Source organism: Clostridium sp. M62/1 (assembly GCF_020736365.1).
GTDB lineage: Bacteria > Bacillota > Clostridia > Lachnospirales > Lachnospiraceae > Otoolea > Otoolea saccharolyticum_A.
In genome coordinates this window covers 53184-107500 of the sequence record NZ_CP085988.1, presented here as the reverse complement: position 1 = coordinate 107500, position 54317 = coordinate 53184, and the positions used below count along the sequence as shown (strand labels likewise).

Below are 54317 nucleotides of genomic sequence, written 5' to 3'. Positions count from 1 at the left end.
TTGAAGTTCCCGTAAAAGGGAATGGAGGACCGAACGCACATCCGTTGAAAAGGGTGGCGATGAGGTGTGGATAGGGGAGAAATTCCAATCGAACCCGGAGATAGCTGGTTCTCCTCGAAATAGCTTTAGGGCTAGCCTCGTATTAGTTTAGCGGAGGTAGAGCACTGAATTTCCTAGGGGGCGTCAAAGTCTACCGAAGAATATCAAACTCCGAATGCCGCATAAATGATGTACGGGAGTCAGACTGCACGAGATAAGTTGGGTAGTCAAAAGGGAAAGAGCCCAGACCTACAGCTAAGGTCCCAAAGTGTGTGTTAAGTGGAAAAGGATGTGGGATTTCGAAGACAACTAGGATGTTGGCTTAGAAGCAGCCACACATTCAAAGAGTGCGTAATAGCTCACTAGTCGAGAGGTCCTGCGCCGAAAATGTCCGGGGCTAAAACACAACACCGAAGCTTAGGAATCCTAAGGGATTGGTAGAGGAGCATTCTATACGGGAGGAAGCAGTACCGATAAGGAGCTGTGGACTGTATAGAAGAGAGAATGCCGGAATGAGTAGCGAGATGGAGGTGGGAATCCTCCAGGCCGAATATCTAAGGTTTCCAGAGTAAAGCTGATCTGCTCTGGGTAAGTCGGGGCCTAAGGCGAGGTCGAAAGACGTAGTCGATGGACAACAGGTTGAAATTCCTGTACCACATATCATCAGAACTGTGGGGACACAGAACCGGAGGAAAACCCGGGAATGAAAAGACCGGGGCAAGCAGAGGACTGGTCAGGCTGGCAAATCCGCCTGGCAACAGGAGACTGTGACGCGTACCGAACAGAAGTAGGGAAGTTTCCGTAGGGGCTGTCGAGAAAAGCCGCTATTGTGTGATATGTGCCCGTACCGTAAACCGACACAGGTGGATGAGGAGAGAATCCTAAGGCCGGCGGGAGAAGCATTGTTAAGGAACTCGGCAAAATGACCCTGTAACTTCGGGAGAAAGGGTGCCATCGAAAGGTGGCCGCAGAGAATAGGCTCAAGCAACTGTTTAGCAAAAACACAGGTCTATGCAAAACCGTAAGGTGAGGTATATGGGCTGACGCCTGCCCGGTGCTGGAAGGTTACGAGGAGAGGTTAGGGAAACCGAAGCTTTGAATCTAAGCCCCAGTAAACGGCGGCCGTAACTATAACGGTCCTAAGGTAGCGAAATTCCTTGTCGGGTAAGTTCCGACCCGCACGAAAGGCGTAATGATTTGAGCGCTGTCTCGACAATGCACCCGGTGAAATTGAAATACCAGTGAAGATGCTGGTTACCTGCGCCAGGACGGAAAGACCCCATGGAGCTTTACTCTAGCTTGATACTGGGATTCGGTACTGCATGTACAGGATAGGTGGGAGACGAAGAAGACGGGACGCCAGTTTCGTCGGAGTCGCTGTTGGGATACCACCCTTGTGGTACTGGGTTTCTAACCAGCTGCCGTGACCCGGCAGTGGGACAATGTCAGGTGGGGAGTTTGACTGGGGCGGTCGCCTCCGAAAGGGTATCGGAGGCGCTCAAAGGTTCCCTCAGAATGGTCGGAAACCATTCAAAGAGTGCAAAGGCAGAAGGGAGCTTGACTGCGAGACCGACGGGTCGAGCAGGTACGAAAGTAGGACTTAGTGATCCGGTGGTATGAAAGTGGGATTGCCATCGCTCAACGGATAAAAGCTACCCTGGGGATAACAGGCTTATCACTCCCAAGAGTTCACATCGACGGAGTGGTTTGGCACCTCGATGTCGGCTCATCGCATCCTGGGGCTGAAGTAGGTCCCAAGGGTTGGGCTGTTCGCCCATTAAAGCGGTACGCGAGCTGGGTTCAGAACGTCGTGAGACAGTTCGGTCCCTATCCGGCGCGGGCGTAGGATATTTGAGAGGAGCTGTCCTTAGTACGAGAGGACCGGGATGGACTGACCTCTGGTGTATCTGTTAGACTATCAAGTCTATGGCAGAGTAGCCAAGTCGGGACGGGATAAACGCTGAAGGCATCTAAGCGTGAAGCCCCCCTCAAGATGAGATATCCCATACGCAAGTAGTAAGACCCCTTGAAGACGACGAGGTAGATAGGGCAGAGGTGGAAGTGCAGTAATGCATGGAGCTGACTGTTACTAATCGGTCGAGGGCTTAACCAAGAGGTTGGGTAGGAAGGATGGAAAGGTAGGAAGAAGGAAGAGCGGAAGTTCAATGTGTGGTTTTGAGGGTATGTATGAATACCCCAGATACCGGAGAGAAAGAATCCGGGGGAAGTAATCCTCCTTAGCTCAGTCGGTAGAGCATGCGGCTGTTAACCGCAGTGTCGTTGGTTCGAGTCCAACAGGGGGAGTTTTTTAAACACCTCAACATAGAACTTAATTGACAATTGCTCGAATTTATGGTAAGATAGCAGAGCGAAGCAGTTAAACTGTGGAGCTTTAAAGTAAGGCCCCATGGTCAAGCGGTTAAGACATCGCCCTTTCACGGCGGTAACACGAGTTCGAATCTCGTTGGGGTCATTATGGCGACATAGCCAAGTGGTAAGGCGTGGGTCTGCAACACCCTGATCACCAGTTCAAATCTGGTTGTCGCCTCTCTGAGGAATCATCGGAAGATGGTTCCTTTTTTGTTGTGCAGGAAAAATTTTGTTCTATAGGGAAGAACTTGCTTTGTGAAAGCATAAAGATGGTGGCTCTGTCTGAAGGGGAAATGTTCTGATAAATCCTGCAGCTGAAAAGGAAAGAAAAAGCCGGCAGCTGCAGTGTTATCCGCATGCTGTCGGCTCTGTCAAAACAACGTTCTGCCTGAACAGGTCACTTTTTCCATGGCCAAAGACCTGCGCCATGTTTTTATTCCGGAATCGATTTTCCAAGCTCCCAGGCCTTCTGGATTTCCGGTTTTCCGATAATATCGCCCGCATCTCCATTGCCGCCTGCCAGTACATGACCGAGATTAGTCCAGCGCAGAAGCTTCATCAGGTGATCGAAGTAGGACAGAACGTCCTCAAAATCATGTCCTTCCGCGGCCATCAGCAGTGCGCAGGCCCTGTCATGGCCGCGCAGCAGGTTTCCGTCTCCCTCTTCCAGGGCAAACAGGCGGTCAACAGCTGTTCTGAGCTGGCCGCTCATATTCCAATAATAGAGGGGTGTGGCCAAAACGATCACATCACAGTTTTTTACAGCAGGATAGATTCGGTTCATGTCGTCTGCCTGGACACAGGGACATTCCCGGCTGCTGTGTCCTCCAAAACACCCTTTGCACCCGTGGATCTCCATGCTGTCCAGAAAAAATTCTGTCACCGCATGTCCTGCGCTTTCTGCACCTTCGGTAAATGCCCTGACAAGGGCAGATGTGTTTCCGTTCCTTCTCGGACTTCCGTTTAAAATGACAATATTTTTACTCATCCTGACACCTCGCTTGTGATGATGGTTTATTTTATCATTAAATCTGCACCGCTGTGCCATGCCTGCCCCACCTTTTCGCCGATCGCATAATAGCCGTTCTGCATCTGATCAAAGGCGAAAGCGTGAATTTTGCTGGCGTCAATGTTTCCAGCCCCGTCCAACACTTTCTCATCTGCAATTACATTGACGATTTTTCCGAGAACCCGCAGGCCATATGGCTGGGACTGCATTTCAATGACCTGGCATTCCAGCGTGATGGGGTATTCGGTAATGACCGGCGCATCGACTCTCTCACTTCTGACCGCATGAAGCCCGCTGCGCTCGAATTTGTCTGCCATCTTGTTGGCTGTGGCGATTCCCAAAAAATCAGACTCTCTGAGCGTATCGGTTCCCGGCACAGCCAGAGTAAACGCTTTCCTTGATTCAATATTGGCGACAGTTTTGTGCTCGGCTTCCAGATTCAGTGCAACCATATCTTCTGCGCAGATGCCGCCCCAGGCCATCATCATCACATCGACCGTATCATCTTCATTGTAAGTGCCGATCATATAGGTTGGCATAGGAAATAAATAGGGTTTTGCATGAAAGTTCTTTGTCATAATCATCGCTCCTTCTGTGTCTGTAAAATTGACTTTACCTGTTCCTGATATTATAATCATAACGAGAATGAGATAAAAAACAAGTACGCACATTTAAGTGAGATACTTACAGCAAATTTATATACTTACCTGAAGGAGAGTGTAAAATGAGAGAGAGGTGCATTGCAGATGAATGCCTCAGTACCACGGGGTTCAGCTATACTCTGTCACTGATTAACGGAAAATATAAGATGACGATTCTTTATACCCTTATGGAGTTTGGGGTGGTACGTTTCAATGAGATCAAAAAATATATCGGAGGAATTTCCTATAAGACACTCAGTGCCACTCTGAAAGAACTGGAAAGAGATCAGCTCGTCCACCGGGAGGAATACCCTCAAATTCCCCCGAAAGTGGAGTACAGCCTGACAGAAAGAGGGAGGTCACTGATACCGATTCTGGACGGAATGTGTGAGTGGGGGGATAAAAACCGACTCTAATCTTTCCGCAAGGACAGCTGGGAGCAGAACCTCCTTTTTATGAGATAAAAAAGAGTTCTGCGTTGTAATTCCAACATACAAAGTTCACCTGATAGGATATAATCAGCTTGCAGCATCAATGGAAGCAGGAGGAAAAAGAGAACGATGATCCGGAGAATTATAAGTATTGACGAGGAGAAATGCAACGGCTGCGGTCTGTGCGCCAGAGCCTGCCATGAGGGAGCTATTGGAATGATAGACGGGAAGGCCAGGCTTCTGAGGGATGATTACTGCGACGGACTGGGGGACTGTCTGCCGGCGTGCCCGACCGGGGCGATCACCTTTACCGAGAGGGAGGCAGCGGCCTACGACGAGGAGGCTGTGAGGGAAAACAGAAGGAGAATACAGGCAGGAGAGAAGAGAAAGGAAGATGATATACGGCCGGAGGCAGGAACGCACTCTTCTTGGCTTCGGCAGTGGCCGGTACAGATTAAGCTGGCCCCTGTGAATGCACCATATTTTGACAGCGCGGATCTTCTCATTGCTGCGGACTGCACGGCATACGCCTATGGAAATTTTCACCAACAGTTTATGAAGGAGAAGGTAACGCTGATTGGATGTCCGAAGCTGGATGCCTGCGACTACACAGAAAAGCTGAGCGCTGTCCTTTCACAGAACCGTATCAGGAGCGTGACTGTGGTGAGGATGGAGGTTCCATGCTGCGGAGGAATGGAAAGGGCGGCAGCCCAGGCGTTAAGAGAAAGCAGGAAAGCTGTGCCGTTTCGGGTTGTGACGATTTCCGTGGACGGAAGAATCCTGGAGGAATCTCTGTAAGAAAAATTCTGGAGGGAGAGCTGTCTGAAAAAGACCGGGGAGAGATAGGACTCCGTCTGGCAGAAATGGATGAAAAAAGACCCCGGTTGAAATATACAGGAAATTGCCGGGATGAGGATGCAGAAGAAAATTATACGCCCTGGAGAACCGGCAGAGAAAAAGGCTGCTGCAGGAAAGTTGTCATACAGGATATTGGGACAGAACAGTGAGAATCTGTCTTGCATTTTGTATTCCAGTTTTTCTGCAGCAGTTTTTTATTTATCAGACTTTCTTATCTTTGCAGAAGACTCTGACTCCAGAGGTAGTCCAGCAGCTTTTGCTGTCTCACGTCCGGCTCCTGCCTGCGCTGGGAGAGATAGATATTGCGCACAGCAGCCGGATCGTCCAGCTGATAGAATACGACTCCCTCAGCCGGCGGCGCATATTCGGAGATGGTTGAGCGCAGAAAAGAGACTCCCTGCCCCTCACAGATTAAGTAGTAAACCGTCATCATCTGTGTCAGATACATGGAAACCTTTGGAGCAAAGCCGGCATGACGGCACAGTTCGATACTTCTCTGATAGATGTCATTTCCCTGGGAAAGCAGCAGAAAGGGCTGCTCCCTGAAGGCACTGAGGGGAACCGGGGGCTTCTCAATTGCCTGCGATTTCCTGTTTTGAAATTCGTTGAAGCTGTAGCAGTAATCCTGAAGCTCCCGGTTGATGGGAAAGGCGGAGGGAACAGCCAGCACGATCTCCTCCACAGCCCAGGCTGTTGACTGAATCTTTGGGCCTTTCAGTGCCTCTGCTTCCAGAATAAAATCAATCTTTTGCTCCAGCAGCTTTCCAAGCAGTGTCTGGCTGTCCCCCTCCGTGAAGGTCAGGGTAATCTGCGGATTCATGGCACGAAATTCCTGCAGAAGATTTGGCAGGACATAGGTGCAGAAGAACATGGAGCTTCCGATATTTAATCCCTCGTCCGTCTTCATGCTCAGCTCCTGGAAATGGCGGCGCATTTCATCCTCGATGGCCATCACTTTTCTGGCCTGTTCCACATAGTATTCCCCTGCCGGCGTCAGGGAGATGGGGGTAGTGCTGCGGTCAAAAAGAGGTATTTTTATCTCCTGCTCTACCTTTTTTACTACTGAGCTGAGCCATGGCTGAGATACATAGAGCTTCTGAGCTGCCCTGGAAAAGCTCTTTTCCTCGCTGATGGCACAGATGTATTCCTTATAATCAAGCATATCAAATCCTCCTTGCAGACGGCTGTCTGCAGCCATATGCATGTCTATAACAAATCAGAGATAAACCGTTTAAGTTTTACGTATTTTACTTTCCCGCCTCCTCTTTATACAATAAGGACAAGAAAAACACAGATGGTTCAGACAGAAAGGAGCGGAAGAATGAAACAGTATCATCATATCGGATACATGTAGTACTGTCAACCGGCAAAACGGCTGCAGGCAGAGAACAGAATCAATCAGCTCCCAAACGGGAGAACCAGATCGGGCCGAAGAAAACGGTGCGGGATAAAAGGAGGAACAAATATGGAACTGAGGACAGCAGAGAGAATGGATAAGCTGGTTCCATCTGGGATCAGGAAGGTAAATGAAAAGGCCCTGGCCATGGAACGCAACGGAGAGAGGGTGCTTCACTTTGAGTTGGGACGTCCTGACTTTGATACGCCGGAATATATCAAAAGGGCGTGTATAGAGGCTCTGGAGGACGGCGATGTATTTTATACATCCAATTTTGGAACGATGGAGCTTCGCCGGGCTATCGCTGAAAAACTGGTGAAGGAGAACAATGTAAATTACTGTGCAGATGAAATCCTGGTTACAGTGGGATTGTCGGAGGCGGTCTTCGACACACTCTGCTCAATCTTAAATGAAGGCGATGAGATTCTGGTTCCCGACCCGGTGTGGATGAATTATCTGAATGTACCGAAGCTTCTGGGGGCGGTTCCCGTTACATATTCTCTGACGGAGGAACATAATTATCAGATCGACCTGGATGAGCTTCGCAGCAAGGTGACAAAAAAGACAAAGGCTCTTGTGATTGTGACACCGAATAATCCTACAGGAGGAGTTTTAAACAGAAAGACACTGGAGGGACTTGCAGAGCTTGCAGTGGAAAAAGATCTTCTGGTGATTGCCGACGAGATCTACGAGAGACTGATCTATGACGGGGAGAAGCATATAAGCATTGCCTCTCTGCCTGGGATGAAGGAGCGCACCTTCACGATGAACGGATTTTCCAAGGCATACTCCATGACGGGGTGGAGAATCGGTTACGTAGCAGCCCCTAAGGAGTACATTGCAGTTCTCAATAAAATTCATCAGCACAATACGACCTGTGCGCCGTCCTTTGTGCAGAAGGCGGCCATAGCAGCCTTCAGGGAGGAGACAGATGAGGTTGAGAATATGGTCCGGGAATATGAGGAGCGCCGCAACTGTGCAGTGAAGGCTATCAATTCTATTCCGGGTCTGAGCTGTCTGACGCCAAAGGGAGCCTTCTATATCTTTATTAACATAAAGGCGCTGGGACATTCCAGTGCATGGATGGCAGAATACCTTTTGAATGAGGCAAAGGTTGCCCTGGTTCCGGGTGATGTGTTCGGCCCTGGCGGAGAGGGATATTTAAGACTTTCTTTTGCCGCCAGTATGGATGCAGTGAGGGAGGGCTGTCTCAGAATCGCAGAGGCTGTGAAAAAGCTCCAGGAGGGAGAAGCATAGAACAGGCTGAGGTACAAGGAGATAATCAGAAATCTGAGTACGGAAGACAGGGAATAAAAGGAGGAAATTATATGCGTCTTGCTACAGTTAAAATAAATGGAGGAGAAAAAGCAGGTATTGTTACAGCAGAAGGAATTGTCCCGATCTCTGCAGTAAATGCAGCGAAAGGGACTGCCTGGAAGGAAGAGATGTATGAGCTGATCTGTGCGGGCCAGATTCCCGGCATGACTGCCTGGTATAATGAGGGAGGAAAAGAGGAGCTCGAAAAGATGCGGGGGATGATTCCAAAAGAGAAGGCAGTTTATGCACCTCTTTACCGCAATCCGAGAAGAATCTTTGGAATCGGGCTCAATTATACGGAGCATGCAGGGGATATCGGCTCAGCGGCACCCACGGGATTTCCGGGCAGCTTCTTTAAGCAGGCTGACACGCTGATTGGGCCGGGAGATGAGATAAAGCTTCCGGCCCTCAGGGAGGCGCAGAAAACCACGGCGGAGGCCGAGCTCGGCATTATAATGGGATGGGACTGCCGCGATGTGGCAGAGGAGAACTGGGAGCAGGCGATTGTGGGATACACAACTGTTCTCGACATGACCGAGGAGTCGATCCTCAAGGGAAATGACTATGTGCAGGGAAACCCGCGCTATCTTACGATTGTTAAAAATTTTCCGACCTTTTTCTCCTTCGGGCCTGAGCTGGTTACCCCGGATGAGGTGCCTGATGTTCTGAAGCTGGAGGTTCAGAGTGTTCACAACGGAGAACTGTATGCAAAAAATACGGTCAGCAATATGACTCACCGACCGGCCCGCCTTGTTTCCCTGCACAGCAGCATTCAGGGATGGCTTGCCGGCGACGTGCTTTCCACAGGAACGCCGAGGGCCTTCCAGATTCAGGATGGTGACACGGCAGAATGCCGGATTTTCGGACCAGACGGCTTTGAAATGAAACCACTTGTAAATCCTGTGGTGGATTTAAAGCTGCATCCGGAGAAGCGGTAAAATCACAGAGCGAGGAAAGAAGAGCAGAACAGAAAGATGATTCTGGTAAGAAAAATAGTTTCAGAACAGGAGGATTGAAAAATGGATATGGGATTAAAGAATAAGGTAGTTTTATGTATGGCTTCCGCCGCAGGGCTGGGAAAGGGAATTGCCATGGAAATGGCCAGAGAGGGAGCGAAGGTCATGATCAGCACCTCAGAGGCGTTTCAGGATCAGCTGTCTGCCGCTCAGGATGAGATTGAGAGGGAAACAGGAAACCGTCCGGAGGCGTTTCTCTGCGATGTGAATTCTGCAGAGGACATTCAGAAGCTGGTGGATCACACCGTGGAAACGCTGGGAGATATCTGGGCGCTGGTTAATATGTGCCCTGGACCCAAGCCGGGGCCATTTGATTCCTTTAAGGACGAGGACTGGGAAGGGGCATTTCAGCTCTGCCTTCTGTCCTATGTGCGCACGATTCGCGCCTGCCTGCCGTCCATGCGCCGTCTGGGAGGAGGACGGATCGTGAATTCCACCTCTTCCTCTGTGAAAGACTGTCTCGACAACCTGATCCTGTCCAATACCATGCGGATGGGAGTAGTGGGGATGAGCAAGACTCTTGCCTCTGAGCTGGGAAGGGATCAGATTCTGATCAATGTGATTGGGCCTGGCCGTATTGGAACGGCCCGCATTGCCAGTCTGAATGCCATGCGGGCAGAGAAGGCTGGAATTACAGTGGAAGAATATGAGAAACATGATCTGAAAGCCTTCCCGCTGGGACGCTACGGAAATACAGATGAGTATGGACGGCTGGCTGCGTTCCTCTGCTCTGAGGCCAACAGCTATATTTCCGGACAGACAATTCTGTTAGACGGAGGCATGACCAGAGCTTACTGATGGAGGCTTTCCTCTGTAAAAGGCGGCCGTTTCGGCCTTCTGCACAAAAACGCTCAGGCGTTTTTGTGCAGAAGTAAAAGACACCGGTGCAGTTCACTGACCTCCAGCTGCCCCGGCGCAGAGGCCACTCCGGCAGAGCCGAAGGTAAGGGCAGAGCCGAAGGTCTCTCCGCAAATCCGGCTGACAGCACCCAGACTTCCCATGGACATGGTGACAGCAGGGCAGTCAGAAGTCCGGGAAAACTGCTCAGTAGCTGCAAGGAGGGTGAGGACATCGGCCCTGCTCTGGGGCATGACGGCGATTTTGACAATATCTGCGCCGATCTCACGCATCCTTCCCAGTCGGCTTACCAGGGTATCCAGATCCGGCGTTTTCTCAAAATCGTGGCTGGACACAATGGTTTTTATGCCGTGACCCTGGATTTTTTTTACAAGGGCCTCTGCCATGCCGTGTCCGGTGAACAGCTCCACATCGATGAGATCAGCAAGCCCTGAGGCCGCAACGGCCAGGTTCAGCGCCTCGTAGGCGTCAGGACTGATGGAGAGATTGCCTCCTTCTGGAAAGGTGCGGAAGGTGAAAAGAAGGACGGTCTCACCCAGGATGCTGCGGAGATTTCTGAGAATCTCTGCGGCTTTTTTAATATCCGGTTTACCTTCAGAGTCCAGAATACCCTTCAGCCAGTCTGCCCTCCACTCCACCACATCTGCGGGGACGTCAGAAAGTGCCAGGGCTGCGGCTTCAATTTCCTCCGGGCTTGTCCCGACAATAGGGACACAGATTTTTGGGATCCCCTCTCCAAGAATCAGATTTTTTATTTTCAATGGTTTCATATATTCGATCCTTCTTTCATTTATACAGAGTTTTATATGTCTTCCTTCCCATCTGTTTACACAGGAACAGCCTGCAGAAGCCGTTCGGCTGCACCGTCCCAGGAGAGGCGGGCGAGACTTTCCCTAAGCTCGTGTGACGCGGCCAGAGGCGGGCAGGAGAGGGCGGAAGCCTTCTCAATAGCTCTGGCCAGGGCCGATTCAAAGGCGGGAAGCGCCGCCTTTACAGGCTCGTCCTCATTCTCCATGGGCGGAGGGGCCACAAAGGAGGTCCCGTGTCCGGGAAGGTTTTCATCCATCCATGGCCGGATCCCGGGCAGATCAGTGCACACCGTTTTCATACCGCAGGCAAGGGATTCCGCCAGAACCAGAGGAAGGCCCTCGTAGAAGGAGGGGAGCACGAAAATATCGGAGCCGTTCATCAGCTGCGCAAGCTCCGTCTGGGACAGCCTTCCGGCAAACCGGACAGGACAGGGGCATCCAAGCTCTGGGGATGCCAGGTCCAGGATTTCTTTGTATTCCTCCTCGTTTCCATGGCCTCCGGCCAGAGTGAGGGAGAGCCTTTCAGAAAGAGAGGAAGGCAGCAGCCGGAGCGCGCGAAGAAGGCTCATCACACCTTTTTTTTCAGAAATCTTTCCGGCAAATAAAAGGCGCACAGGACGGGAAGAATCTCCGCATACCGCAGGCGCTGCCCTGGACACATCGGGGAGCCTGTGAAAGATCTGGCTGTTGAAGCCGGTTCCCAGGACCTTTACCAGGCGGGGACTGCAGGAAAAGGTGCGGATTATCTCCGCTCCCTGCTCCCGGTGAAGACAGAAGATGACATCAAGGTTTCTGATCTGCTCTATGATCTCTTGGCGCAGAAGCGGATTTTTCTTTATCTGGCGCAGGTCAGAGCCGTGGCAGATTCCGGCAATGACTCCCCTGAAAGGCCGTACAGGGGCAGCGTTTCCGGAAAAGGTCTGACACAGCCGTCCAGGCTCTGCATATGAGCTGCAGGCCGCGGTTTTTTGGGAGGGCAGAAGCTCCCGCACCAGCGCCGTCAGCAGATACAGATGATGGCAGATGATCAGATCAGGCTGGAAGGACCTCACAGAATCTATTATGGAAGCGGAAAAGGAGCGGCAGAACTGCCCGGTCATCTCCGGCGTCATATCCCGGTAGCGGGTGCTCTCATAAGGCATCTCATCAGACATCCCGGCGACAGGGAAGGGGAGAGAGGCGCTCTGATAATAAACCGGGAAGAATGATACCCTGTCCGGAAAGTGGACAGTGTCCTCTTTACAGATTCCGGCGATCACTGCCTGGCTGTGGCCCAGTCGGTCAAAGGCGTTTACAAGCTCAGTCAGATATACACCGCTGCCCGTGCTGTGGGGCTTCTGGGCGGTGATGCTTAATATTTTCATAGACGTATTCTCCTTAGTAAGGGAAGGACGACGGAAAAAACAAAAGTGTCCTGCCCGTTTCTTCCTTCTATCATACAGGAAAAATCAAAGGGATGCCACTGTCTTTTGAGACGGGGAAAAGAATTTCCAGGTACTCATCAGATGAATTTTCATACGGAGAATGCTTTAATGTCCTGTTCTGTCAGCGAAGAAGCTCTGAGCCTTCATCCAATAAAAGCCGGAAGCAGAATAAAATATAAAAATACAGAAAAAGTTGCAAAGATTAAAGATGTTTTTTAACTTATATTGACAACTCTCTTGTTATGGTATAGAATAATCCACAGAAAAATTGAAATCTCAATACAGCGTTAAAAGGGAGTAGTTGCCTTCATGCGATCAACAGTACCCGGCGGGAAAGCCGGTGGTTGCATGATTTCTGTTTATCAATACAAGCTGCAGGAAAACAAGACTTTTAGCATATTTTGGATATGCGGAATGTCTTGTTTTTTATTTGCAATAAAGGCAGATAATAACAGAGAGTGCGGAATAAAGCAGGCAGAGACGGCCGAAAAAGGCAGACCGCTCATTGGGGAATGAGAGCTGCAGGAGCCTTTTCAGGAAAACGCTGGGGAGAGGTTTGCATCAAAAAAGGAAGGAGAGAGGCGCACAGAACATGACGGCCCGTTTTAAAAGACCGGCAGAATCTGCGGGGACTTTTCAGGCGGAAGCGGTGAAACATCCGGAAAATTGCCATTGCCAAAGGGCAGTGGACCAGGAAAGAGAGGAATGACAGACATGAAGGAAAACAGAAAGGAATATCTTCTGTCACACGAGGAGGTCATGAAGGGACTTTCTGTGACAGAGGATGGATTGACGAAGGAAGAGGCGGCAGGAAGGCTGTCGGAGTACGGACCCAACAAGCTGGCCGAGGGAAAAAAGGAGAGCCTTCTGCACAAATTTTTCTCTGAGCTGACGGATCCGATGATTCTTGTACTGATCGCGGCGGCGGTTATATCAGGAATTCTCGCTGTCAGAGAGGGCGAGGGATTTGCAGATACGATTATCATCATGTTTGTTGTGGTGATCAATGCAGTGCTGGGTGTTTATCAGGAGTCCAAGGCCGAGGCGGCCATTGAGGCGCTGCAGCAGATTGCTGCAGCCACGTCGAAGGTGATCAGAGGAGGCCACCAGCTTACGGTAAAGTCGGAGGAGCTGGTTCCCGGCGATGTGATCATCCTGGAGGCGGGAGACTCTGTGCCTGCGGATGCCAGAATCATCGAGTGTGCTTCCATGAAGGTGGAGGAGGCGGCTCTCACAGGAGAGTCTGTGGCTGTTGAGAAGACAGAGCACACGGTGGAGGCTTCCGGAGACGGCGATGTGCCCCTCGGCGACAGAAAGAATATGGTGTACATGGGCTCTGTTGTAGTTTACGGGCGCGGCAGGGCAGTTGTCTGTGCCACGGGTATGAATACTGAGATGGGCAAGATCGCTGATGCCATCGCAAACGCGAAGGAGGAGGAAACTCCGCTTCAGATTAAGTTAAACCAGCTTTCCAAAATCCTGACCTTTATGGTCATCGGAATCTGTGTGCTGGTGTTCGGTGTCAACATTGCAAGGAACATGATGGCTGGAGCCGGAGTAAACGGGGAACTTGTGATTGACACATTTATGGTTGCCGTATCACTGGCTGTTGCGGCGATCCCGGAAGGACTGGCAGCTGTTGTCACGATTCTTCTCTCCATCGGCGTGACCAAGATGTCAAAGAATCATGCCATTATCAGAAAGCTGACAGCTGTGGAAACACTCGGCTGTACACAGATTATCTGCTCTGACAAGACAGGTACGCTGACACAGAACAAAATGACGGTTGTGGAGCATTCCTCCGCCGATGAGACCTTTCTGATCAAAGGAATGGCCCTCTGCTGCGATGCGGAGCTGGAGGAGAATGAGGCGGTGGGAGAACCCACCGAGTGTGCCCTTGTCAATGATGCTCTGAAAGCAGGAATGCCAAAGGGAGAGCTTAAGAAAACGTATGAGCGCGTGGGCGAGGCCCCCTTTGATTCCATGAGGAAGATGATGTCTACCATTCACAGAAATCCGGAGGGAGGCTTCATCCAGTTTACAAAGGGAGCGCCTGACGAGGTGTTAAAGCTCTGTTCAAGGGCATATATAAACGGGGCTGTTGTCCCGATGACAGAGGAAGTAAAGAACCATATTCTCGCCGAGAATAAGAAAATGGCTGATCAGGCCCTGCGTGTGCTCTGCGCTGCCTACAAGGAGTATGACAGCGTGCCGGAGGATACGAGCCCTGCGGCCATTGAGAATAATCTGATTTATCTGGGACTTTCCGGTATGATCGATCCGATCCGCCCGGAGGTGAAGGCGGCTATTGTGGAATGCAGGAGCGCTGGAATCCGCCCGGTTATGATTACAGGCGACCACAAGGATACGGCTGTGGCCATTGCAAAGCAGCTTGGAATACTGGAAGAGGGGCAGCAGGCGATCACCGGAGCGGAATTAAACGCTATCTCCGATGAAGAGCTTGCGAAAACCATTCAGAATTACTCTGTATATGCCCGCGTTCAGCCGGAACACAAAGTGCGCATTGTGACGGCGTGGAAGAAGCTCGGAAAGATTACAGCCATGACAGGCGACGGAGTCAACGACGCCCCGTCTATCAAGTCAGCCGATATTGGAGTGGGCATGGGAATCACGGGAACGGATGTTACCAAGAACGTGGCCGATATGGTCCTGACGGATGACAACTTTGCCACGATCGTCTCTGCAGTGGCTGAGGGCCGAAGAATCTATGACAATATCAGGAAGGCCATCCAGTTTCTGCTCTCCGCAAACCTGGCAGAGGTTATCTCCGTGTTCGCAGCGACGCTTATGGGCTTTACCATTTTAAAGCCGGTTCACCTGCTCTGGATTAACCTGATTACAGACTGCTTCCCTGCGATTTCTCTGGGAATGGAGGAAGCTGAGAAAGATACGATGCAGAGACCTCCGAGGGATTCCAAGGACGGAATTTTTGCAAACGGCATGGGCTTTGACATCGTGTTCCAGGGAATCATGATCACAGTGCTGACCATGGCAGCCTACTTTATCGGCCACTATATGGAGGCTGGAGTGTGGGAGATCACCGATTCGCCGGACGGAATGACCATGGCGTTTTTAACGCTTTCCATGGTGGAGATTTTCCACTCCTTCAACATGAGATCCAGAAGGCATTCTATTTTCACACTGCCAAGGCAGAATAAATATCTGGTTTGGTCGTTTATCGCCTCCCTGATCTGTACCACAGCCGTAATCTATATTCCGGCTCTGAGGGATGCGTTTGAGTTCGAGCATATCTCCCTGGCCGAGTACGGCGCTGCACTTCTTATTTCTGTGATGGTAATACCGATTATGGAAATTGAGAAGGCCATTGAGAGGGCGATTGAGAAGAAGAAAGGAGTTTCCCTGAATTAAAGAAAAGGTGAGGGAAAGGCGAAACGGTAATGCAAAGGCCCGGCATGGACGGCGCAAAGAACGAATAGGAAATAGGAAAAAAAGCAGTAAAAAGAGACGGTAGAAAAAACATCGCAAATGGCCTGAGAGGAACGGAAAGTACCTTTCAGGCCATTTGCGTGCGCATCTTTCGGAAGTGCCTCATATTGCGCGAATCAGGAATTTCCGCGCTGTCTCACGCTTTCTGGCGACGGGGGGAAAGGGCGGTGTTCTTAACCTTCGCGGCTTTTTCTTGTTTCACAGAAGCTTAAACTGGAGACGGCAGTGTTTTCTCGTTTCTGAGGTATACAATCTTTCCCCCCAGGATGGTGGCATCTACCTGTACCTCAGGAAGCTCCTCCGGATCGACGGCGCAGGGATCGCGGTCTAAAATAACAAGATCTGCCAGCTTGCCTTCCGTCACAGAGCCTTTGATATGCTCCTCAAAGGCAGCATATGCGCTATTGATCGTGTAGAACCGGAGGGCTTCCATGACCGTTACTTTTTCATGGGGATTCCAGGGGGCCAGCTCAGGGTGTTCCAGAGATTTTCTCGTGACGATGGCGTAAATTCCGCAGAATACATTGGGCGTTTCCACGGGAACATCAGAGCTGGCGTTTAAGTTCACTCCCAGATCCGTCAGGGTACGCCATGCGTGGCAGTATTTAGCCCGGCTGCCCAGGCGGGACTCCATAATGGGGATATCCGTGGAGGTGGATGCAGGCTGAATATTGATGTTAAGGCCCAGCTTCGCAATTTTTTTATAAAGCTCCAGATTGCCCACCTGTCCGTGAACAAGGCGGTGGCGATGGTTTTTGCGGGGGAAGTCCCTCAGCACCCGCTCGTAGGCATTTAACACCTGTTCCAGGGCTCCGTCGCCGATAGTATGGATGCAGACCTGCATGCCTGCGCAGTGGGCTTTTCTGATATTGTCATACAGCTCCTGATCTGTATAATAATAGATTCCTGTTTCTCCCGGGGCGTCAGAATAGGGTTCCTTCATACCGGCTGTGCGGGCTCCCATCGTTCCGTCTGCCCACTGCTTCACGGGGCCGATACGGTAAAAATCATGACCCATTCCGGTGCGGAGGGAACAGTGATTCAGAAATTCATCGATATCCTTTCCGGTGGGAAGAGAGATTTTCTGATAAATGCGCAGAGGAAGCTTTTTTTCTGAGGCCAGCTCCTGATAGGCATGGTAGATATCCATAAAGTCGCCGGGATATCCCAGATCGTAGGTGTCCTCTGTATGTACGGTAGTTATGCCATAGCGCAGCATCTCCTCTCCGCCGCGGATAATCGCCTGTTTTAATTCCCTCCTGGCCGATTCCGGGTCTCTTTGTTTCTTAAACCATTCCAGAGCTGCCTCCCGGATCACGCCGTTTGGTTCTCCGTCCGCCCCTTTGTCAAACTGCCCTCCCGGAAGATACGTTTCCCTTGTGACATTTCCATCCCTCAAAGCCATGGTATTGGCAATTCCCACGTGTCCGCAGGTACGGATAATCAGAATCGGATGTTTGTCAGAAACTCTGTCCAGATCCTCTTTTGTCGGAAAGATGCCTCCCGGAAAGAGGTTCTGATTCCAGCCGCGGCCGAATACCCACTCTCCCTCCGGAATCTTCCTGTCTCTGATAAAATGTCTGATTCGCCCGCACATTTCTTCACAGGAAAGGCAGTTTTCCAGATTTGCATATCGCAGAGAATTGCCGTAGCCCACCAGGTGAGTATGAGAGTCGTTGAAGCCTGGAACGACAGTGCGCCCGCCCAGATCGATGACCTGGGTAAGCTTTCCTTCCCAGCTTTTTATTTCCTGGTTGGAGCCTACTTTTGCGATCCTGTCTCCTGTGATGGCTGCAGCTTCTGCGATGCGGCCGTCCATGGTATAGATCCGGGCATTTTTTAGAATCATTGTTGTCTGCGGCATATGGTTTCCTCCTGAAATAATTTAGTGACTAAAACTTCCCACACCATATTGGTGCGTTGATCCTTGAAAATTCAATATTTCAGCCAATAAAAAAAGCATAAATCTGTTCCGTTTGGTATAATGGAATTGACTAGAAACCATCTTTACAAAGGAGATTTATGCCATGTCCAGTATACCACAAAACTATTTCGTTGAGAACGACTTAATTGACTGTGTTCAGAGATTTTTTTCCAAACATCATGTTGGCAGGCTCCTTGCCAGATGTAATGGAATGAAGGAAAAAGGTGTTTCATCTGTTTCCCTGCTTCGTTATAAACTCAGCAACATTTTTGTCGGAAGAAGTATGTATATGCAGCAGCGGACTGGCTCTTTTAAGGAGGCGTTTTCCAAGAACACTTTCTACCGTTTCCTTAATTCTTCAAAAACAAACTGGCTTCGTTTTACTTCTCTTCTTGCAGCTGATATTGTCAATCATGACATTCGTGATCTGACAGATCCGGAAAGAAAAAATGTCTTTATCATTGATGACAGCCTTTTCAACCGTACCAGCTGTAAGAAAACGGAACTGGGATCAAAAGTTTTTGACCACACGGATATGCATTTCAAAAAGGGCTTCAGGATGCTTACTTTAAGCTGGAGTGATGGAAACACACTGATCCCTGTAAACAGCTGCCTGTTAGCGTCTGCAAAGAATACAAATATCATCGGCCCGGTAAAGGACTTTGACAACAGAACCCTTGCAGGAAAAAGACGTGCGCTAGCCCAAACAAAAGCACCAGAGGCAATGATGACTTTACTGAATACAGCCCTCAGTGCAGGGCTGAAAGCGGATTATGTCCTGTTTGATTCCTGGTTTTCCAATCCAGCACAGGTCACAGCCATCCATGCAAAAGGCATGGATGTGATTGCCATGATTAAGAAAAGTAGCCGGATCAAATATTCGTACGGTGGTGAACAGCTGAATATCAAAGAAATCTATTCCCGGAACAAAAAGCGCCGTGGCAGATCAAAGTATCTGCTTTCTGTTGATGTTATGGTAGGAAAGGCGAATCCAATTCCGGCGAAAATCGTATGCGTAAGGAACAAGGCAAACCGCAAGGACTGGCTTGCTTTTATCTGTACAGCTACAACACTTTCCGAGGAAGAGATTATCCGTATTTATGGAAAGCGCTGGCAGATCGAGGTCTTTTTCAAAACCTGCAAATCCATGCTGAATCTGGTTGGAGAATGCCACAGTTTATCTTATGATGCACTGACAGCCCATGTGGCGATCGTGTTTACCCGATATATGTTACTTGCAATGGAGCAGCGCCAAAATGAAGATCAGAGAACGCTTGGTGAACTGTTCTTCTTCCTTGTTGATGAAATGGCAGACATTACTTTCAACAGGTCACTTTGCATCCTGATGGAAGCCTTGATGGCAAGTCTTCAGGGAATCTTTAAACTAAGCGATGAGCAACTGAATGCTTTTACCGCTGATTTTGAAGCAAGATTGCCGGAATATCTGAGAAAAGCACTCCATTTGGAAGCTGCAGCGGCATAAATCGCTATTTTGTTAGCTGAAATATTGAATTTTCAAGGAACGAATCCCATTTTAGGTATGGGAAGTTTTAGTTAGTGAAATAAAATAGATGCTTTTTTAAATCAGCACATTTTATGCCATGAGAACCAGGCTTATTTCAGGGAGAAACACCCCTCTTTCTGCGAAAGCAGGATATATGGCGCAAAATTTTTTGCATTAAAAGAAAAATTTTCTTCACAAGACAATGCCTGAAAAAAATATTTGCGCTTTAATTGAGACCGTATTTTTCAATTTTGTAGGACAAGGTCTGGCGGGATATACGGAGCACTCTGGCTGCCTCTGTAATATTGTTCGTTTTTGCAAGAATGCGGCTGATGGCCTCTCTCTCATAGCAGGCCGTATTTTCTGTCAGAGACAGAGATTTATCGTAGGGGAATCTGTCCCTTCTCTTCTCATCTGCCTCTGCCCTCTCCTGGTTTACGGCAAGGTCGTTTTCATTTTCCTGAGAGCAGCCCTGATATGCGGAATCCTCCTGGAGAATATCGGGCAGATCACTCATATTAATCATGGAGCTCTGACAGAGATTGAAAGCATATTCAAGTGTATTTTTCAGTTCCCGCACATTCCCCTTCCAGTCATAATTCTGAAATGTCATTTTTACCAGAGCGCTCACTCCGCGGATGGATTTGTCCATTTTTCTGTTAAAGTGATTGATAAAATAATCAGTCAGTATCATGACGTCTGGTTTACGGTCTCTTAAAGGGGGAATATCGATCCGGACGACACAGATCCGGTAGAAGAGATCTGTTCTCATGAGGCCGGAACGGAGCACTTCAGCCGGATGTTTATTCATGGCACAGATGATCCTGGCATTAAAGCTGGTGCTTTTAGCGCTTCCGATTCTCCTCACCTGCTGCTCTTCGATGGCCTTCAGCAGCTTGGCCTGCATGGAAATATCCATAGAGTTGATCTCGTCCAGAAATAAAGTACCGCCGTCGGCCAGTTCGAAAAGCCCTTTTCTGTTTTCGGCTCCTGTAAAGCTGCCTTTTTCCACGCCAAAAAAGATAGCTTCCAGGAGCGATTCGGGGATAGCGGCACAGTTTTGTGAAATAAAGGGCTTTTTTGCCCTGTGGGAGCAGGTGTGCAGGGACTGCGCAAACAGCTCTTTTCCAGTTCCCGTCTCTCCGTAGAGCAGTACAGGAGAATCATTGTTCGCAATGAGAGCGCACCGTTCTTTCAGGGCAATCATAATGGGATCCTGCGAGATGATGTCATCCAGAGTATACAGATCTCCCTGCTGCCGTCTGGGAAGCCCTTTTCCCGCCCGGTATTTTTCATAGAAAATAGTGGAAGTCATGGCCCCGATCACTTCATTTCCGGCTAACAGAGGAACTGTGGATGAGACAATGTCCAACAGCTCCCCGCGGCATGTGTGTATGACCTGCCGCTCGTCAAACCGGGGCTTTCCGCTTTCGATTACACGCATAATGGAGCTGGTCTGGTTATCCAGCTCCGGATACACATCCGTCACATGCATGCCGATGACCTCATCCGAGAGGATTCCGTCGTGAAACCATTTCATAAATTCCACATATCCATATTTGTCACAGACGAGCACGCCATCCGTATCCTCATACAGCTGTCTGGCCTGAACCAGAGCATTTGTAATCATGTGAGTTTCTCCTTTCTCATTTTCCGTATATTTTGCTTTAGTGTAGCATAAAAAAAATAATGTCGCAAATATTTTTGCTTTTTTACAGAGGTGTGCAAAAATATTGGCGTAAATTTTCTGTATTTCAAACCATTTTTTCTTAAAAACGGTTAAATATTTTGAATTTTATGGCTATTTCTGTAAAAAAACGGCTCTTTTGCGCATGGCATGGGAGTTGCTTAAATAATATGCATAAAACGCAATATCCTATAATATCAAAAGGGGGATACGAAATGAAACTTTATCAAAACGGCGTTATTCTCACGATGAATGCTGCCGGGGAGCGGGCAGGCTCAATGGCGGTGGAGGGGGAACACATTGTCCGTGTGGGAGATGAGGAGGAACTGGCGGAGGAGTTTCCTCACGCGAAGAAGGTGGATCTAAGGGGAAGAACAGTTATGCCGGGCTTTATCGAAGGCCATGTCCACCTGCTTAACTATGCCTACAGTCTTACAAAAATTGACTGTGCCCCTCTGAAATCCATCGAAGAAATGATTGAGGCGGGAAGGAAATACATAAGGGAGCGCCAGGTTCCTGCCGGAAAATGGGTTCAGGGACGGGGCTGGAACCAGATCTTTTTTGCTGAAAAGCGAAATCCGACTACTGCTGATCTGGATGCGATCAGTACGGAGCATCCGATTGTATTCACCAGGGTCTGCGAGCACATGGTAGTGGCCAACTCCATGGCTCTTTCCATGGCAGGAATCACAAAAGAAACAGAGAATCCAGAGGGCGGAGAAATTGAGCATGATGAAAATGGAAATCTGACAGGACTTTTGAAGGAGACTGCCCGTTACCTGATTTACCGGATGATTCCCGACAAATCGGTAGAGGAAATCAAGGAAATGCTGGTAAATGCCATTTCCATCGCTTCCTCCCTGGGGCTTACCACCATGCATACCGATGACTTTGAGACATTCTCAGATAAAGACTGGAGAAAGGTTATGAGGGCATATCGGGAGCTGGAGCAGGAGGACAGGCTGAACATGAGAATCAGAGAGCAGTGTCTCCTTCCCCAGATAGACCGGCTGAAAGAATTTATTAAAGAGGAGATTCTGGAGCGCCATGACACTTCCATGGTACAGGCAGGCCCACTGAAGCTTCTGACAGATGGTTCTCTGGGCGGGCGAAGCGCATTTCTGCGGGCACCGTACTCGGATGCCCCGGACACCTGCGGAATTGCCGTATTTACGAAGGATGAGCTGAACGAGCTGGTGACAACGGCCCATGAGGCAAAAATGGGAGTAGTATGCCATGCCATTGGCGACGGCGCCATGGAGATGTGCATGGATGCCTTTCTGAAAGCCCAGGAAAAAAGGCCGGATCCCGATGCCAGATTCGGAATTATCCACCTGCAGATCACCCAGCCGGATATTTTGAAGCGGTTTAAAGAACAGAATGTGATTGCATATATGGAACCGGTGTGCTTAAACAGTGATCTTCACATTGCGGAAAGCCGTGTGGGAGCAGAACGTCTTCCGTCTACGTATAATTACAGAACTCTGTGCGATATGAATGTGATGTATACCATGAGCTCTGACTGTCCGGTAGATTCCTTAAATCCATTTGACAGCTTATTTGTAGGAGTCAACCGATGTGATTACAGCGGCTATCCAGAAGGAGGATGGATGCCGGAGCAGAAGCTCACAGTGGAGCAGATGCTCCGCGGCTTCACCATAAACGGAGCTTACGCTTCTTTTGAGGAGAACCTGAAGGGCTCGCTGGAAGAAGGAAAGCTGGCAGATTTCGTCATTCTCTCCCAGGATCCCACCAGGTGCGATCCCATGAAGCTTCGTGACATTGCTGTAGAGGAAACGGTTCTGGGAGGACGTACAGTCTACCGGAAAAAGTAAGCATATTTTAAGGAGGATGTTTATGAGTAAGAAAAACCCTGAGCCCAATGGAAACAGCAGCAATATCAATGAATCCGATGCAGAGTTCAGACCGTCCTTTGGCGCAGCGATTATCTGCGTCCTTTCACTGATTATATTCATGGCGGTATCTATTTTCTTCTTTGATCAGAAGATGCATGTGGCCATGATGGCTTCCCTGGGCGTTACCCTTCTTGTCTTAAAGATCGAGAAATGTCCGTGGAGCAAGATTGAGAGCGCGATTATGCGGGGCGGAGAACTGATGATTCCAACGGCTATGATCCTATACAGTATCGGTGCTCTGATGGGAGCCTGGATTGCCAGCGGGACAGTTCCCATGATTATCTACTGGGGACTTAAAATTATCTCTCCATCTGTGTTTCTGGCCACTGCATGTATCGCATGTATGCTGACTTCTCTGGCCACCGGGTCTTCCTGGTCTGCCATCGGAACTGCCGGCGTTGCCCTGATGGGCGTCGGCATGGGACTTGGCGTAAACCCGGCCATGACCGCCGGTGCTATCGTTTCCGGCTCTGCCTTCGGCGATAAGATGTCTCCTCTTTCTGATACGACGAATCTGGCTCCGGCAGTTGCGGAGGGGGATGTATTTGACCACATTAAAGCCATGTTTTTCACTACAACGCCAAGTATCCTGATTGCGCTGGCTGTTTTCCTGGTTCTGGGATTTAAGTTTTCGGGAAATGCAGAAAGTGAGACAATTGCAGGTATCCTGAGCGCCCTGAATGAAAACTTTAATTTAAATATTCTGACACTGATTCCTCCGGTTTTAGTTATCGCTCTGGCAGTTTTAAAGAAGCCGGCGTTTCCGATTCTTCTGATTTCAGGCGGTACGGCAGCTCTCATTGCGATGATAGTTCAGGGCTATTCTTTAGGGGAGTTATTCAGTATCATGGAAGAAGGATTCGTGTCCAATACGGGAAATCCTGACATTGACAGCCTTCTGTCGCGAGGCGGACTTCTGAATATGAATTACACCTGCTCCCTTGGCATCATTGCCATGGTTTACGGAGGGATTCTGGAACACCTTGGATTCCTTGAAGTATGCCTGGAGAGGATGAAATTCGTCAGCAAGTCAGTTGGCACCTTTGTATGTTCTACTGTTGTCAGCTGCATCATTTTCAATATTATTACAGCCAGCCAGTATATGTCGATTATCCTTGGCGGACGCCTCTTCATCGGTGAGTTTAAAAAGAAGGATATGCTTCCTCAGACCTTATCCCGCTGCCTTGAAGACGGAGGAACTGTAACCTCTCTGATTGTCCCGTGGAATGTGGATGGAGCCTTTGCAGGGGCGACCCTGGGCGTACCGGTTCTCTCCTTCCTTCCGTTTGCTGTGTTTAACTGGGTCGTTCCGATTGTGTCGATCACCTTCGGTTTCCTGGGCAAGTTCCAGTGGAAGACAGGGGAAATAAAATCTACAAAGACCTACCGGGATTCGCTGGAAGTGTAGCGGCAGACAGGGATTATACGGAAAAGACTGAAAAAGCAGAGAACCGGCGCGCTCTGGCGCTGGCTCTCTGCTTTTGATTTCACTCTTATTTCATCACTTCCTCAAACGAGGCATGTCTTTCCAGCTCTTCTGCCATTCTCGCCATGCGGGAGAGATCTCCGATGAGAATGATGCCGCACAGGCGGTTGTTCAGGAAATAGTATTTTCTGTACTGTTCCTTGCCCATATCCTTGAATTCCACCGTCTTGTAGAGCAGGTTCGGGTTCTTGCCGTTGTCGCCTGCCGCATAGAGGGAGGTATTCATACCGTTGAAGGTCAGAGCAGAGGACACCTCGCGGTATTCCAGACTGTCGCCTGCCGCATTGGCTCCGGCGATACGGCCCTGTTCTGAGGCCTCCGGCCAGATGGCAAAGTTTGCCCCCTTGTACTCTGCGCAGTCGCCGCAGGCGTAGATGTTTTTGAGGCCTGTCTCCATATGGCTGTTTACCACAACGGCTCTCTCCACCTGAAGCCCCATCTCCTTTGCCAGCGCCGTGTTTGCCCGGACTCCGGCAGAAATGATAACCAGCTGTGCCGGGAAGGATTCGCCGGACTGGAGAGTAACGCCGGATACGGCGCCGCTTTCGTCTGCGTCAATGCTCTCGATAGTGACTCCGGTGTGGATGGAGATGCCGTTTTTCTCCACGATTTCCTTCAGAATCGTTCCTGCGGTGGCATCCAGCTGGCGTCCCATGAGCATGGGGGCAGCCTCCAGAACTGTCACCCTGAGGCCTGCCTTTTTCAGCTCCCAGGCAGCCTCCAGGCCCAGAACACCGCCTCCGATGACAACTGCATTCCTGGTGTGTCCAAGGAGACCGGACAGCTTTTCCACATCAGCCATGCGCCGGATGGCGACTACCTGTTCCCTGTCGCTGCCCTTGATCGGCGGGATGAAGCATTCGCTGCCCAGGGCGTAGATCAGGCGGGTAAAATGAATATTGCTGCCGTCATCCAGTGTTACCTGGGAATTTTCCATATCGACAGATACGACGCGTTTTCCGAGCATCTGATAGACCTGGTTCTCCTCGTACCAGCTTTCCGGCTCCACGGCAATCTGATCCGCGCTCAGATCGGCCAGCATGGTCTTCGTCAGCATCGGCCGGTTGTAGGTGCGGTACGGCTCTTCAGAGATCAGGATGACCGTTCCCGTCTTATCCCTCTCCCTGATGGCCTTTGCCGCATTGAAGCCGGCGGTGCCGTTTCCGAGGATGACATAGTATTCCTTTGTATTATTGGAAAAGGAATTTTCCTCCGCTTCAACAGGCACGAAGTTTTCTTTTCCTACACCGCAGACCGGGCAGATCTCCAGGGAAGAGTCGAAAATCTCTCCGCAGACAAGGCATTTTACAAGGCTTCTGGCACCGGTCTTTTTCGGCTTGACAGCCTCGATGTTGAGCACGCGGCAGCCAAACTGATAGCCGTACTCGTAGGCCCCCACCAGATCGGCATGGCTTGGCTTAAAGCGCACACGGTAGCCCTCGTCCACCTTCATGCGAAGCTGTCTGAGTCTTTCCAGAATGTGAGGCACTCCCTCGCCGCTCCAGCCATAGCTGCCGAAGGCTCCGGCATACTTGCCGCCGTGGGTTCCTGCAAACATGGAGAGAGTCAGCTCCCAGATGGGGGCCAGTGCCTCACCCACAATAGTAGGCGTACCCAGGAGGATTCCGTCTGCAAACAGAAGCTCCGCCTCCACGGCAGCCTTGTCCGCTTCCACCATATCGTAGGAGCGCACCTCAATGTCGCCGCTGTCTTTAATGCCCTCGGCGATCTTTTCAGCCAGTTCCTTGGTGTAGCCGTAGGCGCTCACATAGGGGATGATGACGGTTTTTTTCGTGTTGGGGTTGGTCACTGTGGACCACTCCTCATATTTGGCCATAATATTTTTGATGGATTCCTTTGTGTCGAGCACAGGACCGTGACCGGTACAGATCATGGAAATATCCATATTTTTTATCCGGTTTAAAGCCTTCAGCATGAAAGGCTTAAACGGCCCGATAATACAGTCGTAGTAATACCTGGCTGCCTTCATATAATCCTCATGATTTGGAACAGTGCTTGCCAGGACGCCGCTGTGGGCATAGTGGGAGCCGAAGGAATCGCAGGTTACCAGGATCTGTTCCTCCTCGATAAAGGTGTACATGGTATCCGGCCAGTGAAGGTTGGGAACAATGAGGAACTGAAGCGTTTTATTCCCGATTTCCATTCTCTGGTGATCTTTCACAGGGATGCTTACAAAGTCGCGGTTTACAATCTCCTTCAGGAAACCGATGGCGCAGCCTGTAGCCAAAATTTTCATCTTGGGGCTTAAATCCAGGAGCTTTTCCACGCTTCCCGCGTGATCCGGCTCTGTGTGGCTGACAACCAGATAGTCAATGTTTCCCACATCAATGATTTCCTTCAGCTTTTCCAGGTACTCGTCAAAAAACTTTGCCTTGGCAGTCTCAAACAGAATAGTCTTGTCTCCGGCCTTTAAGACGTAGGAATTGTAGGTGGTGCCGAATTCTGTGTACATGATGATGTCAAACACCCGAAGGTTTTCATCAATCACGCCCGTCCAGTAGAAGCCTTCTCTCAGTTTTACCATGTGCATAGGGTTCCTCCTTTATCATTGAAAAATCAAAGGTTGTGAAAATTATAAAAAATGTAACTGTAGTAATAATATGAATAAAAATAAAAATAATTACTGATATTATTATAACATGAAAAAACAGAAAAAGAAAGGGAAGTTTCCATTAATTTCAGGAATAATTCTAATTTGGAGGCAGAGGAAGAATAAGAACGATAAGGGGTACAGCAGATATGCTGTGCAGGACAGGGAAAATTATGCAGGGAATGAAAAAAATTCATTGCTGCAGAGGTAAATTCCGCCCCCTGTTTACAATAACAGAGGATTCGATGGTTTTCTGCAGTTAAAATTGTGATAGAATATATAATAAATCTAATGGATCTCAGTACAGTGCTGCCGAATACAACATTCCTCAGACATCGAAGCGCGCTGATTTTTGAATATCCGGTTAGGGTAAAAAGAGGTCAATGTCGTTTTGAGTGAGCTGAAACGGCAAAAGGAACTGGAAGCGGTTTGGGATCGGGCAGAGAAAGAAGCAGATGAAATTATAAAAATATTTACCGGACATTGATGACACGGGCATGAAAGGCTGCTGTGTATATTGTACAGAGCAGCGTCTGTCTGTTTTTCTGAAAAATGTCCGAGTATGCAAAAAAGCGAGGACGAAAGATGACAAGGGAAACGATTGAACAGGTATTAAAATTCAGAGACGAGCGCAGCTGGAAGCAATTTCATAATCCGAAGGATCTGGCAGTCTCCATCAGTCTGGAGGCAGCAGAGCTGCTGGAAGTGTTTCAGTGGAGCGCAGAAGATGTATGGTGTGAGGATAAAAAAGAAAAAATCAGGGAAGAACTTGCGGATGTACTGAGCTACTGTATTTTAATGGCAGATACTTGCGGGCTGGATATGGATGAAATAATTCAGGAAAAAGTCAGGAAGAACGCAGAGAAGTATCCGGTAGAAAAAGCCTACGGACATAAAGAAAAGTATACGGAGCTGGGAGAATAATATGCAGCTGCCATATTCTGATGTTCTGGATATAGCCCATTTTTCCAGATTGTTTGACAATAAAAGTGAGTCCTATAAGTTATTCTGGTTTCAGGCCATTGCGCGGAAAATAAAAGAGGGGCGCAGCGTAATCACCTTCGAAGCACTGATTGATGAAATGATTGCAGATGCATGGTATATGGTTTCGGAGTATCACTTAAATCTGGGACCCAACGATACCCTGGAACGAGTGGTTCACCGCCTGAGCGAGATCAGTCATATGAAATCCAGTGAGAAAAAGGAAGCGATTGCAGGCGCCTTTTATGGAGTCCATGAAGGGAAAAGAGTGGAACAGATCCGGGAAAAATCTTGCAGCAAGAATCAATCAGGAACAAAGGCTGATATATTATTTTCTACAATTTCTCGGTCTGGACACCCAAATTCAAATCCAGAAAGAGTGGGCGGATTATATCGAACAGAATTACGAAATCATACAGGGGTGGATTGAATTAAACCTGATTCAATACCTTCAGAGAAGAAATCCCAGTGTCCCGGGAGTTGTGGACAAGCTGTTTCCGCCGAGAGAGCGGAAGCTGGAAAAGGTAAAAAAGTATTGGAAGATGATTGTAGCCATAAAACCGATTTGCGAAATCTATGGAGAAAAACCGCTGAATGAAAAAAATATATCGATTGATCATTTTGTGCCCTGGTCATATGTGGCCCACGATGAGCTGTGGAAAAGCGAATATTTATCCTATGAAATGATGTGGAAATATCCCAAAATACATGAAGCGTTTGAAAAATGTGCCAGGGAGCATCTGAATAATCAGGAGATCAGACATAAGCTTTATCAGCAAGGTCTGTCGGAAAGGGAGTTCTCAGGGCGCCTGGAGGAGGTTATTCTTCCTGTCTATCAGTCGGCAAAAAGTATGGGATTTCCTAATTGGAGCCTGAAGGGGTGAGATGATGTGTGAGTATTATGAGCTCCATGCAAAACTATACGCAGAAGAAACATTTTCTGCTGATATGTCGGAACAGTACAGGAGATTTCTTCCTCTGCTGAGAGAGCGGGCAAGGATTCTTGATGTGGGAAGCGGCAGCGGGCGTGATGCGTGTTATTTTCAAAAGAAGGGATATCAGGTAACTGCACTGGAACCCTCAAAAAATCTTTGCAGAGAAATCCGAAAAGTGTTCTCAGGAAAAATCGTGTGTTCTGATATTCAGAGCTATCAGCCGAATCAACGGTTTGATGGAATCTGGGCCTGTGCGTCATTCCTTCACCTGCAGGAAAAGGAAGTTTTCAGCTTTTTTGAAAAGATTGATTTATATTTAAATGACAGTGGGATTATATATCTTTCCGGGAAGAATGGAATTTCTGCAGGAGAAGCGGCGGATGGACGTTATTTTTTTGAATTTACTGAACAGCTGGCGGAAAAGATATTGACAGTCAATGACCGAATGAAGCTGGAACAGCTGTGGTATACGGAAGATATAAACGGGAGAAAGGGTTTCCGGTGGATGAATATGATATTTAGGCTTTCATCCAAAATATGATAAGAGACAAAGATGGGGCTGCATGGCAGGAGTAAATGCCGCCCCTGTTATGCAGGACTTATAACAGGGGCAAATGGGATGGGAGGTATTTATGCTGTCCAAAACCTGCAATAACTTTTTCAATTAAGAGTTCACAGATTTTTCACAAAAGAATTAGCACTCACCTCTTGACAGTGCTAACAATAAGTGTTATATTACAGCTAGAACAAAGGAGGAGCAAGTCCCAGAGAAACGGATGAACATTCTCCGGAGTTCTGAAACAGAAGATAGATAATAAAAGAAGATTACGATATTACAGTCTGGCTATAGACTGACTGCGACATCTGAAGAGACAGGAGGAATGTTTTATGTTAATGCCCAGTATTTTTGGAGAGAACTTATTTGACGACTGGATGGATTTCCCATTTGACAAAAATTTCTTTAACGGACGGGATCCTCTGTATGGAAAGAATGCAAAGAACATCATGAAGACCGATATCCGTGAAACAGATAACGGCTTTGAGCTGGACATCGATCTTCCGGGCTTCAAAAAGGACGACGTCAGTGCAGAGCTGAAAAACGGATACCTGACCATCAGCGCGGCCAAAGGGCTTGACAAGGATGAGAAGGATAAAGAGGGAAGATACATCCGAAGAGAGCGCTATACAGGAAACTGCACAAGGAGCTTTTACATCGGAGAACAGGTAAGACAGGAGGATATCAAGGCAAAATTCGAGGACGGCATTTTAAAGATTGCCTTCCCAAAGCAGGATCAGAAAAAGATGGAAGAAAACAGATACATTGCCATTGAGGGCTAAATATTCAAAAGGCCGGGCAGCATTTCAACAGGCTGCCCGGCCTTTTTTCTTCATAAATAAGGAAGGATATGGTATAATAGCGAGGAAAACGCATGCCATGCTTGCATGAGCATGCATTTGACGAGCAGCCCATCGAGACGTTAGTCGAGATGGTATAATAACCGCGGAGCGGTTATTATACCTGCGCATACCGGTTTCAGCATGTACTGCTGAAATCCGGGCGCTAAATTCCGCCGGAGGCTGCTGTATCCGAAGGATATGGTATAATGACCGCAGAGCGGTCATTATACCTGCGCCGAACCGCCAGCGGCTTCTGCATTTAAAATCTTTCAGTGAATGAAAACAGGCGGAGCCGGAGAAAGTAAAAAGAAAACCGGAAAAAGTGTAGGCATCCGGGCGGAGACCGCAGAAGCAGAAGTTCAGAACGGATATGACTGCATTCAGGCGGGGACTGTGAAGGCAGGTGCCGCAAATACAGATACAGTATTAAAGGAACACAGGATATAACAAAAAAACAACTGAATCAGGAAGGGAAACCATACATGAGCTTGGAATTTAAACCGATTACTGCAAAGGATATTGACAGACTGACGCCGTTCTACATGATGCGGCGCAACAGAACATGTGACAGCGTATTTCTGGAGAGCTTTCTCTGGAGGGAGTATTACAATGTAAGATATGCAATCTGGGAGGAGAGGGCTCTTTTATGGCTGATGGAATACAAGGGCCGTGTATTTTCTGCCATGCCCCTATGCAGGGAGGAGGATCTGGAAGAGGCCTTCGGTGAGCTGGAGAGATATTTCAATGAGGAGCTTCACTATCCTTTAGTCATTAACCTGGCTGACGAGGAGGCTGTCAGGTGCCTGAACCTGCCGCCGGAGCGGTATCTGGTAAAGGAAGAGGAGGGGGCCTATGATTATCTGTATTCTGCCGAATCTCTAAAGACCCTTGCAGGCAAAAAGCTCCACAAGAAAAAAAACCACCTGAACAGTTTTATAAAGAAGTATGAGGGACGCTATGAATACAGAACTCTTACCTGTGAGGAAATTCAGGATGTGTGGAAATTTCTGGACAGATGGAGAGAGGGAAAGGGGGAGGATGTGGAGGAGCACCTGGACTTTGAGGTGAGGGGAATCCACGAAATTCTCCGCAACTGCTGTTCTCTGAATATCAGGATGGGCGGAATCTATGTAGACGGTGAGCTGGAGGCCTTCTCCATTGGAAGCTACAATCCCACGGAACGGATGGCGGTGATCCATATCGAAAAGGCAAACTCCGACATGAGAGGGCTGTATCAGCTGATTAACCAGCAGTTTCTGATTCGGGAGTTTCCGGAGGCTGAGATTGTAAACCGGGAGGACGATCTGGGCATTGAGGGGCTGCGCAAGGCGAAGATGTCATACTGCCCGATTGATTTTGCGAGAAAATACCTGGTGGAGCAGGTATCCTTCGGAGAGTCCTCAGAAAAAGGAGAGGGCTTTGGCTGGGCAGAGCATATTGGAGCTCTGGCAGGGGACGAGGAGGAACGCCTGCAGGCAGCCGGACTGGGGGAAAACACCCTGACAGACGGAAAAATGGAGGAGAAGCGACGGAAGACAGGGGAGAAAACAGAGCAGCCGCAGAATTCCCATACGGAGGAGATCTGCTATGCAGATGAGACAGAGAAACAGGAGTGCCGCGGTCTCTGGCATGAGGCTTTCCCGGATGATTCCGTTCCATTTGCCGACTACTATTTTAAGGAGAAGGTGAGAGACAACAGAATCCTCATAAAGAGGGAGGAGGGAAAGCTGGCCTCTATGCTCCATCTGAATCCCTATACCTTTGTGTGCAGAGAGGGCAGGTGGAGAATTGACTATATTGTCGGCGTGGCGACGGCAAAGGACAGAAGACACAGAGGCCATATGGCTTCTCTGCTTCGCCGGATGATGGAGGATATGAATCAGGAGGGAGTTCCCTTTACCTTCCTGATGCCGGCATCCGAAGCGATCTATCGTCCTTTCCAGTTTGCCTTCATCTACCGCCAGCCCAAATTCAGACTGACCAGGGAGGCAAAGGAGCGCCTTTTCTTCAGCCCCCTGGCTGCAGACGGTGAGAGCGGGGAGACAAAGCTGGCAGCCTCCTATATGGAAGAATGGCTGGGCGCCCGATATGAGGCCTACTGTTCCCGGGATGAGGCCTATGTGAAGCGTCTTGTAAAAGAGCTTGCCAGCGAGGACGGCACCCTGGAGCTTATGTACGATGGGGAAAGACTCTGCGGACTTTTTTCAGAATGGGGTCTGGGGGAGAGAGAACAGCGCCTGCTCTATACGGAGGCTTCCTTTGCCGGGGAGGACAGGGCCGGGGAAAAGCCTGCCATCATGGCACGGATTACCAATGTGGAAGCCTTTTTCCAGATGCTCTCAGGAAAGGATGAGGCAGAGTACAGAAGGGAGCGGTCGGACAGGCAGAGAGAGGCCGATTCAAGGACAGAGCCGAGACGGCCGGACGGCGTACTGGGCGTGAGGGATCCCTTCCTTGCCGCCTGCGACGGGTATTACAACATCTTTATTGAAGAGGGACGTGCCAGAGCAGAGAAGAGGGCCAGCGGGAAAGGTTCCGAGAGGGAGGAGGAAATTCTGAATCTCTCCATTGACAGTCTGGCTCAGTGGCTGTTCGGGTACAGAGGCCTTGACGAAATTCTGGAATCAGAGGGTAGAGGAGGCCAGACGCCGGAGTGGGCAGGAAGAATCCGCCCCATTGACGGCGTCCTGATTGACGAGGTCGTTTAGACTTCTGGCCGGGGACTGGGAAAGGCTCTGATTTTTAGGCAGGAGGTATTTGAAAATGGAAGAAAGAGAGAAAAGAGAGCAGTTTAAGCGGTGGATTCAGGAAAGTGAAAATGTGGTGTTTTTTGGAGGGGCAGGTGTGTCCACGGAGAGCGGGATCCCCGATTTCAGGAGTGTGGACGGACTCTACAGCCAGGAGTACGCGTATCCGCCGGAAACGATTCTAAGCCACAGCTTTTACATAAGAAAGCCGGAGGAATTTTTCCGTTTTTACAGAAATAAGATGCTGTTTCCCGATGCAAAGCCCAACCGGGCGCACCTGGCCCTGGCAAAGCTGGAGCGGGAGGGCAAGGTAAAAGCCGTCATTACCCAGAATATTGACGGGCTTCACCAGGCGGCGGGAAGCAGGGAAGTGCTGGAGCTTCACGGCTCTGTCCACCGCAATTACTGTGAGCGCTGCAAAACGTTCTATTCCATGGAGCAGGTGATGGCCATGGAGGGAGTGCCGAGATGCAGCTGCGGCGGAACCATAAAGCCTGATGTAGTGCTCTACGAGGAGGGGCTGGACAGCCAGGTGCTCTCCCGCTCCATCCAGCATATCAGAAATGCAGATATGCTGATTGTCGGGGGAACCTCCCTGGTGGTCTATCCGGCAGCTGGGCTCATTGACTATTACCGGGGGAACAGACTGGTGCTTATCAATAAGTCCGCTACCGCCCGCGACAGCCAGGCAGATCTGGTGATCTGCGGCAGCATCGGGGAGGTGCTTGGAGAGGCTGCAGGGATTCCTGAGATAAAGAGAGTGTGAAGAAACAGGCCGGGCAGACGGTGCGGAGAAAGACAATAAAGACAATAAATCAGGGGAGCGGAGGCTTGGCGGACAATGGAACACAGTTATAAGCCTGACGGCGGCAGATATGGCAGAATGAAATACAGAAGATGCGGGAGGAGCGGGCTGCTGCTTCCGGAATTATCCTTCGGTCTATGGCAGAACTTCGGTACGGAAAAGACAAAGGAGGAGAGAAGAGAGCTGATTCTTACAGCCTTTGATCTGGGAATCACACACTTTGATCTGGCTAATAATTACGGTTTTCCCGCTGCGGGGGCTGCTGAGGAGAACTTTGGAGAGATTCTGAGGGAGGATTTGAAGGGATTCAGGGATGAGCTGATTATTTCTACAAAGGCAGGATATGAGATGTGGCCGGGGCCCTACGGCAACTGGGGATCCAGAAAATATCTGATGGCCAGCATTGATCAGAGCCTTTGCCGCATGGGGCTTGAGTATGTGGATATTTTTTATCACCACAGGCCGGACCCGGAGACGCCCCTGGAGGAGACCATGGAGGCCCTGAGCGATATCGTCCGCCAGGGCAAGGCCCTCTATGTGGGAATTTCCAATTACAGGGAGGAGGAGGCCAGGAAGGCGGCGGCCATTCTCCGGGAGCTTCACACGCCGTGTCTGGTGGACCAGATCCGTTACAATCTGCTGGAACGGTGGCCGGAGGACGGCCTGCTGGAAGCCTTGGAGGAGAATGGGGCCGGCTGCATCTGTTTCAGCCCTCTGGCCCAGGGAGCGCTGACCGGAAAATACCTGACCAAAATCCCGGAGGATTCCCGGGCGGCTAAAAAGGGCACAACGGTTGCAGAGAGATATATTAAGGAAGAAAACCGGGAAAAGATACAAAGGCTTCAGCGGTTCGCCGGGGAGAGAGGGCAGTCTCTGGCCCAGCTTGCCCTTATGTGGGTGCTCAGGAGAAGGGAAGTTACCTCTGTCCTCATCGGGGCAAGCCGCCCGGAGCAGATTGCGGAGAATGTAAAAATCCTTTTCCAGAAACCTCTGGATAGCGGTGAACAGGAAGAAATTGACAGGATTCTGGCATCCTGCTGAGCGGGAGGCAAGGAAAGCAGAGGACAGAAGAGAAAACAGCGGCGGGAGAGCCGAATCAGGAAAATATGGATTTATGGAGAGAAACATGGTATACGAGGTTGGAGATATTGTAAAACTGAAAAAGCCCCATCCCTGCGGAAGCCAGGAGTGGGAGATTCTCAGAGTGGGAGCTGATTTCAGACTCAGATGCATGGGCTGCGGCCACCAGGTCATGATGGCCAGACCCCTTGTTCAGAAAAACACGAGAGGGCTCAAAAACAAAGACGGGGAAAAGAAAGCATAAGCTGCAGAAAAAGGCGGGAAAAACTGGGAAAAGTCAAGAGTAAATGCGAAAAAAATTAAATAAATTTTATCAGGCCCCCAAAAGGGCGTCCATTTGCTCTTGAAATACTGCACTGGCTGGCAAAAATCCGAGGATCTTCCGCGGGTAGTTGTTCAGCCAGTTTGTTATTGTCTGGATCACTTCGGCGCCGATCTCGTCGAAGTTCGTCCCCTTTGGCAGCCAGCGGCGGATCATCTTGTTGAGGTTCTCGTTACTTCCGCGCTCGTATGAGCTGTACGGGTGGCAGTAGTAGCACTTCGTCCGGGATCCCTCCGCCAGTATGCTGCGCTCTATGCCGGGGCAGTCCGCAAACTCGCTGCCGTTGTCTACGGTGATTGTTTGGAACACGCGAGGGAAAAGCTCACCCCATTCTTTTTCCAGATCGTCGAGGGCCTGCACCACGCTGGCCGCGCTTTTGTCCGGGAGTTTGGCCGTGATCTCATTCCGGGTGAGTCTCTCGGTCAGGACGAGGATCGCAGCCTTTCCCGGTCTGGCACTCACTACGGTGTCCATTTCCCAGTGCCCGAAGGTGGAGCGCTCGCCGATTATATCCGGGCGCTTTTCTATGCTTTCGCCCTTCGGTGCGCGTTTCTGAGTCTGTACCTTGTGGTAGCTGCGCTTCTTGTCACCCTTGACCGGGAGGTCTTTGTTTGTGAGTCTGAGGAAGATCCCCTTCTCGATATAACTGTAAATGGTGTTTTTGCTCTTGATCTCTATGTTGAACCGGAGCCCTTGCGCCTTGATTTCTCCCAGCACGGCCTCCGGGCTGTACTTTTCGTCTGCGATCTTGGTTTCTATATATTCAGCGAGGCGGCGATCGTTTCCGATTTTCAGGTCGGCGCCTTTGGCCGCAAGGTTGGCCCGGTATTTCATTTCGCTGAGGTCTGAACTGTATCGGGTTTCCTCTGTCCAGTCACTATTCCGGTGCGTGTACTGTCCACGCTGCAGCTCGCGGTATATTGTGCTAATATGCACGCCGACAACTTCCGCGATTTCTTTCGGAGTCTTGCCGTCATTGTTCAGGGTTTCGATCCGGATCCTGTCGGATTTGCTCAGGTGTTTGAATCTTCTCATGGGTTTACCTCCAATATACAAAAAATGAGGGGCAGCCGAAGCCGCCCCCTTGAATGTGTGGTGCTTATTTCTCATACTCTGCTAAAAGCTCGGACGTTTCCGCGTCTGTCACTATATCTGAGAGTTTACAACTCAGTGCTTTACAGATCCGCAGCAGCGTGGAGAGCTGCGCCTTGCTTATATCCCGGTCGCCCTGTTCATATTTCTGATACATTCGGACGTTTACCCCGGCGGCTTCCGCGAGCTGCGACTGGGAGAGGCCAGCGGCCTGTCTGAGCTTTTGCAGTTTTTCGTTTTTATAATTTACCTTTACCGTGATTTCCATGTGTCGGCCTCCTTCTTGACTTTGTTGTAGCCGGTGGATATAATAAAGGCGGTGGGTGGGAATTTCCCACCGCCGAGCCTTTAGGACTGCTTAGGTTTTTGATTTGGCTTTATTGTTATCGTGATCCGTTCCACCGCTTCACTTCTTAAAGCCTTTTCGAGAACTTCGAGCAGTTCTTTTGTTTGCTTTTCTTTCTGTTCGTCCACCGTTGTGTCCTCCTTTCGCTTGTTCTGTTTTCCTCCTTTTTTCTTACTCAGGTTTTCCCTTACCTTGTAATATTATTATACACCTACGGGTGTATATAGTCAAGCTCATTTCCTGCATTTTCGCACTTTTTCGCATAAAAAAAGAGACGGTTTCCCGCCTCATTTTTCATATTCCAGCAGTGTGCAAACTGGCACGCCGAGCACTGTCGCAAAATAGTTTAGCTCGAAGTCCGGCACCACGCGGTCGCCGGTTTCGATCCGGCTCACTGCTTTCTGATTCAGATTCAGCCCAGCCAGTTGCAACTTGGCGGCGAGCTGTTCCTGAGATATTCCCGCCCTTTCGCGGAGGGCCCGGATCGCAGGGCCGGAGGCGTTGCACGTTCCATTCGTGTGCTTGTAGAGTTTCAACCTTTCACCCTCCTTTATCCCAAACATGACTGATAGCTTCTTGACTTTACCATGGCCGGGCGCCTATAATTATCCCAAACATGACTAAAAGCGAATAAACGCAAAAAAGAATTAGGAGGGCATGGCATGGTTGGAAAGAAGGGCCCGTTCGGCGGGTTTTGTAATTATGGAATTTTTGGGATCTGGGGAAAAGATCCGGGGACAGGAAAGAAAAAGTACAAAAAGGTGGACGCCATTTCAGAAGCGGCAGCAGTAGAGAAGGCGGCAGCTCTTGGCTGTGTGGATCCGCAGAGCGTTGAGGTGATCCCGTTCCTCCCGCCGTCTGAAAAGCAGCAGCGGTACGCCGCAGATCTTGGTGTTCGTCTGCCGGAAGGCTGCACGGTTGTGGACGCCACCGCGTTGATCAGCAGGGCAGAGATCGGAGACGATCAGGATCCCGCTCCCGGTCTTGTAGAGTATGCTCAGAGCTGCGGCGTTTGCTTTTCTACGCTGGCCGGAGAGGGTGGCTTGCTTGACTGTATGGTTTGCCAACTTCCGATCAGGGAGAAGGCGATCCTTTTCGCCCATGCAGTTGCTGCCAGTGTGGCCAGTTCCGGTCTGGCGGATCCTCGAAAAGCTCCGCAGTATTTGAAGTTTTGCCAGTTTGCCGATCAGGTGGCGGCGGATCCCGCTCTTGCGAAGTCGGTGGAGGGCCGCGATCGCTACGACTTCCAGAAGCCAAACACGAGATCGAAGGCATACAAGGCGGCGCTGGCCTGCTTATAAAAAATAGCCCGGTAGGAGATAACACTCCCGCCGGGCTTTCTTTATGTCCTGAACATGTCAGGGGCCTATTCTGTTTTAGATTCAGCGGCCGGAGCTTCGGCTGCGAGCTGCTGCACCGCAGTGGTGGCGATCGTTGCCGCTACGCTTGCCGCGGTTGTTGCTGCGTCGGCCGTTGCTGCCTTGATCTGGGACTCGCTGGCGGCCTTGGTTTCTCTGCATACCTGCTCGATCTTGGTTTCGAGCCATGCGTCGAAGTCGCCGTAAATCTCACGGAGGGCGGCCACGGTTGTGTCGCCGAGGATCTCCAGTGTCTTGTTTTTGGACTTCTCGAAGGCTTCGAGCTGCTTCTCTTTGGTGAATTTGCCCTCGGCTTTCAGTGAGTCCGCGAACGTCTGGGCCGTGTAGGCCACGGCCTGAGCTACGGCGTCCACTGCCATGTTCATGTATTTGGTGGCTGTCTCATTGTCCAGATCTTTCTCGATCTGGGCTGTCTGGCGTTTGAGCAGCGCCACGAGGTAGGCGCCACCGGCAGTAATGAGCAGGCAGAGGATCGGCGTCGCTGCGTTGAGGATCTGAGTCATAGCTTCGTTCATGGTGTTGGTTCTCCTTTCTGTTTTCTCCCGGATAGTACGGGCAGTTTTTACAGTCTGCTGCGTCGCACGGTGAGCCGTCCCACTCCACGAGGGAGCGGATCCAGATCGCATGGACGGCCACGGCCACGATCAGCAGCAGGACACTGGCAGCCGTGCTCATTTTGAGACGTTGGCCGCGTCCACCCAGCCGTAGACATTGGACTGGCTGTCAGTGTGTACGATATGGTACGGGTGCTTTGCGCCCTTCACAATTCTGGTGACTTTGGCCGGGCCAGCTTTCGGAGATCCGGCAGCAGTCGAAGCTGCAGTGCTTCCGTAGTGAGGGCCACCAGAGAACTGAACCACGTCGCCGACTTTGATCTCAGAGCTTGCAGATCCGGCAGCGTTTCCGCCGTCGGTCGTTACGATTGCGTCGAAGCCCTTCGCTTTCAGCTTTTTGACTTCGGCGTCGGCGTTTTCTTTCTTGGAGTAGGCGCCGGTCTGTACCTTGTAGAAGCCGCCGGACTGTTTGAGAATGGCGTCAAAACCGGCAGCCTTCACCTTTTTGAGCTGAGCGTCGGCGTTTGCTTTCTGCTTATAGGCGCCGGTCTGGACGTAGTATTTCACGCCGGAACCGCCGGACGGGGTATTATTTCCGCCGGAGTTGCCGGAGTCAGTAGAGCCGAGCAGTGCGTTGATTCTGTCGGCGAGCTCCCCATATCTGGAATAAAGCCAGTCGCCGGGGCACGATTTATTCGCGAACCAGCGGTGCGCGGTGAGGACGATCTCGTTCGCCTTCGGCTCGTATGCGAGAGCCTTCTCCTTGCTGCCGAGCCAGAGCACCTTCGTTTTTCCGTTTCTCTTGCAGATGTCAGCGCAGAGCTTGATCAATTTCTCGTAAACTGCGGATTTCATGGCGTATGGTTCGGCCTTATCGCTGGCGCACTCGATCGTGATCGCTCGCTGGTCGTTTGCGTTGCTGGAGCTGCACCAGCTCCGGTTGCACTCGTCCACGATCAGGCAGACGCGGCCGTCGTACCCGATCCCGTAGTTGCAGCTTGCGTCCCTGCCTTTAGGGAAGCAGGCGCCGATCGTTTCGGCAGATAACTGGCCGACTACGCAGTGCGGTGTCAGACGGTCGATCGAGTGGGTTCTCTTTCCGCTGTGGTTAGGGCTGTAAACTGTGCAGTCCACTAATGAACTATTGCTCATGGTTTTACCTCCTTGTGTGTCGTTGGTTGTCTTGGTTGCGTATTTGTCGAAGTAGGTCTGCCCGTAGCTGGCCCGCTTCGTCTGGACGCTGGCGCTCTGATCCTTTGGCTGTTCATATTTGAGCAGCACGGCGTCGGAAGCCTGTCTCACGCTGGTGGCTTTTTTCAGCACGGCCAGCACCGCGGTGTAGCTTTCGGCGAGTTCTTTCCAGAGGAAGCCGAGCTGAGTTTCCAGATCTCCGATCGAGGCACCGGCAGCCTTGACATAATTCAGGAGCGCCTCCTTGCGGCTCCAGAATGTCCACTGCGCGAGGCCGTAGCCTGCGGAGTCATGCACGAAGCCGGTATACTTTCCGGAGTCCACCGCGTCGGTGTAGTCGTCGTCTGTATAGCCGAGCTTTTTCTCGTAGGTGTTCTGGAGGTTGTGAGGGTTGAGCCCGCTCTCCGCGAACAGGTTTCCCATGAGTCCGGCGGCCCCGTATGAGTTCAGGCCCTTGCCGGTGAGGAAATTCCAGATCTTTTCCTCGTTGTTTTTTCCAATGAGTGACATGTTCCACCTCCTTAGAAGTCGTTGAAGTTGTCCGCCTCTGGCTGCACGCCGTTGGCGTTCATCAATTTGATTTTGTTTTCAGCCTTGGCCTTCGTGTAGTAAAAACCGGTCGCGCTCGCCATTTCAGCGAACACGGCCGGGATCAGGTAGGCGAGGGCTGAGGTGTCCATGGTGGAGTAAATAATCCAGCAGGAAAAGACGGTAATTAAGATCGTCACGATTGAAGCGCCGCAGAAAATAATTTTTGAAAATTCCACCTTTTTGCTGGTGGCTGCAGCCTCTCTCATTCGTTTGATCTGCTTCCGGAGCCGACGGTTTTCGGCTGTCAGCTCTCGGATCCGTTCCTCCGGATCTGTTTCGGTTTCTACCGGTTCCAGCGTTTCCTCAGTCATGGTGTCACCTCCTTAGCTTTCATAAATAGATTCGATCCCCTGCCTCGTCAGGAAGTCCTTCTGATCATGTTTGACCTTGGCGGCATAGTCGAGGGCCGCGTGCATATCACCGTTGCAGTTCGCGTCCGGGATCCGCTGCACGGCTCTGGCCGTGGCTTCTCCGAGGGCGATCGCGGCGTTTACTCCCTGCACTAAAAAAAGCTCCTGCTGTTCGTGGAGCTTTTCGCGCTTGTCCTGAGCTTCTCGTCGTTGTTTTTCTTCCTTCTCCAGTTTCTTGCTCTGTTTCTGGATTTTCTGCTCGATACACCAGAAGCAGAACCCAGTGATCGCCGAAGGAAGGCAGGCGATCAAAACTGATTCAATTCCCATTGTGTCACCTCCTGCGGCAGCTCTATGTCTGCCATTTCTTTGCGTTTGAAAATAATATTTTTCTCGATCCATTTCTGGAGCCCGTGAGTGGAGCAGTGGCCCATAAGTCCGAAGTAGCTCTGCATGGTCGCGTCTACCGCGTCGAAGTCGATCAGCCCGGCCTCGTACTCTTTCGCTATGTAGCGCATACGTGCCTTCATTTTCTTGACCGACTGAGCTGTCGGTTTGCGGTACCCCGGATAGATTCGGCAGCCCACGAAGGTGATCCCGTGCTTGACGAGTCCGATCGTGGTTTTGCTGTTCAATTCGAGGTGCAGGACTTCGTTCAGATACTTCTCGATCGCAACCCTCCACCGGTTCAGTGTGGCCGCGTCAGGATAGAGCAGCGCCATGTCGTCCATGTATCTGTCGTAAAAATGGGCTTTCAGCTCGTGCTTGATATACTGATCCAGCTCATTGAGGCAGACGTTCGCGAGTAGCTGGCTCGTGAGGTTTCCGATCGGCATACCTACCTCGAACAGTCTTTCAGACGGTGGGATCTCGTCGGCGGACTTTCCCGGAGGCAGTCCAAAGGGTGTATGGTCGCAATTTATAATTGTTTCCATAAGCCAGAGGTAGCCGTCCTCGTTCGGGAACTTCCGGCGGAGTATGTCGAGCAGTACCCGGTGATCCACCCGGTAAAAATACTTTGATACGTCCAGTTTCAGGTAGTACCATTTGCCCGGCTTCCGATCCACGAGTGTGCACCAGTATTGAAGCCGGTCGGCTGCTCTGGTGGTTCCTTTTCCCACCCTGCACCCGTAGCTGTGGTATATCATGCCATTGTCGAGGTGTTGGTTTGTCTGGAGGTAGATCGCCCACTGCACGACACGATCCCGGAAGCCCAGAGCCATGACGAGCCGTTTCTTCGGTTCATGGACGTAGAACTGCCGGTACCGGCCCACTTTGTAGGTGTGCCAGATCAGGTCGTTTTGTATACTGATCAGGTTTTCCTCCAGATTCGCCGCGAAGGCGGTCACGTCGTTGCGGTACCACTTCTCGCTTGCTGCCTCGTGGTATGCGTCCAGAAGATTCTCCCACGAGTATATTCTCTCCAGAAGGGAGGGCTGGTTTCTTGGATCCATGTCCTCGTTCCTCCTTGTGTTGTCATAATTATGGCCCGCGTTGTGACATTCCTCGGCGAGATCTTTCCTCTGCGGTCGCCACGCCGCAGGATCCGGATCCCCCTTCTGCCCGCATAGCAGACAACGGCCAGCCTGCGCGGTTTGCTCGGTGTCCCCGGCGGCCTCCACCGGCAGAGCAGCACGAGCGTGTATCTTTGGCCTTGTCGGCCGGGAAATGCATCCCTTTTGCCTTGGTGTTTCTGCTGGGCCTTGGCCCTCAGAAAATAAACAAATAAGGCAAGAGCGGCACGGAAGCCGATGTTCGTGTTCACATTGCTGCGGGAGTTGTTGCCGTTGAGGTAGAACACACCAGCGTTCGCACCGTTGTTCCAGTTGCCCCCGCGATACACGCAGCGCCTCCTTTATCTCGACACATTCCCCACGGGCTTTACTCGTTCGACTTTTTCCAGCCGCCGAGCATACGCCCGATTTCGTTCAGCTCCTTGCTCCATATTTCGTGGAGCCCCGGAGAGATCAGGCGATCCTCCGGAGAAACTGCCGTGTCTACGAGAGAGCGCAGCACGTCCAGCTTGGTGTCCATTTTGTTCTGGAGTTCTACCCGGCGCGAGCCTCTGGCCCGGTTGGCCTCAATGCAGAGCTCCAGCATATCCATGAACGCCGCCGTCATGTGCTTGCGATACTCGAATTTTTCGGGTTTTCTCATATTTGCGGTGCGTTCGCTCACCCGGATCATGCTCCGAACGATACGCTGCCGCAGTTGTAAGTTGTCCATGTTGTTACTCCTTAAAAGGGTAGAGGGTGGCTTGGTGGGCCACCCTCATGCCAGATTTTCAGATTGCCAGATTACCGGATTTCCGGGATATAAGCGGCACGGAAGCCGAGGTACGTGCCCACACAGCTGCGGGAGTCGATGCCGCTGAGGCAGAACACACCAGCGGACGCACCGTTGGGCCAGAGGCCCCCGCGAAACACGCAGCGCCTCCTTTATCTCGACACATTCCCCACGGGCTTTACTCGTTCGACTTTTTCCAGCCGCCGAGCATACGCCCGATTTCGTTCAGCTCCTTGCTCCATATTTCGTGGAGCCCCGGAGAGATCAGGCGATCCTCCGGAGAAACTGCCGTGTCTACGAGAGAGCGCAGCACGTCCAGCTTGGTGTCCATTTTGTTCTGGAGTTCTACCCGGCGCGAGCCTCTGGCCCGGTTGGCCTCAATGCAGAGCTCCAGCATATCCATGAACGCCGCCGTCATGTGCTTGCGATACTCGAATTTTTCGGGTTTTCTCATATTTGCGGTGCGTTCGCTCACCCGGATCATGCTCCGAACGATACGCTGCCGCAGTTGTAAGTTGTCCATGTTGTTACTCCTTAAAAGGGTAGAGGGTGGCTTGGTGGGCCACCCTCATGCCAGATTTTCAGATTGCCAGATTACCGGATTTCCGGGATATAAGCGGCACGGAAGCCGAGGCCCGTGCCCACACCGCCGCGGGAGTTGTGGCCGCCGAGGTAGAACACACCAGCGCTCGCACCGGAGTACCAGCGGCCCCCGCGAAACACGCAGCGCTCGGCTACGCCGTTATTCCACCACATGTAGTCGCCCTCGTATACGTCAGTAGTGACGTCAGAGTCCGGGAGAAGGGCGAGAGCGCGCAGCATAACCTTGGCAGCGTCTCCGATCGAGCTGTCGGCAGCAACCTGATAAAAGGCGCAGCTTCGGCTTTCATCTTTGGCGTTGGTGATCGAAGTAGAGTACGTCCACTTGTTGTTCACATAGTCCAGTTTTACGGTTTTACCGGAAACATGGGCGGAGCTGTCGGTCGTCTTGCTCTCAGGATCCACGAGGGCGCCGTCTGCGGCGTTGATAGCCTTCCAGCATGTGCTCGTTGCGTTCTGAGGGTTGTCCGGATCGGCTGCGTCGTTGTTTGCGAGGATCTGAAGCTCACCCCAAACAAGGCGGATTCCTCCCTGCCATTCCCACACGTTGCCGTTCAGATCCCAGATACCAGCCATGGTCTTGTCGTGGCTCCATGAGATCGGGCCGGTACCAGTTGCAACTCTCGCGATCTTGCCGCTTTCGTAGTAGCTCGGCGCGGCTTTGTAATTACTTTCGCGGCTGTCTTTGCCGTAGTTGTTGTTACCATACGGGAGGAAGCCGTTTTTCTTGCACCAGAGAGCGATCGCGGCCCATTCTGCGTTAGTGCTCAGGTGCCAGCCTGCGCCCTTGGCCTCGCAGCGTGCGCGTGCGGTGTCGAAGTTGATACTTGCGGTCGGATCTTCGCCCGGCAGGCTGTACGCTACGGAGTTGTAAACCTTGGCCTGATACTTGCCGTAGTAAAAGCCGGGGATTTCCACGCCGTTGACGATAAAGGCCGGGTGGGTGCTGTCATTTCCGCCGGTGAGTACGTCCGAGTTCTTAAACTTCGGGATATACACCAGAACGGAAGGGAGATCGGTGTCGTCTGTCTTGACGACGTTGTTCGGGCAGATCATTTTTACTGCCAGATTGGTGAGGTCAAAATTTGCCATTTTCTTGTGCTCCTTTCTGCTTATTCAATGCTCCAGAGGATCAGCTTCACCTCTGCCATGTCGAGCGGGTTCTTTGTGTGCTCTACGGTCTGGCGGTTGGTATCGCCGGACTCGTCGGCGCCTTCCTGCGGTTCGATCGGTGTCTCGGTATAGGTTGCGGCCGGGATCTCGATCTGGGCCACATAGCGGCCGCCGGGCTGGGTGCCGAGCATGAGATCACCGCCGCGATCCATGCACACGTCGAGGGTGCGGGCCTCGTCGCCCTGATACTTGGTAACCTTGACGCTGAGCGCGTCGTCGTCGAAGCTGAGACGGTAGCCGTCCTGCTCCCACTGGATCTTTTCGCCGGTGTTCTTCTCGATCACCTGCACGTCGTTGATTTTTGCCATGGTTTATTTACCTCCTTTGATTCTTAAAATAAGGGTGGCGCTCTCGGCGCTTCCGTCGTACTTGACCTTGAAGCCGTTGAGCTGCTTGTCGTAGATCTGGATCTCGCCGACATTTCCGGTGTGGGCCTGAATATCCGCGTCCACGGTGTAGTCTGTGTTGTCGCGAGTGATCGCAAGGCTCACGGTCTTAGTGGAGTTGTTGAACGGATAGCTCGCCGTGTTTTTCAGTTCTACGACGTGGCGCTCGATCTCTGTCTGAGACTGGAGCTCTCCGGCTGCGATCAGGAGCATGGCAGCGGCCACGCTGGCGTCTGTGATCCCGCTCTCCATGTTGTTGAAGTGGGCGGCGCTCTGATCGGTTCCGGCCTGAATGACCTCGCCGCTATCGACGTCTACCACTTTGTCGAGCCATTTTGTTGCGTTATACATGTGTCTGCTTCCTCCTTCCTTTATGCTGTGACTTCATATATCGGGATCGTGATCTTGATCATGGTTCCCTGTCCGGCCACTTTGTTGATAGTTCTCTGCTGGTATGCTGCCTGCTCCCCGTAGGTGTCGATCAGACGGGAGGCGTTGATCGTGCAGGCGATAGAGTCCAGCGTCGGGAACGTCGCCATAACTACCACGTTTTCGCCTTCGATCTTTTTCTGGTTGATCGTTCCGCGGTGCCATGTGCCGTTTGTCTGAGCCTCGACATAGGCGAGAGAGCGGAGCCACTGCTGCCGCCTTCGTCCCATGTAGGCTTCGCCGAAGTATGCCATTTTGTGCCCTCCTTTCGGTTTATTCCCCGCAGCGCTTAGTTCCGCATTTTACGAACGGATAGCAGAACAGGGCCGCCTTTTCGTTCGTGGCTGCTGCGCGTTTTATAACTGAGCCCAACGTCCCCGGCCGTGGAGTTATTCCACATTCAGGGTAGTTGTAACGGAACGCCTCGGTGTCAGGCTCGGCTGCAGCCGCTTGCTTTACGACGGCGCCGAGTGTTCCGGGCTGCGGATATGTTCCGCAGGTTGTAGTTCCGGCGTGAGTGTAGTCGTATAGGTACGGCTTCACTTCCGGATCTGTTTCAATGCTCGGCTTTATCACGAAGCCGATCGTGGCCGTTCGCGGGTTGGTACCGCATTTTACAAAATCATAACGGTGCAGCTCCGTGTTCAGCGCACACTCAATACCGGGATCCGGCCCCTGCTGCCAGTAATAGAAAACGCCCGCGATATGCGAGCGCACATTTTTGGCAGCCTGAACGGCGTCAACAAATTTATTAAAATTTTCGCCGTCGGTGTTCGCGTTTGTGGTTAGAGCCGCGAAGGTGTACGGGGAGTCGTCCATCTCGAACCACTCCATGACATAGCCCTCGCCGAAGTATGCGCCGATCAGACGCTCAACGGCCCACTTGGTACCGCGTTTTCTTTTGATCTGCTGCGCGAGCTTGATTGTGTTCCGCTTCTCTGTCAGGCTCATGCCTTCGGAGTCGTACCAGTCAATGTCCAGCTCCCACGCCATTTCGTTGCACTCCGCCTCTGTGAGCTCGTCTACCTTGTCCCATGTGCGGATTGTGGCCAGACGTTTGCCCGGCTCACCTATGAGCTTGTTCACGGCCTTGCTGAGTGCGATCGCTGCCTCGTCGTCCTGCATGAAGGCGGGCAGCAGTTTTATAAAATCCATGTTTGACACTTTCATGCCGCCCATGCTGTCCACCTCCTTTATCCTCTGACGATATGCTTCACGATCTTTTTACCGGAGAACTTGGCCACGGTCGTGCTGTTGAGCTCGGTGTATTCCGGTTTGATGATCTGCACACGGGTGGCTCCGATCAGATCGTCGGCCCAGTCAGGGCAGAGGATCCGCTTCCGGAGCTCGTCTGGGTTTATGTCCTGATTCAGTGTGGAGCCCTGCCAGTTGATATACTGATCAATAGCCCCGCCGGATCCTTCCACGTTCTGCACTACTTCTGACTCGTTGGCTTTAGTGGTGTAATAGGTGAGCTCTATGTCATACTCGTGAGTTTCCGGAGCTTCCACCGTTACCATGTCAGTGAGAGGGCGAACGTCGTCCGCAGAGCAGGCAGCCAGCACGTCGGCCAGCACTTCCTCGCTCGGAATCTGTCCTCCGGCGCAGATCGGCACGATCTTGACGCGGCCGTACATATTGCGGCCGATCTGGATCTTTACCGCCTCGGCTCCAGCGAGAGATCCGGAGAGTGAGAGAGTCAGAAGCTCGTCTGCATACTCGGCCGTATAGTCGGCCCCTGCTGTGGCTTCGGATCCGTCACTCAGGAAAACCACCAGAGTGTCCGGCAGGAGATTGGCGCCACCTTGGAAGGCGTGCCCGGCGTATGTTTTCAGTGTTCTGGTGATCGTTTCCTTTTCGGATTCCACCACTGCGTCCGTGACGAGAGAGTTCGCGGACAGCGCCCAGTATTTGTAGGCTTTGGCCGGGCCTGCGGTGCTGAGTTTGTTCTCAGCCTCTCGGATTCTCTCACGGTACGGTTCGTCCTCCTCACGGTCGCCTCCGCCTTCTGTTATGGTCAGGTTTGTTACTCCGTCGAGCAGTGGAACGTCGGAGACGTCCACGATCTCGGAGATCTCGCCCTCGTCTATGTTGTTGTAGTCCGTGCCGCCTTCCTCGGCGGTTGCTGCCACGTCCACATAGAGGCTACCTGCATAAAGCACGGCTGTGGTGTCTGTCAGGAAATAGTGAACGAAGTCACCTGTTACTCGAAGTCCGGCCGGTATAATGATATTAGAGCCCACCGCTTCGGTAACTGTGAACCGTAGGGTGGTAGTGGCATAGGTAGGATCGAGACGGATCACGTCTCTGTTTTCTCCCAGAGCGTCCAGAACAGTGCCCCTTGCATATCGGAGCATTTTCTGGCGGCAGGCGTCGTTTACTGTGTTGTAAACAGTGACGATCACCTTCGCCATGGTGTCGCCGAAGATTCGGCGCTCGTCACCGGGGTAGAGAGGCTCGCCGACGCCGTTCTCTAATTCTTCCAGTATGTCGGTGTAGATTGTTTCGTCGGTTGTCTCTATGAATTTGAGCTCGCTCATGCATCCTCGTCCTCCTTTCTTTGGATAATGTTCACGATCATGCCGAAGTCGCCAGAGAAGGCAGCCGCCGGATCTGAGGCGATACTGTCAGACTCCACGCGGGGCTCGAAGGTTTCCAGAACCCACTCCGCGTCAGCCACGGCCTCGTTGGTCGCGTTCGGTTTGTCGATCAGAGTCCCGTCAACGCCGCGCACGCGATCGTATGCGACTTCACCGCGGACGATCCTCAGCAGATTGGCGGCGCACACTTCCGGGCTCCCGTTTCCGCTTGCTATCATGGCGTCACCTCCTTATGCGAGAGTTACTTCGGACAGATACACCCAGCTATTGATCCCGTTAGGGTGGCCCAGTAGCACCTTGTTTTGGCTGCTCTTGATCTGGCTCACCCTATGCTTTCGTTGTTTTACCCAGTTTGGTATCTTCTGGCCGGTTGCGTACCTGCTGCCGGTCGGCTTCACATAGTCGCCGACTTTGATCGTTTTCTTTGCGGCCTTTTTGGCCGCTGTGTTGGTTGTTTTCTTGACGGACTTCGAGGCGGTGCTCGCTTTCACATTCAGCGCGGTGGTGCTTACCTTCACGCTGGTGGTGGCCGGATCGTATTCCTTGAATGTGAAGGAAAGAGTGGCCAGAAGTAGCCGCCCCTTGCCGTCCACCTTTGTGTTGCTTACCGCGACTTTTCGGAGCTGGAGCTTCGGCCCCAGCTTCTTGCCGCCGAGATAGAAATAATTCACTTTTGTGACGAGAGCCTTCCAGCTCTGGATCTCCGCCCATACGTCAACGCCTGCGCCTGAGTGTAGCACGGTGGTGAATGAGAGGGGGAAAAGCTCGGTGCCTCGTTCGTTAGTCGTCTTTTTGTCCTCGGTGCTGGTGTTTTCGTCGGCCACCTGCTCGTAGGAAAAGGCCAGCCCCTCCAGCGCGACGACTTGCTTTGATGATACGGCCCATTTTTTTGAGCCCCACTGTGCCATTGTTGGCATGGCTGTACCTCCTTAGTTTGGTTTTTTAGTGGATCCGCTGCCCGTTTCGACGCCTCCGTGGGTGTGCCCGCTCAGGCTTATGCCGCGAGCTGTGACGTCGCCCTTCGGTACGTTGATATTACCGGCCGAGAGGCTCGGCAGGTAGCACCCCCATTCACCGTCCGCCCGGCCCAGCAGCAGCCCGGTGGAGTCGTCAAACTCCACATAAACCACCGCCGTGCCTTTTGAGAGGTTTCCGGTGGATCCGCGGAGGTGCCACGGGATCGTGATCTTTGCGGTTGGCTTAGCCCCGGCGTCAGACGGTACAACGCGGGCCGTGTTTCCTGATATGCTGGCGATCGTGCCTTTATTGATGTTTCCCATTAGTAGCCCTCCAGAATGTGTCGGAAGTAGATCGTGGATTTATTTCCGACAAAATCATGCCGGACTTTATACACAAAAACGGTACCGTCCCACATGGTTGCCCTTGGTGTTGATAGTGTCAAAATGCTGGCGGCTGCATATCCGGTCATAAGTGACTTGGAAAAGTATCCGGATCGGGCGAACTTGTTCGCGTTCCGCAGCAGCCCCTTGGCGAAGCGTGCCGCCTCTGCATTGCTGGTTACCTGAATAGGCACCGCAGGGCGGAGCACTGAGCTGTTGGAGCTGTTGGCTATAAATTTTCCGGAGTAGCTTCCGCTTGCAATTTCGCAGGATCCGTACATTCCGCCCCGGTTGTCCTCATAGGAGAAAACGCCGTTTTCATCTACGGAGAGACTACCGGCTGGAGTCTGCCCCTCTATGTACTGCTCGTTATACGCCAGCAGCTTGCCGTCAAATATAAGCATTTGGCAGCCTTCCAGAGTGCAGAGCCGGTGGAATAGGGCGAAGTCTGTCTCGCTGTCCTGTTTGATATACGGGTAAACCTGATCCGTGCAGCCGTAGTTCTGGAATGTTAGCCCGTGATTTCCTGCGAACTCATTCGCCAGTTGTAGGAACCGGACGCCCTCCCAGCTTTTACTCTTTTTTGTCTTGCCGCTTTTCGGCATGGACATGGCTCGGATCGTAAAAAGCCCGTTTTCTGGTTTCATGGAGTGCACGAACATTTTCCCGGTATCACTCGCGCCTTCTTTGAATTGCACGGTGTCACCTTCGGCCGGTTGCCACTTGCTCCATGTTCCCTTGGTGTCATTGAAGCGGATCACGAGGGTGTCGGCTTGCTTTTCTGCGAACATTTCGTGCACGCAGTAGTTCACCGACACGTCCCCGTATATATCCACCCCGTTGTAGTAGAGGTTCACGCGCTGTCGTCCTCGTCCTCAGAGTCCCGACGCCACGGCGGCAGAGTTTCCGGCGTCTCTGCACCTTCGACGATCGGCAGCCGGAGGGCCACGTTCGCGTCGAAGATCAGCACGTCCGCATAGTCGGGGTTAAATTCTGCGATATAGTGCGCCAGCATTTCCTCCCCGTACATTTCGAGGGCCAGCGCGTCGAAGGTGTCCCCTTCGCGTGTCGTGTAGTCTTTGTAGCCTGTTACTCTACGCATATTGAGCCACCTCCCGCATTTTTATAAATTCTTCCAGCCAGTCGAAGAACTCGGCCTCGTGGGCTTTGAGCTTCGCCATGAAGTCGTCCGCGTCGTCGCCGGTTCCTTCTGTCTGGATCTGTGGGCTCCATGTGAAGCCGGAGAAGTCGTAGTAAACTACCACGCCGCCACTGTCTGCCAGACTTCCGAGAGAGAAGTCGTCCAGAGTCAGAAGCCTTCCGGCCGTGCTTGTGAGTCCTTCGCCAGAAGATCCGCCGGTTGTGCTTGCAGTGTTGAACACTGAGGTGATCATGGTTTCCAACTTATCCCAGAGGGTTGCAAGAGGAACCACCGCCTCGGCGCCAGCTTCACCACCAGCCAGAAGATTGTTACCTGCTGCGCCGAAAATAGTCGGGCGCGTCAGAATACCGCCGTCCTTGTACCATGAAATACCGAAGTGTGGTACGCTTGGCGGGTTGATCGAGAAGCTGCCGCTGATACTCACATGAGGGAGTTTCAGGTGTGGCAGGCTCCACGAGAAATTAAACTTTGATTTTAGGGCGCTGATCGCGTTTCCTACGGCGTCCCTTGCTGCCGACATTTTGCTGCTGATCGTCGAGTAAATACTGGAGAACTTACCCGACACTGTGCTGAGTGCGGAGCTGAGTCCCGAACTCATGGTGGAAGTGATTCCACTCATTAAGCTGGAAACGGTAGACTGCGCGCTGCTCAGCTTGCTGCTGATCGTACTCCGGACGCTTTCCCATTTGGAGGAAGCGGCAGAGCTTACGCTTGACCATGCGGAACTTGCCACGCTGGTGATCGTACTCGTTGCCGAGCTTACGGCGGAACTGGCCGCCGAGATCTTGCTGCTCACTGTGGAGCTGATTGTGCTCCAGAGAGAGGAAGCCGTGGAGCTTACGCTTGACCATGCGGAACTCGCCACGCTGGTGATCGTGCTCGTCGCGGTGCTTACTTTCTCCTTGGCTGCGTCGATTTTGGAACCGATCGTGCCTTTGATTCCTTCCCAGAGGGAGGAAGCCGTGGAGCTGATCGCGTTCCATGCTGCACTTGCTACGTTGGAGATCGCAGTCGTCACCGTGGTGATCTTTTCTTTTACGGCGTCGATTTTTTCGCCGATCACGCTCTTGATAGTCTCCCAGATAGAGAGCACCGTGTCCTTGCAGTTTTCCCAGATAAACCGAAACGGCAGCGTGATGATCTGGAAGGCTGCGCTGATAATTTCCTTCACGGCCATGATCCCGACGGTCACAATGTTTTTAATTGTTTCCCATGCTCCGGACAAAAATCCGGTGATTGAGTCCCAGATATTCGTGAAGGTGTCGTGGATCTCGGTCATGGTTCCGGTAACGCTCGAATAAATTCCGGATAAAATTCCGGAGAAAAACGAGACGATCGCGTTCCATGTGTCCGTGAAAAATGTTTTGATTCCCGTCAGGATTCCGGAGAAAAACGACGAGATCGCGTTCCATGTGTCTGAGAAAAATGTTTTAACATTCGTCCAGACGGTTTCCCAGTCGGTGCCGAACCAGCCCAGAACGGTGTCCGCCAGAGAGGTGAACGTGCTGATCCAGTTCTCGAAGGTTGCCACAACGAAGTCCCAGACTGCGCCGAAAACTTCTTGGACGCCCTGCCATACCATGTCCCAGTCACCGGTAAAAATTCCGGCGAAGATGTCAAACAGGCCGGTCAGAATGTCGAGGGCCTCGTTCAGAATATTGCTGATCTGCTGGAATACGCCCTCGAAAATCGGAGCGAGCACCTCGCAGAAGCCGTCCCAGACTGCCTTCATTACTTCGGTTATGTCCTCGAACTCGAACCCCAGCGCGTTGAGCCTGTCCACAATTCCTTGCCCGAACTCGTCGAACTTGGCCTTGATTCCGTCCCAGATCGCTGTGATCTTGTTCCTAAATTCTTCGTTGTTTTTCCATAAATTCGTAAAGGCGAGAGCCACGGCCGTGATCACTGCGATAATAGCAATAGCCGGAAGCGATACGCCTCCCAGTGCTGCAGCGAGTTTTACCAGTGCGCCCTTCACCATTGCGATCTTGCTCGATATGGTTCCCCAGTTCATAGCCGCGATAACGGCACCGAGGCCGCTCACCGCTATGGTCACTTCTGGGATATGTCCGCCGAGCCATTCGATCGCCGGGATCACGCCGTTAGTGATAAACTGCACACCTGCTCGTAGCTTACTTTCCAGCGCGTCGTAAATTTTGAGCCCCAGTTCCTCGAAGGCGCTGTTCATTGCCGCCACGTCGCCGCTGAGGTTGTCGTTCATAATATTGGCCATTTCCTCAGCGGATCCAGAAGCTCCGCGGAGTTCTTCCTCGTACCCGGCGATATTGTCCATGCCTTCGTTGAGGATCAGGTTCAGGCCCTTGGTGGAGTCTGCGGTAAAAGTGGAAGATAGCGCGACGGCTCGTTCTGCGTCGCCCATTCCATTTGTGGCGGCTTCCACTTCTGTGAGAATGTCGGTGAGATCTCGGAAGTTGCCCTGTGCGTCCATTACGGCCACGGAGGTTTCTCCGATCTTGATCGCGCCGTCCTTCATTCCGTTGGTTATGTCTCGCATAATCGCGGCCATGGCGGTTCCGGCTTCGGATCCTTTGTAACCTTGGTTTGCCATTCCTTCGAGCAGCGAGGTGACGGTTTCGACGTCCTGCCCGGCTGCATTTAAGTTGGCTGCGCAGTTCTTGTAGGCTTCGCCCAGTGCTTCGGCCGTGGTGTTGCTGTGGCTTTGCGCGTAGGAGAGCAGATCTGCGAAGTATGCGGCGTCTCCGGCCTCCATGGCGAAGGCGCTCAGGTAGTCCGTTACCATATCGGAAGCCGCTCCCAGTTCCATGCCGGAAGCGGCGGCCAGATTCAGAACGCCACCCAGCGCACTTGTGGACTGATCGGCGTCCCACCCGGCGAGGCTCATGTATTTGAGGGCCTCGGCTGCATTGCTGGCCGAGAAAACCGTGGTGGCGCCGTATTCTCTGGCGCAGGCTTCCAGTTTCTCGAAGTCCTCACCGGTTGCGCCACTGATTGCCGATACCTCGGACATGGTGCTGGTGAAGTTTTGGCCCAACTCTATGACGTTTCCAACCAGATTTTTGATACCATCCACCGCTCGCATGATCGCGTCGGCTGCGAGATTTGCCAACGTAGCCTTAAACATGGTGAAGCCGTCGTCTGCCTTTTTGGCCGAGCTTTCGACTTCCTCCAGAGAATTGTCCAACTTGTCCGCTGCGTACTCTGCGTCCGAGAGCTTGGTTTTGTTCTCGTGCAGTTCGCTGGATAGGTCTTGGATCTGTCGAGCGAGTTCCCGCGCTTCGTCGCTGGTTTCCCCTTGTTCGGTTGCAACGTCAACGTATCGCTGTTTTAACTGTTGGAGGGTGTCCTCCTGTTTGGAGATTGTAGAGCGCAGCGTTTCAGCTTCTCCGCCTGCGTCGTCCATGGTTTCGGACAGGGCACGGGCGGCTTTCTCTGCCGCGTCCAACGTGCCGCGATTTTCCGTCAGTTCACCGGACAGTTCTTGGATTGTACTCGCGAGCTGTTCGGCTTCCTCGGTTCCTTCTTGGCCGGTCACAATGTAGTCGGCGTAGCCTTGTTCCAGATTTTTGAGGACTGTCTCCTGCGTGCTGATCTTTGCCGCTAACTGTGCGGAGGCACCGGCGGCTTCGAGCGTTTCTTTGCTCATTTCCTCCAGACGAGAGACGGCCGCGTTTATGGCCGATTGAAGGGAGGGGCTGAGGGATCCGGCGATCTCTATCGTAGATTGTAGAGTATGGTCTGCCACGTCCTCACCTCCTTGTGTGCTTTGGCCTCCTTATGTTTAGCGGCCGATTTTTCTCAGCGCGTTTTTTTTCGGCTGCGAGATC

General features: G+C 51.6%; 52 protein-coding genes, 3 tRNA genes, 1 rRNA gene and 1 pseudogene (1 of these 57 only partly in view). 25 read left to right on the top strand and 32 right to left on the bottom strand.

The window, feature by feature from the left end; genetic code table 11:
- The 4 genes from LK436_RS00640 to LK436_RS00625 all read left to right on the top strand — a co-directional run.
- Positions 1-2152: ribosomal RNA gene (locus tag LK436_RS00640) — 23S ribosomal RNA — on the top strand; it begins 734 nt to the left of the window's first position.
- Between the two features lie 118 nt (positions 2153-2270).
- Positions 2271-2343, top strand: a tRNA-Asn gene (locus LK436_RS00635).
- A gap of 97 nt (positions 2344-2440) precedes the next feature.
- Positions 2441-2512: transfer RNA gene (locus tag LK436_RS00630), tRNA-Glu, on the top strand.
- A gap of 4 nt (positions 2513-2516) precedes the next feature.
- A tRNA-Cys gene (locus tag LK436_RS00625) sits at positions 2517-2587 on the top strand.
- 255 nt (positions 2588-2842) lie between these two features.
- Here the strand turns inward: LK436_RS00625 and LK436_RS00620 are convergent.
- Complete coding sequence (locus tag LK436_RS00620; protein WP_008397138.1) at positions 2843-3397, bottom strand: flavodoxin family protein; 555 nt, start codon at positions 3395-3397, stop codon at positions 2843-2845.
- A 26-nt stretch (positions 3398-3423) separates the two neighbouring features.
- Positions 3424-3996 carry a flavin reductase family protein gene (locus LK436_RS00615; protein ID WP_044930911.1) on the bottom strand — a complete coding sequence of 191 codons (573 nt, stop codon included), beginning with the start codon at positions 3994-3996 and terminating at the stop codon, positions 3424-3426.
- Positions 3997-4142: 146 nt separating this feature from the next.
- Between LK436_RS00615 and LK436_RS00610 the strand changes: the two genes are divergently transcribed.
- On the top strand, positions 4143-4475 hold the full coding sequence (locus tag LK436_RS00610) for a winged helix-turn-helix transcriptional regulator (protein ID WP_008397140.1): 333 nt from the start codon (positions 4143-4145) through the stop codon (positions 4473-4475).
- 144 nt (positions 4476-4619) lie between these two features.
- Positions 4620-5288, top strand: a complete 669-nt coding sequence (locus LK436_RS00605) for an ATP-binding protein (RefSeq protein ID WP_008397141.1) — start codon at positions 4620-4622, stop codon at positions 5286-5288.
- Positions 5289-5559: 271 nt separating this feature from the next.
- Here LK436_RS00605 and LK436_RS00600 read toward each other — a convergent pair whose 3' ends face one another.
- Positions 5560-6510 (bottom strand): LysR family transcriptional regulator, encoded by a 951-nt coding sequence (locus LK436_RS00600; protein ID WP_044930913.1) that lies wholly within the window; start codon positions 6508-6510, stop codon positions 5560-5562.
- Positions 6511-6813: 303 nt separating this feature from the next.
- Between LK436_RS00600 and LK436_RS00595 the strand changes: the two genes are divergently transcribed.
- From LK436_RS00595 to LK436_RS00585, 3 genes are all read left to right on the top strand, one after another.
- Positions 6814-8001: a pyridoxal phosphate-dependent aminotransferase gene (locus tag LK436_RS00595; RefSeq protein ID WP_008397145.1), complete on the top strand. Its 1188-nt coding sequence runs from the start codon at positions 6814-6816 to the stop codon at positions 7999-8001.
- A 71-nt stretch (positions 8002-8072) separates the two neighbouring features.
- Complete coding sequence (locus tag LK436_RS00590) at positions 8073-8999, top strand: fumarylacetoacetate hydrolase family protein (protein ID WP_008397146.1); 927 nt, start codon at positions 8073-8075, stop codon at positions 8997-8999.
- Between the two features lie 81 nt (positions 9000-9080).
- Positions 9081-9875: an SDR family oxidoreductase gene (locus LK436_RS00585; protein ID WP_008397147.1), complete on the top strand. Its 795-nt coding sequence runs from the start codon at positions 9081-9083 to the stop codon at positions 9873-9875.
- A gap of 53 nt (positions 9876-9928) precedes the next feature.
- Here LK436_RS00585 and aroD read toward each other — a convergent pair whose 3' ends face one another.
- Together aroD and LK436_RS00575 are read right to left on the bottom strand one after the other, a co-directional pair.
- Positions 9929-10705, bottom strand: coding sequence for a type I 3-dehydroquinate dehydratase (aroD, locus tag LK436_RS00580; protein WP_008397148.1), 777 nt, complete (start codon positions 10703-10705; stop codon positions 9929-9931).
- A gap of 56 nt (positions 10706-10761) precedes the next feature.
- On the bottom strand, positions 10762-12108 hold the full coding sequence (locus LK436_RS00575; protein WP_008397149.1) for a glycosyltransferase family 4 protein: 1347 nt from the start codon (positions 12106-12108) through the stop codon (positions 10762-10764).
- A gap of 105 nt (positions 12109-12213) precedes the next feature.
- On the opposite strand from LK436_RS00575, the gene LK436_RS00570 reads away from it, so the two are divergent.
- Together LK436_RS00570 and LK436_RS00565 are read left to right on the top strand one after the other, a co-directional pair.
- Positions 12214-12387 (top strand): hypothetical protein, encoded by a 174-nt coding sequence (locus LK436_RS00570; protein ID WP_227910143.1) that lies wholly within the window; start codon positions 12214-12216, stop codon positions 12385-12387.
- 486 nt (positions 12388-12873) lie between these two features.
- The gene (locus tag LK436_RS00565) at positions 12874-15558 is read left to right on the top strand and encodes a cation-translocating P-type ATPase (RefSeq protein ID WP_008397153.1); all 2685 of its coding nucleotides are present in this window, start codon (positions 12874-12876) and stop codon (positions 15556-15558) included.
- Positions 15559-15844: 286 nt separating this feature from the next.
- Here the strand turns inward: LK436_RS00565 and LK436_RS00560 are convergent, their stop codons facing one another.
- Positions 15845-17500 (bottom strand): amidohydrolase, encoded by a 1656-nt coding sequence (locus tag LK436_RS00560; RefSeq protein ID WP_008397154.1) that lies wholly within the window; start codon positions 17498-17500, stop codon positions 15845-15847.
- A gap of 163 nt (positions 17501-17663) precedes the next feature.
- Here LK436_RS00560 and LK436_RS00555 point away from each other — a divergent pair, with 163 nt between their 5' ends.
- Positions 17664-19043, top strand: coding sequence for a transposase (locus tag LK436_RS00555; RefSeq protein ID WP_008394736.1), 1380 nt, complete (start codon positions 17664-17666; stop codon positions 19041-19043).
- A gap of 247 nt (positions 19044-19290) precedes the next feature.
- Here LK436_RS00555 and LK436_RS00550 read toward each other — a convergent pair whose 3' ends face one another.
- Positions 19291-20694 carry a sigma-54 interaction domain-containing protein gene (locus LK436_RS00550; RefSeq protein WP_008398561.1) on the bottom strand — a complete coding sequence of 468 codons (1404 nt, stop codon included), beginning with the start codon at positions 20692-20694 and terminating at the stop codon, positions 19291-19293.
- 272 nt (positions 20695-20966) lie between these two features.
- Between LK436_RS00550 and LK436_RS00545 the strand changes: the two genes are divergently transcribed.
- Positions 20967-22586, top strand: a complete 1620-nt coding sequence (locus LK436_RS00545) for an amidohydrolase (RefSeq protein WP_044931622.1) — start codon at positions 20967-20969, stop codon at positions 22584-22586.
- 22 nt (positions 22587-22608) lie between these two features.
- The gene (gene nhaC, locus LK436_RS00540) at positions 22609-24075 is read left to right on the top strand and encodes a Na+/H+ antiporter NhaC (RefSeq protein ID WP_044931625.1); all 1467 of its coding nucleotides are present in this window, start codon (positions 22609-22611) and stop codon (positions 24073-24075) included.
- Positions 24076-24160: 85 nt separating this feature from the next.
- Here nhaC and LK436_RS00535 read toward each other — a convergent pair whose 3' ends face one another.
- Complete coding sequence (locus tag LK436_RS00535) at positions 24161-26704, bottom strand: FAD-dependent oxidoreductase (RefSeq protein ID WP_008398567.1); 2544 nt, start codon at positions 26702-26704, stop codon at positions 24161-24163.
- A 109-nt stretch (positions 26705-26813) separates the two neighbouring features.
- Here LK436_RS00535 and LK436_RS00530 point away from each other — a divergent pair, with 109 nt between their 5' ends.
- From LK436_RS00530 to LK436_RS00485, 10 genes are all read left to right on the top strand, one after another.
- Complete coding sequence (locus LK436_RS00530) at positions 26814-26975, top strand: hypothetical protein (protein ID WP_008398568.1); 162 nt, start codon at positions 26814-26816, stop codon at positions 26973-26975.
- A 374-nt stretch (positions 26976-27349) separates the two neighbouring features.
- Positions 27350-27688, top strand: a complete 339-nt coding sequence (locus tag LK436_RS00525; protein ID WP_044931671.1) for a nucleotide pyrophosphohydrolase — start codon at positions 27350-27352, stop codon at positions 27686-27688.
- Between the two features lies 1 nt (position 27689).
- Positions 27690-28175, top strand: coding sequence for a hypothetical protein (locus LK436_RS00520; protein ID WP_182433250.1), 486 nt, complete (start codon positions 27690-27692; stop codon positions 28173-28175).
- Between the two features lie 52 nt (positions 28176-28227).
- Positions 28228-28629 carry a hypothetical protein gene (locus LK436_RS00515; RefSeq protein ID WP_227910141.1) on the top strand — a complete coding sequence of 134 codons (402 nt, stop codon included), beginning with the start codon at positions 28228-28230 and terminating at the stop codon, positions 28627-28629.
- 1 nt (position 28630) lies between these two features.
- Positions 28631-29221: a class I SAM-dependent methyltransferase gene (locus LK436_RS00510; protein ID WP_008398572.1), complete on the top strand. Its 591-nt coding sequence runs from the start codon at positions 28631-28633 to the stop codon at positions 29219-29221.
- A gap of 347 nt (positions 29222-29568) precedes the next feature.
- On the top strand, positions 29569-30018 hold the full coding sequence (locus LK436_RS00505; protein WP_008398573.1) for an Hsp20/alpha crystallin family protein: 450 nt from the start codon (positions 29569-29571) through the stop codon (positions 30016-30018).
- Between the two features lie 542 nt (positions 30019-30560).
- A complete protein-coding gene (locus LK436_RS18480) occupies positions 30561-32786 on the top strand; it encodes a GNAT family N-acetyltransferase (RefSeq protein WP_008398575.1) in 2226 nt (741 codons plus the stop codon).
- 55 nt (positions 32787-32841) lie between these two features.
- On the top strand, positions 32842-33591 hold the full coding sequence (locus LK436_RS00495; protein WP_008398576.1) for an NAD-dependent protein deacylase: 750 nt from the start codon (positions 32842-32844) through the stop codon (positions 33589-33591).
- Between the two features lie 75 nt (positions 33592-33666).
- The gene (locus tag LK436_RS00490) at positions 33667-34671 is read left to right on the top strand and encodes an aldo/keto reductase (protein ID WP_008398578.1); all 1005 of its coding nucleotides are present in this window, start codon (positions 33667-33669) and stop codon (positions 34669-34671) included.
- A gap of 73 nt (positions 34672-34744) precedes the next feature.
- Complete coding sequence (locus LK436_RS00485; protein ID WP_008398579.1) at positions 34745-34954, top strand: DUF951 domain-containing protein; 210 nt, start codon at positions 34745-34747, stop codon at positions 34952-34954.
- Between the two features lie 69 nt (positions 34955-35023).
- On the opposite strand, the gene LK436_RS00480 is transcribed toward LK436_RS00485, so the two are convergent.
- The 4 genes from LK436_RS00480 to LK436_RS00470 all read right to left on the bottom strand — a co-directional run bounded on the left by LK436_RS00480 (position 35024) and on the right by LK436_RS00470 (position 37006).
- Entirely contained in the window at positions 35024-36067 is a 1044-nt protein-coding gene (locus tag LK436_RS00480; protein WP_044931628.1) for an IS30 family transposase, read from the bottom strand.
- A gap of 64 nt (positions 36068-36131) precedes the next feature.
- Entirely contained in the window at positions 36132-36392 is a 261-nt protein-coding gene (locus tag LK436_RS00475; protein ID WP_004220730.1) for a helix-turn-helix domain-containing protein, read from the bottom strand.
- Between the two features lie 80 nt (positions 36393-36472).
- Complete coding sequence (locus LK436_RS18340; protein ID WP_004220727.1) at positions 36473-36598, bottom strand: hypothetical protein; 126 nt, start codon at positions 36596-36598, stop codon at positions 36473-36475.
- Positions 36599-36757: 159 nt separating this feature from the next.
- Entirely contained in the window at positions 36758-37006 is a 249-nt protein-coding gene (locus tag LK436_RS00470) for a helix-turn-helix transcriptional regulator (protein WP_330368535.1), read from the bottom strand.
- A 126-nt stretch (positions 37007-37132) separates the two neighbouring features.
- On the opposite strand from LK436_RS00470, the gene LK436_RS00465 reads away from it, so the two are divergent.
- The gene (locus tag LK436_RS00465; RefSeq protein WP_008398587.1) at positions 37133-37771 is read left to right on the top strand and encodes a hypothetical protein; all 639 of its coding nucleotides are present in this window, start codon (positions 37133-37135) and stop codon (positions 37769-37771) included.
- A 65-nt stretch (positions 37772-37836) separates the two neighbouring features.
- On the opposite strand, the gene LK436_RS00460 is transcribed toward LK436_RS00465, so the two are convergent.
- The 20 genes and pseudogenes from LK436_RS00460 to LK436_RS00370 form a co-directional block, all read right to left on the bottom strand.
- Complete coding sequence (locus tag LK436_RS00460) at positions 37837-38364, bottom strand: hypothetical protein (protein ID WP_005933351.1); 528 nt, start codon at positions 38362-38364, stop codon at positions 37837-37839.
- Between the two features lie 156 nt (positions 38365-38520).
- Complete coding sequence (locus tag LK436_RS00455) at positions 38521-39555, bottom strand: SPOR domain-containing protein (protein ID WP_347476094.1); 1035 nt, start codon at positions 39553-39555, stop codon at positions 38521-38523.
- A gap of 51 nt (positions 39556-39606) precedes the next feature.
- Positions 39607-40104: pseudogene (locus LK436_RS18475) on the bottom strand (phage tail tip lysozyme); the annotation flags it as partial.
- 11 nt (positions 40105-40115) lie between these two features.
- Complete coding sequence (locus tag LK436_RS00450; protein ID WP_008398591.1) at positions 40116-40496, bottom strand: hypothetical protein; 381 nt, start codon at positions 40494-40496, stop codon at positions 40116-40118.
- A gap of 12 nt (positions 40497-40508) precedes the next feature.
- Positions 40509-40865 carry a hypothetical protein gene (locus tag LK436_RS00445; RefSeq protein WP_008398592.1) on the bottom strand — a complete coding sequence of 119 codons (357 nt, stop codon included), beginning with the start codon at positions 40863-40865 and terminating at the stop codon, positions 40509-40511.
- Positions 40844-41989: a reverse transcriptase domain-containing protein gene (locus tag LK436_RS00440; protein WP_227910136.1), complete on the bottom strand. Its 1146-nt coding sequence runs from the start codon at positions 41987-41989 to the stop codon at positions 40844-40846. Before LK436_RS00440 ends, LK436_RS00445 begins: the two co-directional genes overlap by 22 nt.
- Before the next feature lie 427 nt (positions 41990-42416).
- Positions 42417-42761, bottom strand: coding sequence for a diversity-generating retroelement protein Avd (gene avd, locus LK436_RS00435; protein WP_004220709.1), 345 nt, complete (start codon positions 42759-42761; stop codon positions 42417-42419).
- Between the two features lie 238 nt (positions 42762-42999).
- Entirely contained in the window at positions 43000-43344 is a 345-nt protein-coding gene (gene avd / locus LK436_RS00430) for a diversity-generating retroelement protein Avd (protein ID WP_004220709.1), read from the bottom strand.
- A 71-nt stretch (positions 43345-43415) separates the two neighbouring features.
- Positions 43416-44513, bottom strand: coding sequence for an SUMF1/EgtB/PvdO family nonheme iron enzyme (locus LK436_RS00425; protein WP_008398603.1), 1098 nt, complete (start codon positions 44511-44513; stop codon positions 43416-43418).
- Between the two features lie 20 nt (positions 44514-44533).
- Positions 44534-44902 carry a hypothetical protein gene (locus LK436_RS00420; RefSeq protein ID WP_008398604.1) on the bottom strand — a complete coding sequence of 123 codons (369 nt, stop codon included), beginning with the start codon at positions 44900-44902 and terminating at the stop codon, positions 44534-44536.
- A 3-nt stretch (positions 44903-44905) separates the two neighbouring features.
- Positions 44906-45331 (bottom strand): hypothetical protein, encoded by a 426-nt coding sequence (locus tag LK436_RS00415; protein WP_008398605.1) that lies wholly within the window; start codon positions 45329-45331, stop codon positions 44906-44908.
- A gap of 20 nt (positions 45332-45351) precedes the next feature.
- Positions 45352-45663, bottom strand: a complete 312-nt coding sequence (locus tag LK436_RS00410) for a hypothetical protein (RefSeq protein ID WP_004220698.1) — start codon at positions 45661-45663, stop codon at positions 45352-45354.
- Between the two features lie 19 nt (positions 45664-45682).
- Positions 45683-46588 (bottom strand): phage tail protein, encoded by a 906-nt coding sequence (locus LK436_RS00405; RefSeq protein ID WP_004220696.1) that lies wholly within the window; start codon positions 46586-46588, stop codon positions 45683-45685.
- Positions 46589-46602: 14 nt separating this feature from the next.
- Positions 46603-47949 (bottom strand): baseplate J/gp47 family protein, encoded by a 1347-nt coding sequence (locus LK436_RS00400; RefSeq protein ID WP_008398607.1) that lies wholly within the window; start codon positions 47947-47949, stop codon positions 46603-46605.
- The gene (locus tag LK436_RS00395) at positions 47946-48227 is read right to left on the bottom strand and encodes a hypothetical protein (RefSeq protein WP_008398609.1); all 282 of its coding nucleotides are present in this window, start codon (positions 48225-48227) and stop codon (positions 47946-47948) included. Before LK436_RS00395 ends, LK436_RS00400 begins: the two co-directional genes overlap by 4 nt.
- A 12-nt stretch (positions 48228-48239) precedes the next feature.
- Complete coding sequence (locus LK436_RS00390) at positions 48240-48926, bottom strand: hypothetical protein (protein ID WP_227910134.1); 687 nt, start codon at positions 48924-48926, stop codon at positions 48240-48242.
- Positions 48927-48938: 12 nt separating this feature from the next.
- Positions 48939-49289, bottom strand: coding sequence for a hypothetical protein (locus LK436_RS00385; RefSeq protein ID WP_008398612.1), 351 nt, complete (start codon positions 49287-49289; stop codon positions 48939-48941).
- Positions 49289-50206, bottom strand: a complete 918-nt coding sequence (locus LK436_RS00380) for a phage late control D family protein (protein ID WP_008398613.1) — start codon at positions 50204-50206, stop codon at positions 49289-49291. The genes LK436_RS00385 and LK436_RS00380 overlap by 1 nt, the downstream gene beginning before the upstream one ends.
- Positions 50203-50451, bottom strand: a complete 249-nt coding sequence (locus LK436_RS00375; protein WP_005933311.1) for a tail protein X — start codon at positions 50449-50451, stop codon at positions 50203-50205. The genes LK436_RS00380 and LK436_RS00375 overlap by 4 nt, the downstream gene beginning before the upstream one ends.
- Complete coding sequence (locus LK436_RS00370; RefSeq protein WP_008398616.1) at positions 50444-54235, bottom strand: phage tail tape measure protein; 3792 nt, start codon at positions 54233-54235, stop codon at positions 50444-50446. The genes LK436_RS00375 and LK436_RS00370 overlap by 8 nt, the downstream gene beginning before the upstream one ends.
- Positions 54236-54317 lie beyond the last annotated feature (82 nt).

What these genes read in the sequence shown, in the direction of transcription:
- LK436_RS00620 (WP_008397138.1), bottom strand. Translation starts at nt 3,397, where the DNA reads ATGAGTAAAAATATTGTCATTTTAAACGGAAGTCCGAGAAGGAACGGA.
- LK436_RS00615 (WP_044930911.1), bottom strand. Translation starts at nt 3,996, where the DNA reads ATGACAAAGAACTTTCATGCAAAACCCTATTTATTTCCTATGCCAACC.
- LK436_RS00610 (WP_008397140.1), top strand. Translation starts at nt 4,143, where the DNA reads ATGAGAGAGAGGTGCATTGCAGATGAATGCCTCAGTACCACGGGGTTC.
- LK436_RS00605 (WP_008397141.1), top strand. Translation starts at nt 4,620, where the DNA reads ATGATCCGGAGAATTATAAGTATTGACGAGGAGAAATGCAACGGCTGC.
- LK436_RS00600 (WP_044930913.1), bottom strand. Translation starts at nt 6,510, where the DNA reads ATGCTTGATTATAAGGAATACATCTGTGCCATCAGCGAGGAAAAGAGC.
- LK436_RS00595 (WP_008397145.1), top strand. Translation starts at nt 6,814, where the DNA reads ATGGAACTGAGGACAGCAGAGAGAATGGATAAGCTGGTTCCATCTGGG.
- LK436_RS00590 (WP_008397146.1), top strand. Translation starts at nt 8,073, where the DNA reads ATGCGTCTTGCTACAGTTAAAATAAATGGAGGAGAAAAAGCAGGTATT.
- LK436_RS00585 (WP_008397147.1), top strand. Translation starts at nt 9,081, where the DNA reads ATGGATATGGGATTAAAGAATAAGGTAGTTTTATGTATGGCTTCCGCC.
- aroD (WP_008397148.1), bottom strand. Translation starts at nt 10,705, where the DNA reads ATGAAACCATTGAAAATAAAAAATCTGATTCTTGGAGAGGGGATCCCA.
- LK436_RS00575 (WP_008397149.1), bottom strand. Translation starts at nt 12,108, where the DNA reads ATGAAAATATTAAGCATCACCGCCCAGAAGCCCCACAGCACGGGCAGC.
- LK436_RS00565 (WP_008397153.1), top strand. Translation starts at nt 12,874, where the DNA reads ATGACAGACATGAAGGAAAACAGAAAGGAATATCTTCTGTCACACGAG.
- LK436_RS00560 (WP_008397154.1), bottom strand. Translation starts at nt 17,500, where the DNA reads ATGCCGCAGACAACAATGATTCTAAAAAATGCCCGGATCTATACCATG.
- LK436_RS00555 (WP_008394736.1), top strand. Translation starts at nt 17,664, where the DNA reads ATGTCCAGTATACCACAAAACTATTTCGTTGAGAACGACTTAATTGAC.
- LK436_RS00550 (WP_008398561.1), bottom strand. Translation starts at nt 20,694, where the DNA reads ATGATTACAAATGCTCTGGTTCAGGCCAGACAGCTGTATGAGGATACG.
- LK436_RS00545 (WP_044931622.1), top strand. Translation starts at nt 20,967, where the DNA reads ATGAAACTTTATCAAAACGGCGTTATTCTCACGATGAATGCTGCCGGG.
- nhaC (WP_044931625.1), top strand. Translation starts at nt 22,609, where the DNA reads ATGAGTAAGAAAAACCCTGAGCCCAATGGAAACAGCAGCAATATCAAT.
- LK436_RS00535 (WP_008398567.1), bottom strand. Translation starts at nt 26,704, where the DNA reads ATGCACATGGTAAAACTGAGAGAAGGCTTCTACTGGACGGGCGTGATT.
- LK436_RS00530 (WP_008398568.1), top strand. Translation starts at nt 26,814, where the DNA reads ATGAAAAAACAGAAAAAGAAAGGGAAGTTTCCATTAATTTCAGGAATA.
- LK436_RS00525 (WP_044931671.1), top strand. Translation starts at nt 27,350, where the DNA reads ATGACAAGGGAAACGATTGAACAGGTATTAAAATTCAGAGACGAGCGC.
- LK436_RS00520 (WP_182433250.1), top strand. Translation starts at nt 27,690, where the DNA reads ATGCAGCTGCCATATTCTGATGTTCTGGATATAGCCCATTTTTCCAGA.
- LK436_RS00510 (WP_008398572.1), top strand. Translation starts at nt 28,631, where the DNA reads ATGATGTGTGAGTATTATGAGCTCCATGCAAAACTATACGCAGAAGAA.
- LK436_RS00505 (WP_008398573.1), top strand. Translation starts at nt 29,569, where the DNA reads ATGTTAATGCCCAGTATTTTTGGAGAGAACTTATTTGACGACTGGATG.
- LK436_RS18480 (WP_008398575.1), top strand. Translation starts at nt 30,561, where the DNA reads ATGAGCTTGGAATTTAAACCGATTACTGCAAAGGATATTGACAGACTG.
- LK436_RS00495 (WP_008398576.1), top strand. Translation starts at nt 32,842, where the DNA reads ATGGAAGAAAGAGAGAAAAGAGAGCAGTTTAAGCGGTGGATTCAGGAA.
- LK436_RS00490 (WP_008398578.1), top strand. Translation starts at nt 33,667, where the DNA reads ATGGAACACAGTTATAAGCCTGACGGCGGCAGATATGGCAGAATGAAA.
- LK436_RS00485 (WP_008398579.1), top strand. Translation starts at nt 34,745, where the DNA reads ATGGAGAGAAACATGGTATACGAGGTTGGAGATATTGTAAAACTGAAA.
- LK436_RS00480 (WP_044931628.1), bottom strand. Translation starts at nt 36,067, where the DNA reads ATGAGAAGATTCAAACACCTGAGCAAATCCGACAGGATCCGGATCGAA.
- LK436_RS00475 (WP_004220730.1), bottom strand. Translation starts at nt 36,392, where the DNA reads ATGGAAATCACGGTAAAGGTAAATTATAAAAACGAAAAACTGCAAAAG.
- LK436_RS00465 (WP_008398587.1), top strand. Translation starts at nt 37,133, where the DNA reads ATGGTTGGAAAGAAGGGCCCGTTCGGCGGGTTTTGTAATTATGGAATT.
- LK436_RS00460 (WP_005933351.1), bottom strand. Translation starts at nt 38,364, where the DNA reads ATGAACGAAGCTATGACTCAGATCCTCAACGCAGCGACGCCGATCCTC.
- LK436_RS00455 (WP_347476094.1), bottom strand. Translation starts at nt 39,555, where the DNA reads ATGAGCAATAGTTCATTAGTGGACTGCACAGTTTACAGCCCTAACCAC.
- LK436_RS00450 (WP_008398591.1), bottom strand. Translation starts at nt 40,496, where the DNA reads ATGACTGAGGAAACGCTGGAACCGGTAGAAACCGAAACAGATCCGGAG.
- LK436_RS00445 (WP_008398592.1), bottom strand. Translation starts at nt 40,865, where the DNA reads ATGGGAATTGAATCAGTTTTGATCGCCTGCCTTCCTTCGGCGATCACT.
- LK436_RS00440 (WP_227910136.1), bottom strand. Translation starts at nt 41,989, where the DNA reads ATGGATCCAAGAAACCAGCCCTCCCTTCTGGAGAGAATATACTCGTGG.
- avd (WP_004220709.1), bottom strand. Translation starts at nt 42,761, where the DNA reads ATGGACAACTTACAACTGCGGCAGCGTATCGTTCGGAGCATGATCCGG.
- avd (WP_004220709.1), bottom strand. Translation starts at nt 43,344, where the DNA reads ATGGACAACTTACAACTGCGGCAGCGTATCGTTCGGAGCATGATCCGG.
- LK436_RS00425 (WP_008398603.1), bottom strand. Translation starts at nt 44,513, where the DNA reads ATGGCAAATTTTGACCTCACCAATCTGGCAGTAAAAATGATCTGCCCG.
- LK436_RS00420 (WP_008398604.1), bottom strand. Translation starts at nt 44,902, where the DNA reads ATGGCAAAAATCAACGACGTGCAGGTGATCGAGAAGAACACCGGCGAA.
- LK436_RS00415 (WP_008398605.1), bottom strand. Translation starts at nt 45,331, where the DNA reads ATGTATAACGCAACAAAATGGCTCGACAAAGTGGTAGACGTCGATAGC.
- LK436_RS00410 (WP_004220698.1), bottom strand. Translation starts at nt 45,663, where the DNA reads ATGGCATACTTCGGCGAAGCCTACATGGGACGAAGGCGGCAGCAGTGG.
- LK436_RS00405 (WP_004220696.1), bottom strand. Translation starts at nt 46,588, where the DNA reads ATGGGCGGCATGAAAGTGTCAAACATGGATTTTATAAAACTGCTGCCC.
- LK436_RS00400 (WP_008398607.1), bottom strand. Translation starts at nt 47,949, where the DNA reads ATGAGCGAGCTCAAATTCATAGAGACAACCGACGAAACAATCTACACC.
- LK436_RS00395 (WP_008398609.1), bottom strand. Translation starts at nt 48,227, where the DNA reads ATGATAGCAAGCGGAAACGGGAGCCCGGAAGTGTGCGCCGCCAATCTG.
- LK436_RS00390 (WP_227910134.1), bottom strand. Translation starts at nt 48,926, where the DNA reads ATGCCAACAATGGCACAGTGGGGCTCAAAAAAATGGGCCGTATCATCA.
- LK436_RS00385 (WP_008398612.1), bottom strand. Translation starts at nt 49,289, where the DNA reads ATGGGAAACATCAATAAAGGCACGATCGCCAGCATATCAGGAAACACG.
- LK436_RS00375 (WP_005933311.1), bottom strand. Translation starts at nt 50,451, where the DNA reads ATGCGTAGAGTAACAGGCTACAAAGACTACACGACACGCGAAGGGGAC.